This window comes from Bowmanella yangjiangensis (genome assembly GCF_017255015.1).
In the GTDB taxonomy this organism is placed as follows: domain Bacteria; phylum Pseudomonadota; class Gammaproteobacteria; order Enterobacterales; family Alteromonadaceae; genus Bowmanella; species Bowmanella yangjiangensis.
Map to the genome: position 1 here is coordinate 1 of NZ_JAFKCS010000025.1, position 52166 is coordinate 52166.

Annotated in this window: 63 protein-coding genes and 1 pseudogene; 15 read left to right on the forward strand and 49 right to left on the reverse strand. The window is 48.8% G+C overall.

Annotated elements, in window-relative coordinates; genetic code table 11:
- Both J0A65_RS18510 and J0A65_RS18515 read left to right on the forward strand, forming a co-directional pair.
- Positions 1–264, forward strand: a 264-nt coding sequence (locus tag J0A65_RS18510) for a hypothetical protein (RefSeq protein WP_206595831.1), incomplete at its 5' end; no start/stop codon positions are given.
- Between the two features lie 19 nt (positions 265–283).
- Positions 284–1045 carry a hypothetical protein gene (locus J0A65_RS18515; protein ID WP_206595832.1) on the forward strand — a complete coding sequence of 254 codons (762 nt, stop codon included), beginning with the start codon at positions 284–286 and terminating at the stop codon, positions 1043–1045.
- A gap of 61 nt (positions 1046–1106) precedes the next feature.
- On the opposite strand, the gene rplQ is transcribed toward J0A65_RS18515, so the two are convergent.
- From rplQ to J0A65_RS18635, 24 genes are all read right to left on the reverse strand, one after another.
- Entirely contained in the window at positions 1107–1505 is a 399-nt protein-coding gene (gene rplQ / locus J0A65_RS18520; RefSeq protein ID WP_102798686.1) for a 50S ribosomal protein L17, read from the reverse strand.
- Positions 1506–1547: 42 nt separating this feature from the next.
- A complete protein-coding gene (locus J0A65_RS18525) occupies positions 1548–2537 on the reverse strand; it encodes a DNA-directed RNA polymerase subunit alpha (RefSeq protein ID WP_206595833.1) in 990 nt (329 codons plus the stop codon).
- Positions 2538–2559: 22 nt separating this feature from the next.
- Positions 2560–3180: a 30S ribosomal protein S4 gene (rpsD, locus tag J0A65_RS18530; protein WP_206595834.1), complete on the reverse strand. Its 621-nt coding sequence runs from the start codon at positions 3178–3180 to the stop codon at positions 2560–2562.
- Between the two features lie 30 nt (positions 3181–3210).
- Positions 3211–3600 carry a 30S ribosomal protein S11 gene (rpsK, locus tag J0A65_RS18535; RefSeq protein ID WP_102798683.1) on the reverse strand — a complete coding sequence of 130 codons (390 nt, stop codon included), beginning with the start codon at positions 3598–3600 and terminating at the stop codon, positions 3211–3213.
- Between the two features lie 12 nt (positions 3601–3612).
- The gene (gene rpsM, locus J0A65_RS18540; RefSeq protein ID WP_206595835.1) at positions 3613–3969 is read right to left on the reverse strand and encodes a 30S ribosomal protein S13; all 357 of its coding nucleotides are present in this window, start codon (positions 3967–3969) and stop codon (positions 3613–3615) included.
- A 106-nt stretch (positions 3970–4075) separates the two neighbouring features.
- Positions 4076–4192 carry a 50S ribosomal protein L36 gene (rpmJ, locus tag J0A65_RS18545; protein ID WP_102798681.1) on the reverse strand — a complete coding sequence of 39 codons (117 nt, stop codon included), beginning with the start codon at positions 4190–4192 and terminating at the stop codon, positions 4076–4078.
- A 24-nt stretch (positions 4193–4216) separates the two neighbouring features.
- Complete coding sequence (secY, locus tag J0A65_RS18550) at positions 4217–5536, reverse strand: preprotein translocase subunit SecY (RefSeq protein ID WP_206595836.1); 1320 nt, start codon at positions 5534–5536, stop codon at positions 4217–4219.
- Between the two features lie 5 nt (positions 5537–5541).
- Positions 5542–5976 carry a 50S ribosomal protein L15 gene (rplO, locus tag J0A65_RS18555; protein WP_206595837.1) on the reverse strand — a complete coding sequence of 145 codons (435 nt, stop codon included), beginning with the start codon at positions 5974–5976 and terminating at the stop codon, positions 5542–5544.
- Positions 5977–5979: 3 nt separating this feature from the next.
- Entirely contained in the window at positions 5980–6165 is a 186-nt protein-coding gene (gene rpmD, locus J0A65_RS18560; RefSeq protein ID WP_425427716.1) for a 50S ribosomal protein L30, read from the reverse strand.
- A 3-nt stretch (positions 6166–6168) separates the two neighbouring features.
- Positions 6169–6669, reverse strand: coding sequence for a 30S ribosomal protein S5 (gene rpsE / locus J0A65_RS18565; protein ID WP_102798677.1), 501 nt, complete (start codon positions 6667–6669; stop codon positions 6169–6171).
- A gap of 9 nt (positions 6670–6678) precedes the next feature.
- On the reverse strand, positions 6679–7032 hold the full coding sequence (gene rplR / locus J0A65_RS18570; RefSeq protein ID WP_188695761.1) for a 50S ribosomal protein L18: 354 nt from the start codon (positions 7030–7032) through the stop codon (positions 6679–6681).
- A 12-nt stretch (positions 7033–7044) separates the two neighbouring features.
- On the reverse strand, positions 7045–7578 hold the full coding sequence (gene rplF, locus J0A65_RS18575) for a 50S ribosomal protein L6 (RefSeq protein WP_206595838.1): 534 nt from the start codon (positions 7576–7578) through the stop codon (positions 7045–7047).
- Positions 7579–7592: 14 nt separating this feature from the next.
- The gene (rpsH, locus tag J0A65_RS18580; RefSeq protein WP_188695766.1) at positions 7593–7985 is read right to left on the reverse strand and encodes a 30S ribosomal protein S8; all 393 of its coding nucleotides are present in this window, start codon (positions 7983–7985) and stop codon (positions 7593–7595) included.
- A 12-nt stretch (positions 7986–7997) separates the two neighbouring features.
- Complete coding sequence (gene rpsN / locus J0A65_RS18585; protein WP_206595839.1) at positions 7998–8303, reverse strand: 30S ribosomal protein S14; 306 nt, start codon at positions 8301–8303, stop codon at positions 7998–8000.
- Positions 8304–8314: 11 nt separating this feature from the next.
- Entirely contained in the window at positions 8315–8854 is a 540-nt protein-coding gene (gene rplE, locus J0A65_RS18590; protein ID WP_206595840.1) for a 50S ribosomal protein L5, read from the reverse strand.
- 16 nt (positions 8855–8870) lie between these two features.
- Positions 8871–9185, reverse strand: a complete 315-nt coding sequence (gene rplX, locus J0A65_RS18595; RefSeq protein WP_188695772.1) for a 50S ribosomal protein L24 — start codon at positions 9183–9185, stop codon at positions 8871–8873.
- 12 nt (positions 9186–9197) lie between these two features.
- Positions 9198–9566 carry a 50S ribosomal protein L14 gene (rplN, locus tag J0A65_RS18600; RefSeq protein WP_188695774.1) on the reverse strand — a complete coding sequence of 123 codons (369 nt, stop codon included), beginning with the start codon at positions 9564–9566 and terminating at the stop codon, positions 9198–9200.
- Between the two features lie 366 nt (positions 9567–9932).
- Positions 9933–11291, reverse strand: coding sequence for a DUF4397 domain-containing protein (locus J0A65_RS18605; protein WP_206595841.1), 1359 nt, complete (start codon positions 11289–11291; stop codon positions 9933–9935).
- Between the two features lie 307 nt (positions 11292–11598).
- Positions 11599–12357 (reverse strand): hypothetical protein, encoded by a 759-nt coding sequence (locus J0A65_RS18610; RefSeq protein ID WP_206595842.1) that lies wholly within the window; start codon positions 12355–12357, stop codon positions 11599–11601.
- Between the two features lie 186 nt (positions 12358–12543).
- Positions 12544–13284 (reverse strand): 23S rRNA (guanosine(2251)-2'-O)-methyltransferase RlmB, encoded by a 741-nt coding sequence (gene rlmB, locus J0A65_RS18615; protein WP_206595843.1) that lies wholly within the window; start codon positions 13282–13284, stop codon positions 12544–12546.
- On the reverse strand, positions 13285–15669 hold the full coding sequence (rnr, locus tag J0A65_RS18620) for a ribonuclease R (protein ID WP_206595844.1): 2385 nt from the start codon (positions 15667–15669) through the stop codon (positions 13285–13287). It abuts the gene before it with no gap.
- A 122-nt stretch (positions 15670–15791) separates the two neighbouring features.
- On the reverse strand, positions 15792–16406 hold the full coding sequence (locus tag J0A65_RS18625) for a tetratricopeptide repeat protein (protein ID WP_232848808.1): 615 nt from the start codon (positions 16404–16406) through the stop codon (positions 15792–15794).
- Positions 16407–16487: 81 nt separating this feature from the next.
- On the reverse strand, positions 16488–17615 hold the full coding sequence (locus J0A65_RS18630; RefSeq protein ID WP_206595845.1) for a MalY/PatB family protein: 1128 nt from the start codon (positions 17613–17615) through the stop codon (positions 16488–16490).
- Positions 17616–17627: 12 nt separating this feature from the next.
- Entirely contained in the window at positions 17628–18059 is a 432-nt protein-coding gene (locus J0A65_RS18635; protein ID WP_206595846.1) for a response regulator, read from the reverse strand.
- A gap of 158 nt (positions 18060–18217) precedes the next feature.
- Between J0A65_RS18635 and J0A65_RS18640 the strand changes: the two genes are divergently transcribed.
- Positions 18218–18427: a YgaP family membrane protein gene (locus J0A65_RS18640; protein WP_206595847.1), complete on the forward strand. Its 210-nt coding sequence runs from the start codon at positions 18218–18220 to the stop codon at positions 18425–18427.
- Between the two features lie 158 nt (positions 18428–18585).
- Here the strand turns inward: J0A65_RS18640 and J0A65_RS18645 are convergent, their stop codons facing one another.
- A complete protein-coding gene (locus J0A65_RS18645) occupies positions 18586–18777 on the reverse strand; it encodes a hypothetical protein (RefSeq protein WP_206595848.1) in 192 nt (63 codons plus the stop codon).
- 34 nt (positions 18778–18811) lie between these two features.
- Between J0A65_RS18645 and J0A65_RS18650 the strand changes: the two genes are divergently transcribed.
- Both J0A65_RS18650 and J0A65_RS18655 read left to right on the forward strand, forming a co-directional pair.
- Positions 18812–19822: a DUF2884 family protein gene (locus J0A65_RS18650; RefSeq protein WP_206595849.1), complete on the forward strand. Its 1011-nt coding sequence runs from the start codon at positions 18812–18814 to the stop codon at positions 19820–19822.
- Between the two features lie 50 nt (positions 19823–19872).
- Positions 19873–20679, forward strand: coding sequence for an NAD-dependent epimerase/dehydratase family protein (locus tag J0A65_RS18655; RefSeq protein WP_206595850.1), 807 nt, complete (start codon positions 19873–19875; stop codon positions 20677–20679).
- A gap of 49 nt (positions 20680–20728) precedes the next feature.
- Here the strand turns inward: J0A65_RS18655 and J0A65_RS18660 are convergent, their stop codons facing one another.
- Positions 20729–22159: a sodium-dependent transporter gene (locus tag J0A65_RS18660; protein WP_206595851.1), complete on the reverse strand. Its 1431-nt coding sequence runs from the start codon at positions 22157–22159 to the stop codon at positions 20729–20731.
- 276 nt (positions 22160–22435) lie between these two features.
- Between J0A65_RS18660 and msrA the strand changes: the two genes are divergently transcribed.
- Entirely contained in the window at positions 22436–22978 is a 543-nt protein-coding gene (msrA, locus tag J0A65_RS18665; RefSeq protein WP_206595852.1) for a peptide-methionine (S)-S-oxide reductase MsrA, read from the forward strand.
- 6 nt (positions 22979–22984) lie between these two features.
- Here the strand turns inward: msrA and J0A65_RS18670 are convergent, their stop codons facing one another.
- The 8 genes from J0A65_RS18670 to purE form a co-directional block, all read right to left on the reverse strand.
- Positions 22985–24454, reverse strand: coding sequence for a sensor histidine kinase (locus tag J0A65_RS18670; protein WP_206595853.1), 1470 nt, complete (start codon positions 24452–24454; stop codon positions 22985–22987).
- Positions 24451–25164: a response regulator transcription factor gene (locus J0A65_RS18675; protein WP_206595854.1), complete on the reverse strand. Its 714-nt coding sequence runs from the start codon at positions 25162–25164 to the stop codon at positions 24451–24453. Before J0A65_RS18675 ends, J0A65_RS18670 begins: the two co-directional genes overlap by 4 nt.
- A 7-nt stretch (positions 25165–25171) precedes the next feature.
- On the reverse strand, positions 25172–25891 hold the full coding sequence (locus J0A65_RS18680) for a spondin domain-containing protein (RefSeq protein ID WP_206595855.1): 720 nt from the start codon (positions 25889–25891) through the stop codon (positions 25172–25174).
- 10 nt (positions 25892–25901) lie between these two features.
- Positions 25902–26600: a spondin domain-containing protein gene (locus tag J0A65_RS18685; protein ID WP_206595856.1), complete on the reverse strand. Its 699-nt coding sequence runs from the start codon at positions 26598–26600 to the stop codon at positions 25902–25904.
- Between the two features lie 90 nt (positions 26601–26690).
- On the reverse strand, positions 26691–29639 hold the full coding sequence (locus J0A65_RS18690; RefSeq protein ID WP_206595857.1) for a ligand-binding sensor domain-containing diguanylate cyclase: 2949 nt from the start codon (positions 29637–29639) through the stop codon (positions 26691–26693).
- A gap of 141 nt (positions 29640–29780) precedes the next feature.
- Complete coding sequence (gene trxA, locus J0A65_RS18695) at positions 29781–30626, reverse strand: thioredoxin (RefSeq protein WP_206595858.1); 846 nt, start codon at positions 30624–30626, stop codon at positions 29781–29783.
- Positions 30627–30735: 109 nt separating this feature from the next.
- Positions 30736–31875, reverse strand: a complete 1140-nt coding sequence (locus J0A65_RS18700; protein WP_206595859.1) for a 5-(carboxyamino)imidazole ribonucleotide synthase — start codon at positions 31873–31875, stop codon at positions 30736–30738.
- Complete coding sequence (purE, locus tag J0A65_RS18705) at positions 31872–32363, reverse strand: 5-(carboxyamino)imidazole ribonucleotide mutase (protein ID WP_206595860.1); 492 nt, start codon at positions 32361–32363, stop codon at positions 31872–31874. Before purE ends, J0A65_RS18700 begins: the two co-directional genes overlap by 4 nt.
- A 331-nt stretch (positions 32364–32694) precedes the next feature.
- Here purE and nhaA point away from each other — a divergent pair, with 331 nt between their 5' ends.
- A complete protein-coding gene (gene nhaA, locus J0A65_RS18710; RefSeq protein WP_206595861.1) occupies positions 32695–33870 on the forward strand; it encodes a Na+/H+ antiporter NhaA in 1176 nt (391 codons plus the stop codon).
- Here the strand turns inward: nhaA and J0A65_RS18715 are convergent, their stop codons facing one another.
- Complete coding sequence (locus tag J0A65_RS18715; protein ID WP_206595862.1) at positions 33871–34116, reverse strand: hypothetical protein; 246 nt, start codon at positions 34114–34116, stop codon at positions 33871–33873.
- 250 nt (positions 34117–34366) lie between these two features.
- Here J0A65_RS18715 and J0A65_RS18720 point away from each other — a divergent pair, with 250 nt between their 5' ends.
- The 3 genes from J0A65_RS18720 to trmB are packed head-to-tail and all read left to right on the forward strand — an operon-like array spanning position 34367 to position 36739.
- Complete coding sequence (locus tag J0A65_RS18720) at positions 34367–35317, forward strand: ABC transporter ATP-binding protein (RefSeq protein WP_206595863.1); 951 nt, start codon at positions 34367–34369, stop codon at positions 35315–35317.
- On the forward strand, positions 35310–36080 hold the full coding sequence (locus J0A65_RS18725) for an ABC transporter permease (protein WP_206595864.1): 771 nt from the start codon (positions 35310–35312) through the stop codon (positions 36078–36080). The genes J0A65_RS18720 and J0A65_RS18725 overlap by 8 nt, the downstream gene beginning before the upstream one ends.
- On the forward strand, positions 36080–36739 hold the full coding sequence (gene trmB / locus J0A65_RS18730) for a tRNA (guanine(46)-N(7))-methyltransferase TrmB (protein WP_206595865.1): 660 nt from the start codon (positions 36080–36082) through the stop codon (positions 36737–36739). The genes J0A65_RS18725 and trmB overlap by 1 nt, the downstream gene beginning before the upstream one ends.
- Positions 36740–36785: 46 nt before the next feature.
- On the opposite strand, the gene J0A65_RS18735 is transcribed toward trmB, so the two are convergent.
- Complete coding sequence (locus J0A65_RS18735; RefSeq protein WP_206595866.1) at positions 36786–37463, reverse strand: nitroreductase family protein; 678 nt, start codon at positions 37461–37463, stop codon at positions 36786–36788.
- 146 nt (positions 37464–37609) lie between these two features.
- The gene (locus J0A65_RS18740; RefSeq protein WP_206595867.1) at positions 37610–38323 is read right to left on the reverse strand and encodes an EAL domain-containing protein; all 714 of its coding nucleotides are present in this window, start codon (positions 38321–38323) and stop codon (positions 37610–37612) included.
- Between the two features lie 147 nt (positions 38324–38470).
- On the opposite strand from J0A65_RS18740, the gene panP reads away from it, so the two are divergent.
- The gene (gene panP, locus J0A65_RS18745; RefSeq protein ID WP_206595883.1) at positions 38471–40081 is read left to right on the forward strand and encodes a pyridoxal-dependent aspartate 1-decarboxylase PanP; all 1611 of its coding nucleotides are present in this window, start codon (positions 38471–38473) and stop codon (positions 40079–40081) included.
- Positions 40082–40088: 7 nt separating this feature from the next.
- Here the strand turns inward: panP and J0A65_RS18750 are convergent, their stop codons facing one another.
- The 8 genes from J0A65_RS18750 to sfsA form a co-directional block, all read right to left on the reverse strand.
- A complete protein-coding gene (locus tag J0A65_RS18750) occupies positions 40089–40787 on the reverse strand; it encodes a hypothetical protein (protein ID WP_206595868.1) in 699 nt (232 codons plus the stop codon).
- Positions 40788–40824: 37 nt separating this feature from the next.
- Positions 40825–41679 (reverse strand): pantoate--beta-alanine ligase, encoded by an 855-nt coding sequence (panC, locus tag J0A65_RS18755; protein ID WP_206595869.1) that lies wholly within the window; start codon positions 41677–41679, stop codon positions 40825–40827.
- Between the two features lie 8 nt (positions 41680–41687).
- Positions 41688–42482: a 3-methyl-2-oxobutanoate hydroxymethyltransferase gene (panB, locus tag J0A65_RS18760; protein ID WP_206595870.1), complete on the reverse strand. Its 795-nt coding sequence runs from the start codon at positions 42480–42482 to the stop codon at positions 41688–41690.
- A 72-nt stretch (positions 42483–42554) separates the two neighbouring features.
- On the reverse strand, positions 42555–43070 hold the full coding sequence (folK, locus tag J0A65_RS18765) for a 2-amino-4-hydroxy-6-hydroxymethyldihydropteridine diphosphokinase (protein WP_206595871.1): 516 nt from the start codon (positions 43068–43070) through the stop codon (positions 42555–42557).
- Positions 43070–44374, reverse strand: coding sequence for a polynucleotide adenylyltransferase PcnB (gene pcnB / locus J0A65_RS18770; protein ID WP_206595884.1), 1305 nt, complete (start codon positions 44372–44374; stop codon positions 43070–43072). The genes folK and pcnB overlap by 1 nt, the downstream gene beginning before the upstream one ends.
- A gap of 161 nt (positions 44375–44535) precedes the next feature.
- Positions 44536–45423, reverse strand: a complete 888-nt coding sequence (gene gluQRS, locus J0A65_RS18775; protein ID WP_206595872.1) for a tRNA glutamyl-Q(34) synthetase GluQRS — start codon at positions 45421–45423, stop codon at positions 44536–44538.
- Positions 45424–45544: 121 nt separating this feature from the next.
- The gene (gene dksA / locus J0A65_RS18780; protein ID WP_206595873.1) at positions 45545–45994 is read right to left on the reverse strand and encodes an RNA polymerase-binding protein DksA; all 450 of its coding nucleotides are present in this window, start codon (positions 45992–45994) and stop codon (positions 45545–45547) included.
- A gap of 163 nt (positions 45995–46157) precedes the next feature.
- Positions 46158–46862 carry a DNA/RNA nuclease SfsA gene (gene sfsA / locus J0A65_RS18785; protein ID WP_206595874.1) on the reverse strand — a complete coding sequence of 235 codons (705 nt, stop codon included), beginning with the start codon at positions 46860–46862 and terminating at the stop codon, positions 46158–46160.
- 90 nt (positions 46863–46952) lie between these two features.
- Between sfsA and pepB the strand changes: the two genes are divergently transcribed.
- Entirely contained in the window at positions 46953–48239 is a 1287-nt protein-coding gene (gene pepB, locus J0A65_RS18790; protein WP_206595875.1) for an aminopeptidase PepB, read from the forward strand.
- 36 nt (positions 48240–48275) lie between these two features.
- Here the strand turns inward: pepB and J0A65_RS18795 are convergent, their stop codons facing one another.
- Positions 48276–48458: a helix-turn-helix domain-containing protein gene (locus tag J0A65_RS18795; protein WP_206595876.1), complete on the reverse strand. Its 183-nt coding sequence runs from the start codon at positions 48456–48458 to the stop codon at positions 48276–48278.
- Between the two features lie 202 nt (positions 48459–48660).
- Between J0A65_RS18795 and J0A65_RS18800 the strand changes: the two genes are divergently transcribed.
- Both J0A65_RS18800 and J0A65_RS18805 read left to right on the forward strand, forming a co-directional pair.
- Entirely contained in the window at positions 48661–49254 is a 594-nt protein-coding gene (locus J0A65_RS18800; protein WP_206595877.1) for a YhgN family NAAT transporter, read from the forward strand.
- Entirely contained in the window at positions 49251–49832 is a 582-nt protein-coding gene (locus tag J0A65_RS18805) for a YjaG family protein (RefSeq protein WP_206595878.1), read from the forward strand. The genes J0A65_RS18800 and J0A65_RS18805 overlap by 4 nt, the downstream gene beginning before the upstream one ends.
- A gap of 84 nt (positions 49833–49916) precedes the next feature.
- On the opposite strand, the gene J0A65_RS18810 is transcribed toward J0A65_RS18805, so the two are convergent.
- From J0A65_RS18810 to rsmD, 3 genes are all read right to left on the reverse strand, one after another.
- On the reverse strand, positions 49917–50684 hold the full coding sequence (locus tag J0A65_RS18810; protein ID WP_206595879.1) for a hypothetical protein: 768 nt from the start codon (positions 50682–50684) through the stop codon (positions 49917–49919).
- A gap of 144 nt (positions 50685–50828) precedes the next feature.
- Positions 50829–51200: a diacylglycerol kinase gene (locus J0A65_RS18815; protein ID WP_206595880.1), complete on the reverse strand. Its 372-nt coding sequence runs from the start codon at positions 51198–51200 to the stop codon at positions 50829–50831.
- Positions 51173–51787 (reverse strand): 16S rRNA (guanine(966)-N(2))-methyltransferase RsmD, encoded by a 615-nt coding sequence (gene rsmD, locus J0A65_RS18820; protein WP_206595881.1) that lies wholly within the window; start codon positions 51785–51787, stop codon positions 51173–51175. The genes J0A65_RS18815 and rsmD overlap by 28 nt, the downstream gene beginning before the upstream one ends.
- Before the next feature lie 87 nt (positions 51788–51874).
- Between rsmD and J0A65_RS18825 the strand changes: the two are divergent.
- A pseudogene (locus J0A65_RS18825) lies at positions 51875–52166 on the forward strand (hypothetical protein); the annotation flags it as partial.

The window sequence follows — 52166 nt, forward strand, 5'->3', positions numbered from 1 at the left end:
TCAAGCAACTTTTTATTCTTTCGTTGCTTGCCGTTCCCTGAATCCTTCTGCCTTCCTGGCCTGCCGGGCTACCCCGTCGAAGTGGTGCGCATTCTAGAGATTTCAGCGAAGCCGTCAACTGGTTTTTTAAGATTTATTAAGTTTTGTAGTTCAACCGATTATTTTCCAGCCAATTGGCTTGTTTTTGTTTCGTTTTGTTTATTTCTTGTTACTCTTGAACTCCTTTTCCGTACGAGAGTCCAAGTCGAGACTCAGTCGTTTTGACACCTTCGGAAGTCTGTTCATGAGAAAATTATTATATTCGGTAGTGTTATTGGCCGTGACAGGGACGACGGCAGTAGCAACAGAAACATCCGAGACAACAAATAAGAACAGGGAAACAATAGAATTTATTCAAAGGCAAGTCGCACAGAACATGTCGATAGGCCGGGCAATAAAGAGTATCGTCAGTCACTACCCTCAAGATGTAGAGGTAGTAGTAGGCACCGCCTTGGATTTGTATCCGGATCAATATAAAGAGGTGATCCATGCCGCAATATCCGCGCAGCCCGCATTAACAGAAGACGTTGTGCGCATTGCTTTGGAAAAAGGCATCACCAGTTGCACTAATATAGTAGAGACAGCCATTAACGCTGAACCCAGCTATGTTGACTTTGTTGCTAGCGCCGCCGTCTATTCCACACCTGAAGAGCTAGACGATATTGTCAGAGTAGCGGTGGTCACTGAGCCAAATTCTGCAGATGCGATAGTGCGCTCTGTTGCCAAAGCTCACCCTAATAAGCTTGTTGATATTATTAAAACCGCGATGGAAGCCGTTCCATTTGTTGGTGAGTACATAGTAGACGCTTTATTAGCGGCATATCCTGATAATGCAGATGAGGTGGTGACCACTGCAATCAAAGAGTCCGCTTCTCATCATGAGAATCTACAGCGAATTCTTGAGACGGCTCGCAGTGCAGGCTTAACGGATGAACAACTTACCCAGTACGCAATTAATGCTGGAGCCAATGCTGAGGAAGTCGCAGCAATATTGAAAGGTGACTAACGATTTTCTTCAGGTAATAAAAAAACCGGGCTAAGCCCGGTTTTTTTATTTAACAGACAACTTATTCAGCTGCTGCTTCTTCGGTAGCTGCTTCTTCTGCAACTGGGCGGTCTACCAGTTCAACATATGCCATAGGGGCATTGTCACCAGTACGGAAACCACATTTCAAAATACGAATGTAGCCTCCTGGACGCTCGGTATAACGAGGACCCAGTTCATTAAACAACTTACCTACTACCTCTTTATCACCAGTGCGAGCAAAGGCCAAACGGCGATTTGCAACACTGTCTTGCTTAGCAAGTGTAATCAGAGGCTCAATAACGCGACGCAGTTCTTTCGCCTTAGGCAAAGTAGTTTTGATGATTTCGTGTTTCACCAAAGAACCTGCCATATTGCGGAACATCGCTTGACGATGGCTGCTGTTGCGATTTAACTGACGACCACTCTTACGATGGCGCATGGTTCTTTCCTTCTTAACAAATCAGTTTAACTTGCGACCTGATTAGTCTTTCTCAGCAATACTCTCTGGTGGCCAGTTTTCCAGGCGCATACCCAATGAGAGTCCGCGAGAAGCGAGCACGTCTTTGATCTCAGTCAGAGACTTCTTACCCAGGTTAGGGGTTTTGAGCAGCTCTACTTCTGTGCGCTGGACCAGGTCACCAATGTACTGGATAGCTTCTGCTTTCAAACAGTTGGCAGAACGTACAGTCAATTCCAGATCATCTACAGGGCGAAGCAGAATCGGATCAAATTCCGGCTTCTCTTCTTTAGCCACTGGCTCTTTAATATCGCGCAGTTCTACGAAGGCATCCAATTGCTCAGCTAAAATAGTAGCAGAACGACGGATGGCTTCTTCTGGGTCGATAGTGCCATTGGTTTCCATATCGATAATCAGTTTGTCCAAGTCTGTGCGCTGTTCAACACGAGCAGACTCAACACTGTATGCAATACGTTCTACAGGACTGAAAGAGGCATCCACTAACAAACGACCAATAGGTCTGTCGTCTTCTTCAGAGGTACGACGGGTAGCAGCAGGAATATAGCCACGGCCCATTTCCACCTTAATGCGCATGCTGATAGAGGCTTCGCCTGTCAGCGTACAAATCTGGTGCTCAGGGTTTACGATAGTGACGTCACCATCGTGCTGGATATCGCCTGCAACTACCGGGCCTGCACCAGACTTAACCAGGGTCAGGGTGGCTTCATTCTTACCTTCGAGACGAACGGCCAAACCTTTAAGGTTCAACAGAATCTCGATAACGTCTTCCTGGACGCCTTCCTTAGTGCTGTACTCGTGCAATACACCGTCAATTTCTACTTCAGTTACCGCGCAACCAGGCATGGATGAAAGCAGAATACGACGTAATGCGTTTCCGAGTGTATGACCGAAACCACGCTCCAAAGGCTCAAGTGTTACCTTAGCGCGGGTTTTGGATACGTTATCAATCTCGACTAACCTTGGTTTAAGGAATTCAGTTACAGAACCCGACATTGTTTCCTCTCTTTGACCTTCTTTACTTACTGTAAAGTTCGACGATCAGCTGTTCGTTAATTTCGGCAGACAAGTCGCTACGCTCTGGAATGCGCTTAAATACGCCTTCCATCTTCTTGCTGTCCACTTCTATCCAAGTAGGCTTTTCGCGCTGATCGGCAAGCTCAAGAGCAGCCACGATACGAGCTTGCTTCTTAGCTTTTTCACGAACAGACACAACGTCTTCAGCAGATACGCTAAAAGAAGGAACGTTAACAACTTTACCATTGACCAGAATGGCCTTGTGACTAACCAACTGACGCGCTTCAGAGCGAGTGCTGGCGAATCCCATGCGGTAAACCACGTTGTCAAGACGCTGTTCAAGCAATTGCAGCAGGTTTTCACCTGTGTTGCCTTTCAGACGTGCTGCTTCTTTGTAGTAGTTACGGAATTGCTTTTCCAGCACGCCGAACATACGACGAACTTTCTGCTTCTCACGCAACTGCACACCATAATCAGACAAACGGCCACGACGGGCACCGTGCTGACCAGGCGCAGTATCAATTTTACATTTCGAGTCAATTGCTCGAACGCCACTTTTCAGGAACAGGTCTGTTCCCTCGCGGCGGCTAAGTTTGAGTTTGGGACCCAAATATCTTGCCATGATCTTTCTCCAACTGTCCTAAAACGCTGCTTATACGCGACGTTTCTTAGGTGGACGACAACCGTTGTGAGGAATAGGAGTCACATCGGTAATGTTAGTGATACGGTAACCTGTTGCATTCAGGGCACGGATCGCAGACTCACGGCCTGGACCTGGACCTTTTACAAACACTTCTAGGTTTTTCAAACCGTATTCCTGGGCCGCAACACCGGCGCGCTCGGCAGCAACCTGAGCAGCGAAAGGCGTAGACTTACGTGAACCACGGAAGCCTGAACCACCGGAAGTTGCCCAAGACAGGGCATTACCTTGACGGTCAGTGATAGTCACTATCGTGTTGTTGAAAGAGGCATGGATATGAGCCATACCATCAGCAACCTGGCGTTTTACGCGCTTACGAGTACGTACTGGTGCTTTTGCCATAAATCCCCCCGCTTACTTCTTAATCGGCTTACGAGGACCTTTACGGGTGCGCGCATTAGTTTTAGTGCGCTGTCCACGTACAGGCAAGCTGCGACGGTGGCGCAAGCCACGGAAACAACCTAGGTCCATCAAACGTTTGATGCTCATTGACACTTCACGACGCAGGTCACCTTCAACAGTGAACTTGGCTACTTCGTCACGCAGCTTGTCAATTTGCGTTTCATCAAGATCTTTGATCTTGGTAGTCTCTGCAACACCAGCGGCCGCACAAATGCTCTTCGCACGTGTAGCACCGATACCGAAGATCGCTTGGACAGCGATGACGGCATGCTTGTGTTCAGGGATGTTAATGCCAGCGATACGGGCCACTAACAGCACTCCTATAGTTAAATTGTCGTCAGCCTAAAAAGCCCGCTAGGATACTTATCCAACGACAAAATTGCAAATTAAGCTCTCAAAAAGAGCTTGTTGTTGATTAGCCTTGCCTTTGCTTATGCTTAGGGTCGCTGCTACAAATCACACGCACAACACCGTTGCGCTTGATGATTTTGCAGTTACGGCAAATCGCTTTGACAGATGCACGAACTTTCATTTCGTTACTCCGTAAATGCCTTTCTTATCGACCGAAGCCTTTAAGATTGGCTTTCTTCAGAACAGACTCATACTGATGAGACATCAAATGGGTCTGGACCTGTGCCATAAAGTCCATGATTACCACAACGATAATCAGTAAAGATGTACCGCCAAAGTAGAACTGCACGTTCCAGGCAATCATCATGAACTCGGGCACCAAACAAATAAAGGTAATGTACAGGGCACCGGCCAAAGTCAGGCGTGTCATCACTTTATCGATATAGCGAGATGTCTGTTCACCAGGGCGAATACCAGGCACAAAGGCACCGGATTTCTTCAGGTTATCTGCTGTCTCGCGCGGGTTAAACACCAACGCAGTATAGAAGAAACAGAAGAAAATTATCGCTGCTGCATACAACATGGCATGCAGAGGTTGCCCGGGGGACAACATCAAAGACACATCCTGCAACCAGGACAGCGCTTCATTCTGACCAAACCAGCTCGCCAGTGTACCTGGGAACAGGATGATACTGGAAGCAAAGATTGGTGGAATAACACCCGCCATGTTGACTTTCAGTGGCAAATGCGTGCTTTGCGCAGCAAATACCTTACGGCCTTGCTGACGTTTAGCGTAGTTGACCACGATACGACGTTGGCCACGCTCAACAAACACCACGAAATACGTCACAGCGACGACAATCACACCAATCAGGACCAGGAACAGGAAGTTCAAATCTCCCTGTCTGGCTTGCTCCACAGTTTGACCGATAGCTGAAGGTAAACCTGCAACTATACCGGTGAAGATCAGAATGGAGATCCCATTGCCGATACCACGCTCAGTGATCTGCTCACCCAGCCACATCAGGAACATAGTTCCGGTGACCAGACTGACCACTGCTGTAAAGTAGAAGCCGAAACCAGGATTAATCACCAAGCCCTGCATCAGGTTTGGCAAGCCAGTGGCAATGGCTATTGCCTGGAAGATCGACAGTACCAAGGTAAGATACCTGGTGTACTGGCTGATCTTACGACGACCTGCTTCACCTTCCTTTTTCAGTTCCGCCATCTGAGGATGAACAACCGTCAACAACTGCATGATGATGGACGCTGAAATATAAGGCATGATGCCAAGCGCCAGGATTGATGCACGCTCTAAAGCACCACCGGAGAACATGTTGAACATTTCTACGATGGTACCTTTCTGCTGTTCGAACAAACTCGCCAGCACCGCAGCATCAATACCAGGAATAGGCACGAAAGAACCAAGCCTGAATACGATAATCGCACCCAAGACAAATAACAGCCTTGATTTAAGCTCGGTCAAACCGCCTTTGGCGCCTGAATCCAATCCTGGTTTAGCCATTTAGCTTATTCCTCTACTTTACCGCCAGCAGCTTCGATAGCTTCACGGGCGCCTTTAGTTACCTTCAAGCCGTTTACAGTAACAGCGCGAGCGATGTCACCACTTTTCATTACTTTAACGTGCAGCACGTCTTTCTTAACCAGACCTGCAGCTTTTAAAGTTTCAAGTGACACAACTTCACCTTCTACCTTAGCAATTTCAGCCAACGTAACTTGGTCAGTAACCAGAGACTTACGAGAGGTGAAACCGAACTTAGGCAGACGGCGCTGAATAGGCATCTGACCGCCTTCGAAACCAGCGCGTACGGTACCGCCAGAACGAGAAGTCTGACCTTTGTGACCACGGCCACCGGTTTTACCCAAACCAGAACCGATACCACGGCCCAAACGCTTGGATGATTTTTTAGCTCCAGGTGCAGGAGCAATCGTATTCAAATGCATGAGTTACTCCTCAACTATCTCAACCATGTAGTTGACTTTGTTGATCATACCGCGAACAGCAGGAGTGTCTTCCAACTCACGAACATGACCAATACGACGCAGACCCAAACCAGTCAACGTAGCCTTATGGCTAGGCAGACGAGCGATTGAGCTCTTGGTTTGTCTTACTTTGATTGTCTTAGCCATGATTCATTACCCCAAAATCTGTTCTACGGACAATCCACGCTTAGCCGCAACCTGCTCTGGAGACTTCATATCCACCAGGGCATTGATAGTTGCACGCACTACGTTGATTGGGTTGGTAGAGCCGTAACATTTTGAAAGTACGTTCTGTACGCCAGCGACTTCCAGTACTGCACGCATCGCACCACCGGCAATAATACCGGTACCTTCAGATGCAGGCTGCATGTAAACCTGAGAGCCAGAATGACGACCCTTAATTGGGTGCTGAAGGGTATTACCGTTCAGACCTACAGTAACCAGGTTACGACGCGCTTTTTCCATCGCTTTTTGAATCGCGGAAGGAACTTCGCGGGCTTTACCGTAACCGAAGCCAACACGACCGTTACCGTCACCAACTACTGTCAACGCGGTGAAGCTCATGATGCGTCCACCTTTAACAGTCTTGGCTACACGGTTTACGGCAATCAGCTTCTCTAACAGTTCACCGTTTTGAACTTCTACTTTAGCCATAATCTACTCCTAGAACTGAAGACCTGCTTCGCGAGCAGCATCAGCCAATGCCTTCACTCGACCGTGATACTTGAAACCGCTGCGATCGAAAGACACTTCAGTAATGCCTTTTTCGATTGCGCGTTGTGCGATCACTTTGCCCACTGCAGTAGCAGCATCTGCATTACCTGTTACTTTCAGGTCTTTACGCAGATCGGCTTCAACAGTAGAGGCAGCCGCCAGCACTTCTGAGCCGTTAGCGGCAATCAGCTGTGCATAGATGTGACGGGGAGTACGGTGTACTACCAGGCGGGTTGCGCCCAGTTCACTGATCTTTTTGCGAGCGCGAGTCGCGCGACGCAAACGAGCTGTTTTCTTATCCATCGTATCAACCCCTTACTTTTTCTTGGCTTCTTTACGACGCACAACTTCATCGGCGTAACGAACACCTTTGCCTTTGTAAGGCTCTGGTGGACGGTATCCACGGATGTTAGCTGCAACCTGACCTACTTGCTGCTTGTCGGCGCCTTTAACGACGATTTCAGTCTGAGTAGGAGTCTCTACGCTAACGCCAGTAGGCATTTCGTAGACTACGGGGTGAGAGAAACCCAGAGTCAGGTTCAGTTTGTTACCTTGTGCTGAAGCACGGTAACCAACACCCTGCAGCTGCAGTTTTTTCTCGAAACCGTTGGTGACGCCGATCATCATGCCGTTCAGCAGTGCGCGAGCAGTACCAGCTTGGGCCCAACCATCAACTGCGCCTTCACGAGGCAGAGCTTTCAGGTTGTTCTCTTCTTTAACTACTTCAACTGCACCGTTGAACTCACGGCTCAGCGTGCCGTTCTTACCTTTCAGTGTGACTACCTGACCGGCGATAGTTACTTCTACGCCTGCCTGAATCTCAACTGGGGCTTTTGCTACACGTGACATCGAATAATCCTCCGTTACGCTACATAGCCGATGACTTCACCACCCATGCCGGCTTTACGCGCTGCACGGTCAGTCATCACACCCTTGGACGTTGAAACAATAGCGATACCCAGACCACCCATTACTTTTGGCAGCTCATCTTTTTTCTTATAGATGCGCAGACCAGGGCGGCTGACACGCTCGATAGTTTCAATCACTTTCTTACCTTCGAAGTACTTCAAAGTGACTTCTAAGGTCGGCTTAACGTCACCAGATGCCTGGAAGTCAGCGATGTAACCTTCTTCTTTCAGAACCTTGGCAATCGCAACACGCAGCTTGGAAGACGGCATAGTGACAGACACTTTGCTGGCCAGCTGACCGTTACGGATGCGGGTAAACATATCCGCGATAGGATCTTGCATACTCATCTTAGCTACTCCTTACCAACTGGCTTTCTTCAGACCAGGGACTTCACCACGCATGGCGGCCTCACGCAGTTTGATACGGCTCAGGCCGAACTTGCGCAGGAAACCATGAGGACGGCCAGTAATACGGCAACGGTTGTGTTGACGTGTACGGGCAGAGTCACGAGGTAATGATTGCAGCTTGAGCACGGCGTCCCAACGCTCTTCGTCAGAAGAGTTTACACTGCTGATAATGGCTTTCAGCTCAGCACGCTGTGTGGCGTACTTGGCTACCAGCTTAGCGCGCTTTACTTCGCGCGCTTTCATTGATTGTTTTGCCATAACCCTACACCTTATTTCTTGAATGGGAAGTTAAAAGCAGCCAGCAGAGCGCGACCTTCCTCATCCGTGTTGGCAGTAGTAGTGATAGTAATATCCATACCACGTACCTTATCAACTTTATCAAAGTCGATTTCGGGGAAGATAATTTGCTCGCGAACACCCATGCTATAGTTTCCACGGCCGTCGAATGATTTACCATTCAGACCACGGAAGTCACGGATACGTGGGATAGCGATTGAAATCAAACGCTCCAGGAATTCCCACATACGCTCGCCACGTAGGGTTACTTTACAGCCAATCGGATAACCTTCACGGATTTTAAAACCCGCTACGGATTTACGTGCAACGGTTACAACAGGCTTCTGGCCAGCAATTGCCTGCATGTCGGCAGTTGCGTTTTCCAGAATCTTTTTATCCGCTACAGCTTCACCCAAACCCATGTTTAAGGTGATTTTTTCAATCCGAGGGACTTGCATGACGCTTTTGTAACCGAACTGCTTAGCAAGTTCTGCCACTACTGTTTCTTTATAGAAATCATGCAGTTTCGCCATCGTACTCTCCAATTAATTAAACCAGCTCACCGTTTGACTTGAAGAAACGTACTTTCTTCTCGTCTTCAAAACGGAAACCGACGCGATCAGCTTTACCCGTTTTAGGATTCAGGATCGCTACATTCGATACGTGAATTGATGCTTCTTTCTCAACGATGCCACCAGCAACACCTAACTGAGGGTTAGGCTTCTGGTGTTTCTTCATCACATTCACACCTTCTACTACCAGACGGTCAGACTCAACCAGCACTTTCAGGACTTTGCCTGTTTTGCCTTTGTCTTTACCGGCCAATACGACAACTTCATCATCACGACGAATTTTTCTTGCCATTATCGTGACTCCTTATAGTACCTCTGGGGCCAGTGAGATGATCTTCATGAATTTATCTCCACGAAGCTCACGGGTTACCGGGCCAAAGATACGCGTACCAATAGGTTGCTTGTTGTTGTTAAGCAACACGGCTGCGTTGCTGTCGAAACGGATCAGAGAACCGTCAGGACGACGAACGCCTTTTCTAGTACGCACCACCACTGCATTCAGTACGTCACCTTTTTTTACCTTACCGCGAGGAATTGCTTCCTTGACGGTAACTTTGATGATGTCACCGATATGTGCATAACGGCGATGCGAGCCACCAAGAACCTTAATACACATTACCCTGCGAGCGCCGGAGTTATCGGCAACATCCAGGCTAGTTTGCATTTGGATCATTGTTAGTGCTCCGCTGTTGTTAAGGCCTTCTCAGGCCGTTAGCTGCTTTAATAGTCATACCCCTATAAAAAGGGCGCGAAATAATAACAGAAAAGAATTTGCGGCGATACCCGAAATGTTGAAAAAAACGCCTGGCGGTCTGTTCCTTTATCGGATGGCTCTCCAACGCAGCAAAGAGAACAAAATAAAACCTTCACATTCAAATGGTTAGATAATTCCCAAATGCATTCTTGGCGAAAGTTCGCCCACTAGGGCGTTCTCACTTTTCTGACTGTTTCAAGATTGGGGTGCTTCCTGCTAATTTCACCCATAAGAAGAAAAAAGGCCTCAAAGTCGAGGCCTTTTAATTTGATATTGTTGTGATATCTACGGTAAAAGCGCCACTCGATAGCCGCTGGCAGAGCTCACATCTGGCTCGATAGAGACCATATAGTTAACCGCTTCATCAATAGCTAAGGTCTCGGTACGATACAGTAATGTCTGGTTGCCACTATTGTCATCGTGCAAAGCGATAATCTCAAAATAGTCGCTGGGTAACGTAATATCTTCGCTATTGGCAAAGCCCAAGCGTTTGATCTTGTATTGTGCAGTTTCAACGGTTTCGTCCTGACGGACAAAATAGATGTCGACATTAGCGTAGTCTTTTACCAAATTGACTACATTCAGTTCATGCTCATATACCTGGGGAAGATCACTTTCTTCAAAAGCCAGAGTGGTGAGTTTATCTTCTTTGTTCAGATAGACGACAACCGTCTTAGCGTCCCCCTGATTCAGGGTTAGCAGACGGTTGTTAAAGGTAGAGGTGCTATCAGCGGTGACTGCGGAAATCTGATAATCACCATACCTTACAGAGTGAAATTCACCCAGCTCACGGCTTGACAGAGCGTCTTGATTGTCAGTGTCAGTACCTTTGACTGTGACGGTCATTCCTTGCTCTTCCAAGCTGTTATACACCCTGTACTGCGCTCCGGCTCTTACATCTTTATAGCTGGAAATTGTTGTAGAGTTGATAATCAAATCGACAGAGAGGTTGTTCTGCGAGGTTCCAGCAGACTGACGGACTACCATGGTGTACTCAGTGTCATAACTGAATTTAATAGTTGGGCTCTCGTAAATAACCTCAGTTTTTCCAGGCTCAGTCAGAAACACCACATAGTCTCCACTGTCCCAATTGGGATTGGCGCTGTCAGCATCCCAATACTTACCCTCAATCACGTCACCAAAGCTAAGGCTGTCAATTTTATTGGCATCGCCGAAAGGCGCGCCCGCTTCAGCCATATACAGATCGTAATTGGCACTTTCAACCGCAGACATTGCGTACAAAATAAAATGATCTGTTAGCTCCTGGCGCTCAAATTTATGTTCAACCAATGTTGGTGCTTCATAATCACCGATAAGCATGAACAAGGACTTGTGGCTTTCACTTAATGTTATCGATTTGCTCATCACTTCAACCACTTTATCGTTAGCATCAGTGCGTTTCAGGGCCAGGGTGGCATCGCCCGCATCGACGGTACTTAAACCAGATGCATCACCGTAAGCAGCTCCTCCAAGTTCAGTATCGCCCAAATAAAGGTCGGTATCTGCACTGTTGGGTGAACCGTTATAAAACTGGATATAGGCGCTAGGGTAAACACTATCGTCGCTACTAGAGCCTCCGCAGCCAGCCAAGGCTAAGACAGATGCTGAAACCAGCAGCGGAACAGAAAGAGCTTTAAAATACATTTAGGGTCCTCGTTACTTATAAGGTCAGCTTGACCTCCAACAGACCCAAGTAAAACAAGCAAGTTCTCGAGGATTCACAATCATTACCAATCTTTACATAGCTTTACAATTCCCATTAACAAAGCCACATTTAATTGGGTTTTGCGCCTAAACACTGGCGCCTTTTTAGCGTAGGAAAACAGGCAGAAGGATAGATTTCGTTGCTAACGGAGTTTCACTCTAACCGTAGCTCATCACCTTTCCAGATTACGGAGCTCTTCTTTGCCTTGGATTGGGCAGTTGGTGAACCAGAAGAAACATGCAGGGGTTATGGATGAATAGGGTCATCTAAGTAGAAGTCCTGCAAAATTCTCTTCAAAGTACCGTCCTGTCGATATTGACTAATCTTTGCCTCAATTAACGCAAAGGCCTGTCTATGCTCAGCATGACAAATGATGTTGTCGCGGATCACTAGAGGAGAATAATATTCTGCATAAGGAAAATGCTCTTTTAACCCAAGTTCCTTGTAAGCAAAAACAATATCGGGATAAAACGCAAAAATTAAATTTACCCGACCTGACACGAGCAGCTTTAAGTTTTCTAGCTCAGTTTGCACCATAAAGGTTTTCCGAGCCTTAGCCATCATCTTTTGCATGGTTTCGCTAATCGGAACGCCTCTGACCAAGCTGATCACATCTTTGTTCGAGACATCATCCACACTCCTTACCAGATGATGCTCATGAGTCGAGACGACTCTGACCAGAGCCATATTAAATGCGCGGCTACTCAGCAAATCCCACGGTAGCAAGTTCCGCTCAGCCTCCTCAAAGGTTTCTACCCCAGGGGAATAACATGCAAAGTTACCTTGTAGAAAACTGGCTTTGGCTCGCTTCATTGGCATCACTACCACTTGATAGCGCTGTGCCAAATCGGTTTCAGAGAGGATTTGTGACAATAAATGGTAATAGACACCTGTCGGCTCATTACCTTCATCACCAATTTGAAATAGTCCGCTGAGTTCAGCGGCAGCGATAACGTTGCGTTCTTCGGCCAGTGCAGAACTGCAGATAAATAACCAAACCAGCATAGGGGGCAACCAGTCCCCCGTATATATATTTCTCAGGCACAAAATTAAGGCTTGATGTCGGCTCACTACTGGAAAAACTCAATAAAGAACAATTGCTTTTTGTCTATCTGTTTAGCATCTATTGGGTAAAAATCACAACCTAACACCCTAGCCCCCCAATGAGTTATTTTGTGCGAGCCCTAAAGGCTACATCTGCCTTTGTCTTACCACCTCAAATAAACAGATCCCTGTTGCCACCGACACATTCAAACTAGATACCGAGCCTGCCATGGGCAGTTTGATAAGTTCATCACAGTGTTCGCGCGTAAGTCTGCGCATTCCCTTACCTTCTGCCCCCATAACCAATGCAATGGGGCCGGTTAGCTTAGACTGGTAGATATCCTGCTCTGCTTCGCCTGCGGTTCCCACAATCCATACACTGGCCTGCTGAAGCTCTTTCAAGGTTCTGGCCAAATTAGTTACTTGAATCAAAGGAATTACCTCGGCTGCACCGCACGCCACTTTGCGTACCGTTGGCGTTAAAGATGCAGACTTGTCCTTTGGCACCACGACAGCATGTACACCAGCAGCATCCGCCGTACGCAGACATGCTCCCAAATTATGCGGGTCGGTAACCCCATCAAGCACCAACAAAAACGGGGTGGTATTACGTGCCACAATGTCATCCAGGTCCTTCTCGTCATATTGACGACCTGGCCTGGCCTTGGCAACTAGACCTTGGTGTTGCTCACCTTGAGCCCTGTCATCCAGGGTTTTACGCTGACAGAACTGTATAGAGACACCAAAACGCCTGGCCTGATTGATGATATTGGTCAGGCGTTCATCTTCCCGCCCTTTCAGCACAAAAAGCTCAATCAAACGTTCCGGCTCACGCTGCAGCAGCGATTCGAGAGCATGGATGCCATATAGCCATTCTTGCTGCGCCATTTACTTCTTTTTCCTACTGGTTGGTTTGCCTGACGCCTTGCGGCCGCCCTTGCGCTGTTCACTGTCTGGTGACTCGCTGCGCCTGCCTTGTCGGGCCGGGGCTTTCGCTTTGCCGCCCGTTGGCCAGGCTGATTTTGTTACTTCCTCGACTTTAGGTTTCTTGGCCTTTTTAATCATCACCTTGCGGCCGCCCTTGCCTTTGCCCATAGGCTGATCCAACACGAAGTCAATTTTGCGGTCATCAAGGTTAACCCCGGCCACTTTTACCCTGAGCTGATCACCGAGGCGGTACACTGTGCCGAAGTTTTCACCGATCAAATGCTGCTTTAACTCATCATAGTGATAGTAATCGTTTTCCAGCGCGGAGATATGCACTAAGCCATCGATATGGAAATCACTCAATCGAACAAAGAAACCAAAACTGGTTACCGAAGCAATCACGCCATCGAAACTGTCGCCCACATGATCCAGCATAAACTCGCATTTCAGCCAGTCAGCCACATCGCGGGTGGCATCATCGGCACGGCGCTCGGTCATTGAACATTGGATGCCCAATTGCGAGACCTCTTCGTCGGAGTATGCCTTGCCGCCAGTTTTGCTCTTACGTGATGCCAGCTTATCAAGTATCGCTTTAATCGCCCGGTGCACCACCAAATCAGGGTAGCGACGAATAGGTGAGGTAAAATGTGCATAGGCATCCAGCGCCAGACCGAAATGTCCTAAATTCTCGCGGTCATACACAGCCTGCTTCATCGACCGCAACAACATGGTTTGGATCAACTCCTGATCCGGACGGTTGGCAATTTTATCTACCACGTTGGAGAAGTCCTCCGGCTTTGGATCTTTTCCAATGCCATGTGGAATTCCCACTTCGCCAAGGTAACTAAGGAAACTTAACAGTCTGTCTTGGTCGGGCTTGTCATGCACCCGGTACAAGCCTTCCGCCTGGTGCTTTTGCAGGAAGTTGGCCGCACTGACGTTGGCCAGAATCATACATTCCTCAATCATCTTGTGCGCGTCGTTACGCACCACCGGCACTATATGATCAATCTTGCGCTGGGCATTGAAGATAAATTTGTTTTCCTGGGTTTCAAACTCGATAGCGCCTCGTCTGCCACGGGCCTTTTTCAGGGCTCTAAACAAATCATGCAGATGGCGCAGATGTGGCACTAAGGGTTCATAACGCTGATAGAGTTCTTTGTCACCTTGCAGAATATCCCACACTTTGCTGTAGGTCAGACGGGCATGAGAATTCATTACGGCTTCATAGAAGCGATAGTCTTTAAGTTGTCCGGACTTGGAGACTTGCATCTCGCAAACCATGCACAAACGGTCAACCTGCGGGTTTAAGGAACATAGCCCGTTGGATAGCACTTCCGGCAGCATGGGCACCACCTGCTCGGGGAAATACACCGAGTTGCCACGCTCAATAGCTTCTTTATCCAGTGCCGTACCAGGACGCACATAATAGCTGACATCCGCTATGGCAACCCAAAGTTGCCATCCACCATCGTCCAAAGGTTCGCAGTACACCGCATCATCAAAGTCCCGGGCGTCTTCACCGTCTATAGTGACCAATGGCATCTGACGTAAATCGACACGCCCTTGCTTAGCCTCTTCTGGTACCTGCTCGGTTAGGCCCTTGACCTGCTTCTCAACCTCTTTTGGCCAGTTATGCGGAATATCGAAGGTACGCAATGCCATCTCAATTTCCATGCCGGGGGCCATATGCTCACCCAGTACTTCGATAATCTTACCGACGGCATTCACGCGTTTCATGGGGCGCTGGATAATCTCCACCACTACCACATGGCCTTGTCTGGCACCATTCACATGCTCAGGAGGAATAATAATCTCCTGACAAATGCGACTATCGTCCGGTACCACCAGCCCCAAGCCATGCTCCAGGAAGAAACGACCGACAATGGCTTCGCTGCGTGGCTCGACAATACGTACGATGCGCGCTTCTTTCTTCCCTTTGAAATTCTGACTACTCTCTGTCACCAGCACAATGTCACCGTGCAGCAATGCCTGCATCTGTGCATTGTGAATAAACAGGTCCGGCTGACCGTCATCGCGCTTCAGAAAACCAAAACCATCGCGATGTCCCAACACTTTTCCGCGTATCAGGTCCATTTTATCTGCCAAGCCATATTTCTTGTTGCGGTTAAACAAGATTTGCCCTTCCCGCTCCATGGCACGCAGTCGACGCTGAATACCAATCCGGCTTTCTTCATCGATAGCATTCACCAACTCGCAGATCTCCAGAAAGGACAGCGGCTTGTTGTGTTCGGTTAAAATTTGCAGCAGGTATTCGCGGCTGGCAACAGGATTTTCGTACTTTTCCTGTTCCCGTTGGAAATAGGGATCGTCAGATTGAGACAAATGCGGAGTCCGTTATATCAGGTTTAGGTGCCTAGTATAGCGAACTCGCGCATTGATAGTAGTAAGGAATTTCAGGCGGTCCGTTCAGACCTTATGATTAAGGAAGCCAAATAAACCTGAAACTAACTGTCTAACTCGCGTTTAGCGGCACGTACGGCCTTGGGATGCATCAGTTTTTCCAGCTCAGACAAACAGTGTGCAATTTTCTGGTGAGTGGGTTTATCACTGGTGATGGCATTATACAGCCAGTGGTAGGCATCCTCGTAATCATAGGGGCTGCCATAGCCTTCGATAAACAACTCAGCCAGACGTATTTGTGCTTGGAGATTACCAAGGCCCGCGGCCTCACGCAAAAACACCACGGCCTTTTGCTTATCTTGCTGAACTAACTTACCTAATGCGTAGTAACGACCTAATTGCTCCAATGCTTCAGGTAAGCCTTGCTGCGCCGCCTGCTTCATAAAGTTTACGCCACGCTCAGGATCGGCTTTTACACATACACCCCAGGCTAACATATCGCCCCACAGGAACTGATAGGCTGGCACTAACAGGGTGTCAGCACGTGCCTCAATATCCTGTACCAACTGACATTTATCCAGCACCACTCTATCAAGATGAGTGTTCTGCCGAATCATGCCAATCAGTTCATCCTGAGAATACAACTGCACCGCTTTTAGCTCTTCGGCCTGTGCAGACAAAGACAGCAGCATCAAGGTCAGACCGGCAATGGCTTTCATTTTCAATCCTCTTCTAAGTCTGTTGTCTTTATCGGCGCAAGGACAGAATACATAAGCACACTGTCCTTCATCAGAGTTTAGCTAGACTTTCAAACGTTGGACCACTTGCTCCAGCTGGCTACGCGGACAACCAAAGTTGATCCTGAAGAACTGCTTATCACCAAAGTCAGCCCCTGGTGAAGGGCCTACCCCTCGCTCTTCACACCAGCTTTGCGGATTCTCGACTCCCAAACCACTGGCATCGACCCAGGCCAGGAAGGTCGCTTGCGGGGTAAGCATTTTAAGGCCAGGGATCTTATTAATCTCTTGCATCAGGTAATCACGATTACCACGCAAGTAATTTAGCTGCGCTTCATACCAGTCATCACATCGACTAAAGGCCGCTTCGGTAGCATAGAGTCCCAACACATTGACCCAAGGTACAATCCCCATGGCAGCTTGCACAAACTGCTGGCGCACGCGGGCATCCGGGATGATGGCAAAAGACGCACCTAAACCCGCCACATTAAAGGTCTTGCTGGCAGCCATCAACGTCACTGAATTGTCTTGTAAACTTTCTATCTTGCTGGCTGGAATATGTCGCGCCTGCTCATCCAATACCAAATCACAATGAATTTCATCAGAACACAACATGAGATTGTGGCGTTTACAGATTTCAGCAATTCGTTGCAGTTCAGCTTCACTGAATACTGCGCCAACCGGGTTCATGGGGTTACATAAAATCAGTAGCTTGGCTTTAGGATCGGCCGCTTCGCGCTCCAGAGTTTCAAAATCCAATTCCCAGCGGCCAGCATTCTCCATGGTGGGAATATCTACTCTTTGTAACTTATTCAGACCCGGGGCGGCTAATAAGGGGGGGTAATTGGGGACTTGCACTAATACTTTGTCACCCTCTTCACAGTAGGCTTTGCAAGCTACGTTAAAGGCAGGTACCACACCTGGCGTCCAGACGATCCAGTCGGTTTCAATTTGCCAATCATGTCGGCGTGCCATCCAATCCTTAATAGCTACTTTAGCCGGTTCATACTGAGCTGGCAGGGTGTAGCCAAGTAAGCCATGCTCTACCCGCTGGTGCAGGGCATCTAAAATAGGCTGCGCACATTTAAATTCACTGTCAGCAACCCATACAGGCAAGATGTCCTTGCCAGCGTACTTATTCCACTTAAACGAGCAGCTTTCACGCCGATCGATTATCTGATCAAAATCCATACAACCCACTTTTTAATCAATGATGTCTTGCCGGTAATCTCGTTGCAATTTTTCACGCAACACCCGGGCTAGCTTTTCCTGTAATTCTTTCCTGGAGAAAGGTTTAGCAATAAATTCAGTAACGCCAGCTTTGGACGCCTCGACGACATTTTCCCGGGTAGCGTCACCAGTCAGCATAAGGAGGGGAGTTTGCGGTTCAAGTTTCCGAAAAGCTTGCAAAAAACCCAGACCATTCATCTCACGCATATGCCAGTCGCAAATGACCAAATCATAGTAGCCACTGCCGATACCCTTAAGATGTTCAAGAGCGGGGCGCCCGTCGCCAAAAAAACTGATATCAGCGAAGTTCATGTCACGCAGAACATGCCCCAACAATTCCTGGGTAATACCATCGTCTTCCAGCACCAGCGCGTTGAGAAACACTGCGCTTATCGTTACATCCATCCGCATTCTCCCTGCTGAAGCCTCACTATATGCCCTGTCACCATCACAAGACAAATTTGATCTGGAACAATTTATTGCGTTCAGGAATTTGACGGGTGTCAAAGTTCAATTTTTGTTCAAACCAGATAATGATGCCATCAAATCGGCGGAGAAAAACGATGAAAGATAAAGACAATGTTGGCATTCTGGATACAGCCGTTCGTTCAATTCTGTCCTGTATCCTGCTGGCTCTTGCTGTAGAGGGTTTGTACTCTAATACCACCAGCCTGATATTAGCCGCACTAGGGGTAGTATTGTGGATAAGCTCATCTACCGGTGTTTGCTTGCTGTATAAAATGCTAGGCGTGGATACCTACCACAAAGCCTAAATCAAAACCGGTCCTATAAGAGGGCGGAGGCTACTGCGTAACTCCGCCTTTTTTCATTGCCTCTTAGCACGAAGTCTTAAACGGGTAAGGCTATACAAAAAGACTATCTACAAAAAAAGCGCCATAGGCGCTTTTTTGCTTTCAACTCAACTCGTTGATTAAATAGCATAACTAAACAAGATACACAGTACCAAGCCAGTTACACCGAAAAAGCCATACTCAACTTTTTCTTTCATTACATCATCCACTAACACAGGCTTGTGGATCATTGCCATAATGATGCTGCTAAAGCCCAAAACAAAGGCCATCAGTGCCAAGCCAAATAATACGGCTTCGGTCCAGTTGCTCATAATTCACCCCAATATCGTTCAAGCTGAGGTTATTATGCACCAAAAGCCGCCTAGAGATCAGTGGCTTGGATCAAATTTTTTGCAACTTCAAGCGAATTGTTTGTTGCCTAATTTATGGCGTAATTCACTAACACTTAACAAAGTTAACCATACCCCCGCCTTCCTCGCATTGAAAATAAAGCCTATACACCTGTTTTTAAAGAGATTTAATCTTTGGCATAAGGGTTGCTGTAGTCATACAAAGCACTGGCTCATTGAGGATACGAATATGAAAGCACTTATCGCCGCCACAACCATACTGTGCAGTTCTGCTGTCATGGCCCAGGACTGCAATATGAACATTAAAGGACATATGGCGCTGAACCATAGCAATCTCACCTTAAAGTTAGATGATAATCGCAGCCTCTTGTTGGACGGCCACAGCGCTCGCCTGAATGGCAACGCAATGAACTTAGATGCTGGTCAACTGTACCTATTGAATAGTTATCATCAAAAGGTCGAAACCCTGGCACCTAAGGTTGCCAACCTGGCGCTGGATGCTGTTTCTCTGGCCAACGAAGGAATTAATCGCGCTTTCAACGAATTATTGGGTGAAGACAATGATCTGGTCGCTGACTTGTCAGCAGAGATTGAAAACCTAAGGGGTAAATTAACCAATGAATTCTACGCACAAGACGGCAGTATTCGCTTTGACTCTGCACGATTTGAAGACGGCGAATTTCTAGGCGAAGACTTCGAAAAAGAATTTGAGCAACGTATAGAAAGCCTGGTTCAGCGCTCAATGGGAAGCTTGATGATCGCTTTGGGTAAAGAGATGCTATTCAGTGGTGGTGATATGAAGGCGTTTGAAGCACGTATGGAAAGCTTTGGGGCGCAACTAGAAGCCGACATGGAAGCGAAAGCTGATGATATCGAGGCTAAAGCGGAAGTGCTGTGTGTAGATTTACGAGCACTGGACCGTCTGGAAAGTGAAATTAACGACGAGATTCCTGCATTGGCAAACTTAGATATGATCAAGGTTTCTGCGTCCAGCCAATCCATGTAAGCTGCGCTTACCTTTCATTTTCCCGAAGCGGCGAAAGCCGCTTTTTTTGTATGTTTAAAACAATTGGCATTTGCGGCTGTGGCTGGCTGGGCTTTCCTCTGGCACAACAACTCATAAACAGTGGGTATACAGTGTTAGGTACATCCCGCAGTGACAGCAAACTTAAACTGTTATCAGAGCAACGCATCAACGCCCACAGATTCACACTTGGTGAACCTTTACCCTGGTCTGATAATTCACCACAAGTATTAGTACTGAATCTCCCGCCGGGACGCAGGCAGTTTGATGAACTGACTTTTATCAGCAATATGACAGCCCTGATTCAGCAAGCAATAGAACAGCAAAGTAAAATTCTCTTTGTCAGCAGTACGTCCGTATATGGTGAAGTCGCAGGCGAAATAACCGAAACTCAGCTGCCACTACCCCAGACTGCATCAGCCCAAGCTCATGTCATATTAGAGCAACAGGTATTAGAAAGTGGCCAAGGCAGTGTGTTACGCCTGGCAGGCTTGATCGGCCCCGAGCGACACCCAGTCAAACAACTCAGCGGCAGAACGCTGGGTAAAGGCGAGCAGAAGGTCAACCTGGTGCATTTGCAGGATGTCATCACAGTGATTGTGGCCATCATTCAACAGGAGCAGTGGCAGCAACTTTTTCATCTTAGCGCTACTGGGCACCCGAGCAGAGCAGACTTCTATAGTTGGGCCGCGGTTAAAGCCGGCCTGCCTCCTCCCCAATTCAGTCAGGAGGTTACCCTGGACGAGGGACGATGGATCAATGCGGAAGCTAGTTTGAAAAAATTAGGGGTCAGGCTGCAATATCCAAGCCCTTTCGATATGCCGATAGAGCTCGACTGAAAAAAATAAAGGCAGCCTTGGCTGCCTTTATTTTTCAAGGAAGTCTCTGTCAGAACAACAGGTTCTTGCCAAAGAATACCGTTGAGACAGTGTTTACGAAGATAACAGCCAAGATCACAGGAATAAAAGTCCCCAGCGAGAAGTTGACATACTTCTGCAGCAAGGACCCAGCAAAGGTACTGTTACCTTGGCTGATTTCCGCATCAAAGTTCTGCTTACGCCATTTGTAGATAACAAATAAACACAGCAACAGGCCGTTCAGTGGCAAGATAGTTTCATAGAAAATATCGTACACCACATCAAAGAACGACTTGGTCAAAGGCTCACCCGCAGCATTCAAACCATAAGAAGTCAGGTTGGAGAACAGCTCAACCCGGCCAAATGACAAGGCACAGATGATCGCAAGCAAGACCATGCCACCGCCAAGGAAGAACAGCGCCTTACGACGGCCGACGCCCTTACCATCCATCAGGCTGGCAACCGGCACTTCAATAATGGAGACCAACGAAGTGAGGGCGGCAAAGAATACCAACAGAAAGAAAAAGCTGGCGATAAAGGACGCACCGAAATAACCAATGTCAGATTGCAGCGCCAGGAAAATCTTCGGCAGGAAGGTGAAGATCATACTAATGCTCGACTCAGACAAAGTGCTGAGCTGCACATCAGGGTTGAATGAGAATACCGCTGGTAAAATCAATAAGCCTGAGCAAGCCGCTACTAATAGCGACAAGCCGGCTACCATTTTACCGGCCTGCACAATGTTGTTTTCTTTTTGGATGTAAGAACCGTAAGTGATCAGAATGCCCATGGCCAGTGATAAGGAAAAGAAGGCCTGTGCCAATGCACCATTTAATACTTTGCCTGTTAACTTATCGAACTCAGGGATAAGGAAGAACTTCACCCCCAGCACCGCGTTTTCCAGCGTCATCACATAAATAACCAAGGCTATCAGCATCAGGAACAGTAAAGGCATCAACACCTTAGCAGCCTTTTCTATGCCCCTTTTCACGCCCCCTTGCAGAATGAGGAACGTCAGGCCAATGACCACCGCCATATAAACAAACAGCTCATCGCTGTTGATAAAAACGCCAAAACTCTCTGGGGCGGCCAGAATATTCAGTTGTCCCAGCACTGATTTGGCCAGATAGCCGAATATCCATACAGTGATGACCATATAAAACACACCAATCATAAAGGGCGTGATAACCGACATCCAGCCAACCGTGCGCCAGGCACGATTCTGACCTATCTCTGTGTAGGCACCCAGCGGATTCTGCCGGGTATGACGGCCCAGACTCATCTCGGCAAGCATCACAGGTAAACAAATAAAAAATACGAAAATGGCGTACATAATCAAGAAAGCGGCACCGCCGTTCTTACTTGCCATAACAGGGAATGCGACCAGATTGCCTATGCCCACTGCCGACCCTGCGGCAGCCAGGACGAATCCCAGGCTGGAACTGAATTCTTCACGCTTCATAACGTCGTGGACTCCTGGAGTTTATCGTTGTAGTTGTGTTCCGGATGGCCGATGTTAACAGCCAAGTAACAAAATGTCTTTGCCGTAAACGTAAATATTCGTGCCCTCAGCAGGCCGCGGATTATCAGTGGTTGGCAAAAAAGCGTCAGCAGAATAACGGGCCGGCTTCTAAAGCGCACTTTGATTGAGATATTATGATGATAATTCCGGTCTGATCTACGACGCGAACGTTAATTGAGCTTGTATTGATGCGGGCTTATCACGCAAGAGGTAAAAATGGCAAAGACTATTCATCAGGCTACATTAGCCGGTGGTTGTTTCTGGTGTATTGAATCGGCATTTAATGCCTTGCAGGGCATTGAGTCTGCATACTCCGGCTACGCTGGCGGTCATATGCAAAACCCGACTTATAAAGCGGTTTGCGAGGGTGATACAGGGCACGCCGAAGTGGTTCGCATAAACTATGATGCCGACCAGCTCAGTTATCGGGATATTTTGGAAATTTTCTTTGCTTTACACGATCCAACGCAACTGAACCGCCAAGGCAATGACGTTGGCACCCAGTATCGCAGTGCGATTTTTTATCATAACGATGAACAGAAAGCTGTGGCAGAATCTCTGATAAAAGAGTTGGCAGAACAAGATATCTGGCCAGACCCTATTGTTACTGAAGTCACCGCGCTGAGTAATTATCATCAGGCAGAAGACTATCACCAAGACTATTTCCGCAACAATCCGCAGAATCAATACTGCAATATGGTGGTAGCTCCAAAACTGGCCAAATTCCGGCAGAAATTTGCAGCTCGTCTTAAAGACTGAGGTCGATTAATAGGAAGCCTGCTTCAATTCAAAGCTAAAGCAGGTTCCTTTACCCAACTCACTTTGTACTTTAAGTTCAGAGTCTAGCAGTGCCATCAGTTTTTTACTGATGGCAAGCCCCAACCCTGTATGCAAGGTGCGATCTTCCTGACTGTTGCTAGCCCGGTATCTGGCATCAAAAATATAAGCAAGCTCGTTTTGACCAATACCCACACCTGTGTCCTGCACTTCCACCCGAACTTTACCATCCCGTAAAACTAAGCGAATGTTAATACGCCCCCCAGAAGGAGTATGACGCAGCGCATTTTCGAGCAAATTGGTCAACACCCGTTCCAACTTGGCAATATCAGCAAATACCTGACAGCCGCAATGTTCTGGGAAGATATGTAACTCAACACCTTTTTTTCCGGCACTTAGAGCGAACTTTGCGACTACGTCGTACAACAACTCACCGAGTGGAAAAGCTTCCTGGCTCAGGGTGATCTGTCCCCCCTCCAAATAAGCTAGCTCAAAAATTTGATCAATAAGGCGCTTGAGATTACGAGCATTCTTAAGTGAGACTTCAACAAAGCGTCTGCGCTCAGACTCACTTAGGCTTTGTTCATTCAATGCCAGCGTTTCAATATACCCCTGTAAATTCGCCAAAGGTGTTCGCAAATCATGGGATAAGTCGGCCAGCAATATTCGTCTCTGCTCGTCCAGTTGCCGCATTTTTTCAAACTGCGCATTAATTTGTGCCGCCATTTCTTGAAACGCACAACCTAGTTGGTGTACTTCACTGTGATTCTGGCTTGTACATTGCTCCGGTTTAAGCACTTGGGCGTTGGCACGAAACTCCTGCATGGTAACAGTGAGTTTCTGTAAAGGTCGGGTAAAAAAGCGAAACAGCCCCAAAAGCACAATCAGCAAAAAGAACAGGGTGGTTGCCACCCATAAAGCTAGTTGTTGCAATGCTGTACTTTCCCATACCTTAGCAAACACCGAATCATAGGCCTCGCCGCCAATGATCATATACAGATAGCCTTGCAAGTTTCCGTCTTTGTTAACTGGTGCCGCAGAGAATATTTTTTGACCAAGAGGGTTTCTCGGGTCATCACCCAAAACCGGTACAGTATCAGGATGCTCAAGCAACTGTGAGATAGGCGTCAGGCTAACCGCCGCGCGCCTAATTTTATCGGGCTTAGCCGAGTACGTCAGAATTTTCCCGTTTGGATCCAAGTAATAAAATTCAAAACTGGGACCAAGCAGCATCAACGTATGAAATAAGTTTTCCAGCCCCTGGTAATCGTAAACACCATCAGCCAAAAGGGGATTATCGTGTACCAGATGTGCAGCCAAGTTCAGGTGTAAGCGCTGTTCAGCTTCCAGTCGAGTACGAGTGTGTAACTCACTACTCCACCAATAAAACACACCCAATATCAGCATAAATACCAATACCAGAGATATCGCCAAGCGCTGGTAAAGGGACAAACTCATGCCTGCACTCCGTGAGGGCTGAGTTTGTATCCTACACCCCAGACAGTTTGGATGATCTGTGGTTGGTTGGGATTTTTCTCTACTTTATTGCGCAGCCGATTAATGTGGGAATTTACGGTATGCTCATAGCCACTATGATGGTAACCCCATACAGACTCTAGTAATTGGCTGCGGCTAAACACCTGGTTAGGATGACGGGCCAGATAGTAGAGCAGTTCAAACTCCGTTGCTGTCAGCTCTAAGGCTTGTTGTCCCAAACTGGCCACATGCTGCACTTGATCAATACAAAGACGCCCCAGATGCAGCTTAGCATGTGCGGCCATCCTATCCTGCTGACCAAGTAATGAGGCCCGACGCAACTGTGCACGAACTCTTGCTTGCAATTCCCTGACACTGAACGGCTTAGTCATATAGTCATCGGCGCCCAGCTCTAAACCAACCACTCTGTCCATCTCGGTATCTTTAGCGGTTAACATTAGGATGGCCTGAGCGGGCCTGGCTTGCCGCACTTGGCGACAAATATCCAGGCCGTTGATATCAGGTAACATTAAATCCAACAGCAGTAACGCATATTCATCTGACAAAGCCTCAGCCACAGCCTCACGGCCCTGATTAATGTGGCTTATTTGTATACCAATCTCCTGAAGATTAACTCTGACAAGCTCAGCAATGTCAGGATCATCTTCAACAAGCAACACCTTGTCAGTCATAGTAACGTTACTCCACCCGGGTAATACGTATCCTGATAGCAGGGTTATCAAAACGATGCATCTGAGTTAACACTGAGTCGGCTTTACCATCATCCTGGCGAACTACACCAGGGTGCATAGCGACAAAATCAACATCATCCCGCATAGCATCAAAGCCAACGCCACCATCAGCCGGACCTGGGATGGTGCCAGCTAATTCAGAATTTGCCTCAGTACCCGCATCATATATACCGGATGTCATACTCCAACTGTCATTAAGCTGCATGGCATCCAGATTCAGTCCAGTTAGACCGGTAAAGGCATCATTGGTATTCACCAACATTGTCACTAAGGTCAGATTGGCAGATTCTGTTGCCTCAAGCTGCAGACTAAAAGTCTGGCTCATACCTGGCTCTAGGGGACCATCTGCTGAAGCCGTGACTTTATTACCAGCCAGCGACAACAAAGCCGAGTTATCACCACCTTCCGCTATTCGCTCGACTTCTACAGAAGCCATTTGCCCGATCTCCCACAAAGCACCTTCATTTCTGAGCAACAATGCAGCAGGGGACAAAGGCTGGCCATAGGTTAGATTACTGAGTGTCACCTCAAAGGTTTTCATCTCAATTGGTGGGGGCGTGGGGGGCGGATTACTTACCACTGGCTCATTATCACTGCCGCAGGCAGTAAGTCCGCCTAGTATTGTCAAACCCACCGCTAATCGCACTGTTGAATTAACTAGCTTCATCTTGGGCCCCTCAGTTAACAATCACTGTGACCTTGGCCACCGGATTCAGCCAACGCTGTACAGTACTGTCAATATCGCTTTTCCCGCCGGTAGCATTACTGTCACCGAGATTACCGCGATGTATATGCACGGTTTGGTTGCTTTCTTCAGTGGTTACACCCGTACCACCATGCCCGATCAGCGCTTCCAATGGCGGTGGCACAGGGAAACCCGCTTCACCTGGCATTCCACTACCGCGTGCCTCATTATTCGCTTCAGTACCAGCATCATAGCCATTTAGATAGATGTGATAAGTACCGGGTTCAGATGGAATAGGCCAACTATCCAGACCAACAAAGCCATCATTAGTGGGCAGCAACATGCCAACCAGTGACAAGCTCGCGTTGCCTTCATCATTGGAGAGCATGCCACTGGCCATCATTCCGGGTTCTAATAATCCACCGGCCGGATTCTCAAGATTATTTGCACCGCCATTACCCATCTGATTAGCCAAAAGCTCTATATTGCCGCCTTCCGCCATGGCTTGCAGTTCAGCGCTGGCGTGCTCGCCAGTTCTGAACAACATCATTTCCTCGGGATGTGCGCTAATTAAGAGTGGGGTGAAGTAAATCCCCTGAGTCAGATTCTGAACATGAATTTCTAGATCTGCAGCATGACTGGCAGTGGAAGCCAGCAGCAGCGCAGTAAATACTGAGAGTTTGTTTTTCATTGCCTTTCCTCTTTATTTGTTTGAGGAACAAGCATCGGAGGAAATTATCGCAAAAGTATCACGAGATATTCACAATTTGATAAAGCACAGTTATGACGCCACACATGTCATATTTCGGCCCCCTTGTTTGGCCTGGTAGAGTGCAGTATCTGCGGCTTGTAACAATTGTTCCGTGTTTTGCCCATGGCGATATTCAGCAAGCCCCAGGCTAGCACTGAGCGTCAGACCCGTCGCTATTTCACTGCAATTTATATGCATAACAGCTAACCTCAATCTTTCCGCCAACTTAACACCAGCCTCCCTATCCGTATTGGGCAGTAGCACAGCAAATTCTTCGCCCCCCCAACGGGCAACCAGATCGACTTCACGACTATGATGACGTAACGTATTGGCTACCAGTTGCAATACCGCATCACCGGCGGCGTGCGACCAGTTGTCGTTAATCTGCTTAAAATGGTCTAGATCCAGTAACAACAGGCAAAAGGGTGCAGTTTGGCGATTCGCCCGCGAGAATTCACGCTGCAAGGCTTCATCAAATGCGCGACGATTTGCCAGCCCCGTAAGACTGTCCTGTCTGGCTTGTTGTTCAAAGGCTTCAGCTTGCTGACGGATCTTTTCCAGCAACTGTGATTTATCCCAATTCGCTTGCTGAAGAGAAAAGGTCTGCTGCCGCAATGCCAATGTCTGTTCTTCCACTTTGTCTTGCAGACGTTGCGAAGCGCGCTGCAATGCCAGTAGCCGCCATTTAACTGCCACTATCAGCAATAACACGAATACGACGGATAATGCCAGCCAAAAGCCCGTTCGCTGCCATACTCGGGGAGGAATATAGAAGGTAATTTGCGCATCTGTGCCCACCCACTCTCCATTTGGATAGCTAGCCATCACGTGAAAGCGATACTCACCCGGTGCCAGGCTGGTATATTCGGCACTATTGTGTGTGCCTCTTGACACCCAGGCCTTATCAAAACCATCCAGGCGGGTGCGATACCGAATGCGCTGAGACACCACATAACCTAAACCAGCAAATTGAAATTCTATACGGCTCACGCCTTCAGGCAGGATGAGTCGCTCAGACGGGATATAGTCTTTGCCATCAACCTGCACATGTTCTATGACAACCGGCATGTTGTAATCACCAAATTGCCGGAGACGCTCGGGTTTAACCACAGACGCGCCCTTGGAGGTAGCAACCCAGACATGACCTTGTGCATTCAGACTCATCGCGGGATTTGAACCACCATTGGCCTGGGCACTGACCATACCGTCAGACTCGCCAAACAAGCTGTACTCCACCTGTCCACCTTGCCCGTCCAGAATGCCAGCCACTTGCGCAAAACTCAGTCTAAGAACACCTCTATTACTGCTCAGCCACAGATTGCCTAGTAAATCTTCACTCACTTGAAAATACTTATCAAAAGGCATTCCAATGTCTCGACCTAGTATGGCTAAATGACCATCCCGGTATCGATAGCGAATCAGGCCACGGTCAGTGGCCATCCATAGCGCCTGCTTGTCTGCCTGCTCATAAAGGTCAAAAACAAATTGCGCCCCATCCAAACCACTAATATCCAGAGGATACACCTTACCATCTTGCCAACGGGCAACCCCCGTCGCGGTACCAATCCAGATACCATGCTGACTGGTTTCAAGTAAGGCCACTGCGAAATCACTGGGCAACCCATCCTCAACCTTTAAAGTCTTAAATTGTTTTCCCTTGAAGATGTTAACTCCTGATGCGGTAGCAACCCAAAGCCGTCCATCTTTGGCTGGTAGAATGGCTCGGACCTCGTTTGAGAGCAGCCCGTCATCACGAGCGATAAACTCTACTTCCTGACCATCCTGCCATTTAACCAAGCCATGGGTAAAAGTGCCCACCCACAGGCCGCCGTCAGGCGCTTCGGCCAAACTCAGTATGGTCTGACTGATCCGCTCACCGTTAAGTACTCTGATACCCGACTCGTCAATAAGATTGACGCCTTTGCTAGTGCCAATCCATACCCGCTGCTGCGTATCAACCAATACTGTGCGCACAAAATTATCCGTCAGCCCCTGCGCTTGTGTCAGGGTTCGAAAGGCCGCATCGCGCAAACGGAACAGGCCACCATTAGTGCCTAGCCAAAGGCTGTTTTCACTGTCCTTGAACATGGCGGTGATACGCTCGTTCGGCAGGCCATCTTGTTGACCAAGGTGTTCTAAACCGTATCGGCCCAGCCGGTAAACGCCATGGCCTATAGTTCCAAGCCATAGCTCATCCTCATCCATCAGCAATTTTGATATTGCGATATCGGTCAGTTGACCATGCAAAAGGGTAAAGTTATCGCGGTCTTGTCGGTAGGCCCCGGCCTCTGTACCTACCAAAAGCCGCTGCTGGTTATCCAGTGTCAACGCAAAAATTGGCCCCGATGGCAGGCCTGGAACCTCGGTTAACCTGATTTTTTGTTTGTCGTCAACGACAAATAACCCATTAGCCGTTCCCACCCATATTCGGCCTTGCGCATCTTCTTGTAAGCTGAATATGCTTAATGAACTGAGTCCCTGTTCAGCGGCAAAGTATGTTCTATTTCCTTCGTTGTCCTGGCGGACTAGTCCAGCGCCGTCAGTGCCAAACCAGAGATTCCCTTGCTTGTCACATAGCATACTGCGAATAAGGGCTGGCGCTATCTCCAGTGCCTGCCAAGCACCATTATGTTGAATACTTATCCCACCTCGGGCACTGGCAACCAATAATCCACCGTCACAATTCTGTTCCAGGGTATACACACCATCATCGGGGAGTTTAGTCAAATGGCCTCGGCCAAACGCCTTGAATTCCCGCCCATTAAAACGGCTGACCCCCTCCCAGGTTGCGAACCACAGATATCCGTCTTTTGTTTGAGCTATGCTGTTTATTGTATTGTGCGGTAAGCCATCCCTTGTCGTCCATTGCTCACGGAAAAAGTCATGCAGTCGGCCATCCGAAGCCAGAGCAAAAACGCTATTCAGCAGATTTAACAAACAAGCCAAGGCGAATATTCTGAGCACGGATTTCAGACTCAAGATAGTTCCAACTACTTATTCGACCCGACAAACATTCATCGGGCAAGAAAATGGAGGGATGAAAACTGCCCAAAATCTATCCGCATGTCAACCAAATGCGACCAACAGATATTCAGGCAAGGCGGGTATCCCCGCTCCAGGTTAGTATAACAGGCTATATAACTTACGGCGGTACTGACTTGCTAATGGGTCGCCACTGGGTAAGGCATTCAGGCAATCAAGCAACACTTTTCTGGCATCACCGAAAGCTAAATCCTGCTGCAGCACAGACATCAGTATATTCAGAGCCTCTTCAACCCGATTGGCTTGCTGAAATTGCACAGCCAGCTTCACTTTCAACTCCAGATTATCCGGCTGTTGCTCCAAGGCATCTTGCAGCGCTTTAATTTCAGGACTTTCTGCGGCTTGTTCTGCAAGTTCAATCCGCCCTTTCAGGCTTTGATACTGCGCGTCCTGATCAACCATGCCAATGCTAGCCAATAATTCCTTAGCTTGTTGTATACGGCCAAGCACCAAATAAGCTTCGATCAAAACAAACTTAATATCTGCACGCTGTGTATCCAAATCATGGGCTTGTTTTGCCAAACCGTAGGCTTGCTGCGCATCGCCTTCATCGAGTAACAAGCGCGCCTGTTCCAGTAAGGTGTCAGCTGGACTGGGCAAATGCTTTTCCAGCATGGCACGAATCTCAGACTCGCTCTGCAACCCAGCAAAACCGTCTATAGGCTGTCCATCTTTGACAAGGATGACGGTAGGTAGGCTACGTACACCGAATTGCATCGCAATTTGTTGCTGCTCATCACAGTTGACCTTAGCCAAAATTAAGTGCTGGGCATACTCGCCAGCCAACTTTGCCAGTATTGGCATCAGGTTTTTGCATGGTTCACACCAATCAGCCCAAAAATCAACCATAACCAGTTTTTGCTGAGAGGCTTCCAACATCACTTGCTGAAAATTGTTCAAATCAACGTGAATAATATTTTCCACAATTCTTTCCAAAATTAGACATCCAGATGGTGTTACCTGAGATTATCGGGACAAAAAACACTTTTACAAGACTCTATCCTGATACAACAAAGGGCCGTCAGGCCCTTCATCAGATGGATTGCAGTTTCTGACCTTCAGCGCGCAAATGCGGAAAGTGGCTGTCAGGAAGATAATCTGCCAGATCCAACATAATCCGGCCTAACTTCGCATAGTTTTCGCCAACCAGATTAATATGCCCCATCTTGCGTTTGACTCGGACGCTTTTGCCGTACCAATGCAAATGGCAGCCGCCGATCTTCAGCAGTTCCAAATTGAGTTTGTCATAGCCAATAATATTAACCATAGCGCTGGCACCGAATGCCTGCGTATCACCTAATGGCAAACCACAAATAGCGCGTAGGTGATTCTCAAATTGGCAGGTGTCAGCCCCTTGCATGCTCCAATGCCCTGAATTGTGTACACGCGGTGCAATTTCATTGACCAAAAGTTGTTCCCCAACCTGGAAAAACTCAACAGCCAAGACGCCGATATAACCCAGTCCGTCAGCCAGACGCGTGAAAATATCCTCAGCTTGCGCGGTCAATGCAGCACTGCACCCTGGAGCCGGAGCGATAGACACATGCAACTGCCCCTGATGATGCAGATTTTCTGCCAGCGGATAAAACTTAACCAGGCCTTCCTTGCTGCGTATACCAACCAAAGACACTTCTCGGTCAAACAGGGACATCTGCTCAACTACAAGGGGAACAGTATGCAAATCCAGTCCCGCCAATTCCTGTTTCAGGGCAGGTAAATCCTGGCGAGAGGCCAGACGCCACTGGCCATAACCATCGTACCCATCGCGGCTGGCTTTTAAGATAAGCTTCTCACCCAGCGCATCAACGACTTCATCCAATTGTGCTACATCATCAACGATTCGGTGAGCGCAGTTAGGGATAGCCAAACGCTCAAGCAAACGCTTTTCCCGTACCCGGTCAGCCCCGGTCAGGATAGCTTCCATTCCAGGCAACAACTTGCCTGTTTTTCGCGCCTGCTCCAGAAGATCTTCGGGAATATGTTCAAACTCCACAGAGATCGCATCAGCATCAAGCATGGCTTCGTCCAAGGTAATGGACAAAGGCATTTTGCTGACCGGATTAACGACAATCCTTGACCCTACATCAACGGCTGAAACTTCAATTCCCAACGGTGCCCCTGCCAGGTACATCATCCTGGCTAACTGGCCGGCACCAAAGATCAAGACCTTCATTCAGGCAACTCCAGGGTTTGATTAGCTAAAACCATGTCCGTCTGAGCCTTGCGAAATGCTTTAATGCGTTCAGTGAGCGCTTTATCACTAACCGCCAGTATTTGCGCTGCCAGTAACCCTGCATTAGCCGCACCGGCCTCTCCAATGGCCAAAGTCCCCACAGCAACACCTTTAGGCATCTGCACAATAGAATACAGCGAATCAACGCCACTCAAGGCTTTTGACTTTACTGGCACGCCTAATACAGGCAAATGAGTATGCGCCGCAATCATGCCTGGCAAATGCGCAGCACCACCAGCACCGGCAATGATGACCTCAAAGCCCTGCTCGGCCGCACTATTGGCAAACTCACACAACAGATCAGGTGTGCGGTGCGCAGACACAACTCTGGCAGTAAAATCCACACCTAGCTCTTTCAACATCAGGGCGGCCTGCTGCATGGTAGGCCAGTCTGACTGCGACCCCATCACAATGGCGACTTTGGGCATCATAGCTCCTCATTAATTCACAAAAAGCAAACCAACCGGGTAAGGTCTCTATGCCTTAGCCTGCAGGCTGGAAAAACAGATGCGCGATTGTACATTAAACTGCCCCTCAGCCAAAGCGCCACCAAGGTCTACAGTGATTGAACCCTTAGGAATTGTTATTCCGTCGTAAAGCCGCCAGGTGACCACTTGAAAATCAATCAGTTAAGCCATAAATATGCGCACTGACCGGCAAACTTGAACCGCTTTTACTGGCGGCGGCCTCAGGAATAGCTGACAATAATACCGGGACGCAGACCAGCCCCCTTATAACGAATAATGGAGTCACGCCCCTATGAATGCATTGAAGGACTTTTTCAAACTGGAGTCAGCGAGCGGCATCTTACTGATGATTGCCGCCGCCCTCGCCCTTATCGTAGCCAACTCTCCACTGGCTGCGCTGTATGACTCATTTCTAAATATTCCGGTGGCCGTGCAAGTGGGCAAACTGGAAATTGCCAAGCCGCTGTTGCTGTGGATAAACGACGGTTTTATGGCGATCTTCTTCTTTCTGGTTGGCTTGGAATTAAAACGCGAAATACGTTCCGGCCAGTTATCTAAACCTGACAACATAATGCTTCCGGCTATTGGTGCGCTGGGCGGCATGGTTGTGCCAGCGGCTATCTACGTATTTTTCACCATCGGTGATGATCATGCCTTATCTGGCTGGGCGATTCCGGCTGCTACAGATATCGCCTTTGCCTTGGGTGTGTTAGCACTACTGGGAAGCCGAATTCCCACCAGCCTGAAAATATTTTTGGTTTCCCTGGCCATTATTGATGACATCGGCGCCATTTTGATTATCGCGCTGTTTTACACTAACAATATTTCTACCGGGCCTTTGATAGTAGCTGGCCTTAGCCTGTTTGTACTGTGGTGGATGAACAAGCGCAATGTCACAGAAATCGCATCTTATGTATTGATTGGTGTTGTGCTTTGGGTTGCTATGCTTAAATCTGGTGTGCACGCTACGTTGGCAGGTGTACTACTAGCCTTCTTCATACCCATGTATGACAAGAAAAAAGCCGGATATCTTCCGGTCCAGGAGTTGGAGCACAGCCTTCATCCTGCCGTAGCCTATGTCATCCTGCCTTTATTTGCCTTCGCCAATGCTGGCATCAATTTCTCAGATATGGGTATGGAGTCTATTGCACATCCGGTAACCCTTGGGGTTCTGCTCGGGTTGTTTGTTGGTAAGCAAGTGGGCGTTTTTGGTTTCTGCTATGTCGCAATAAAATTGAAACTGACCAAGCTCCCCTCAGATATCAGCATGATACAGTTGTACGGTACAGCCTTGCTGTGCGGTGTAGGTTTTACCATGAGTTTGTTCATAGGTTCATTAGCCTTTGAAGAAACTGGAATGAAATTAGCCTTTGATGAGCGTGTAGGCATACTTGGCGGTTCATTGCTTTCAGCGGTGGCCGGTTACCTGGTCCTACGTATGTGCTGCAAAGATAAAAACGCAGCCTGATTACTCAGGCTGCGTTTCTTCCTGACCTGCATTTTGGGGCACTTGCAATAACTGCAGTGCCCCCCGACAACCTACTAAGGCCTTTTCATGGTCCATTATTTCCAAGGCCTGTTCAATAATCAAAGCCAGCTCTGGCAGGGTGTCATGCAAGGGCCCCGCGAGCAGTTCAACTTGTTGCAAGGCTTCAACATCTGAGCTTTCCAACAGTTGCTGATAATCTCCTTCAGCGTCTTTGCGCAATTGCATTGGCAGTCATGGCAATGATGGGCAAGCTATCATTCCCCAGCACTTGTCTTATCGCCCAGGTCACCGCGTAACCATCCATTTGAAGCTTATCACCATATTTTTATCTGGTGCTTAGCTTCGATATTAGTCTGAAGATTCATTGCTGTTGAAAACAAACAGGCGCTTGAAAAGTGTCCTGACCATCCCAACCTTTGAACGATCGCTTAATCCTAAGCCACCATCCTGCCACACCAAACTGGATAATCAAAAAATGCGAAATGCTTTGGAAATTAAGGGGCTGCGTAAAACCTACAGAGGTAATGTAGAAGCCCTTAAAGGTATAGACCTGACTGTAAAGGAAGGCGACTTTTTTGCCCTGTTAGGGCCCAATGGAGCGGGTAAATCGACCACCATTGGCATTATCGCCAGCCTGGTTAACAAGTCAGACGGCAAAGTCGTGATATTTGGCGATGATATGGATAAAGATCTGGTTAAGGCCAAGTCGCATATTGGCTTAGTGCCGCAGGAATTCAATTTTAATCAGTTTGAGACCTTACTGCAGATTGTTTGCAATCAGGCGGGTTATTATGGGGTTCCACGCCCGCTTGCCTTACAGCGCGCAGAAAAATACCTCAAACAGCTGGATTTATGGGAAAAGCGCAATATGGCGGCCCGTACCTTATCCGGCGGTATGAAGCGGCGTTTGATGATCGCAAGGGCCTTAATGCACGAGCCCAAAGTACTAATTCTGGATGAGCCCACAGCCGGTGTAGATATAGAAATCCGTCGCTCTATGTGGACCTTCCTGCAGGAGATAAACCGTCAGGGCATTACTATTATCCTGACCACCCATTATCTGGAAGAAGCGGAGATGCTGTGTCGTAATATCGCTATTATCGACAAAGGTCGCATCATCGAAAACACCAGCATGAAAGGTCTGTTGTCCAAACTGAATATTGAAACTTTCATTCTCGACCTGCCCGCCAACAGCCTGAAACCGCAGTTGCAGGGCTTTGCCTACCGTCAAACTGATGACCATACATTGGAAGTGGATGTCCCCAAAGCAACGGGTCTGAATGGCGTATTCAGCCAACTTTCCGAACAAGGTATTCAAGTGCTGAGTATGCGTAATAAATCCAACCGACTAGAAGAGCTATTTGTTCGTCTTGTCGAAGACGGTCGCACCCAAACTTCGGCTTCCAAGGAGGCACAACATGGCTAATTTGCAGTTTACCGCCCTTAAAACCCTGTGGCGTAAGGAATGCACACGTTTTTTGCGCATTTGGGTGCAAACTTTGGTACCTCCCGCCATTACCATGAGCCTGTACTTTGTGATTTTCGGTAGCCTGATCGGTAGCCGCATTGGCGAGATGGGTGGCTTCAGCTATATGGAGTTTATTGTGCCCGGCCTGATTATGATGTCGGTGATCACCAATGCTTACGCCAATGTGTCATCGTCCTTCTTCAGCGCCAAATTTCAGCGTAACGTTGAAGAGCTTCTGGTCGCTCCATTGTCTAACTGGATAATCATCCTCGGCTTTGTTGGTGGCGGCGTCGCCCGTGCCTTATTGGTTGGACTGATTGTAACCCTGGTATCACTGTTATTCGTGGATATACAGATTCACCACCCAGTGATGCTGGTCGCCACACTGGTATTAACCGCCACTTTGTTTGCGGCCGCAGGGCTGGTGAATGCGGTTTATGCCAAAACCTTTGATGACATCAGTGTGATCCCTACCTTTGTACTGACCCCACTCACCTATTTGGGCGGTGTATTTTACTCATTAATCCTGCTGCCTGAATTCTGGCAATGGGTAAGTAAAGCTAACCCCATAGTGTATATGGTCAATGGTTTCCGTTATGGTTTCCTGGGCGTGTCCGATGTAGGCATTGGCACCTCCATCGCGGTGCTGCTAGCCTTTAATCTGGCGTTATTCGCCACCGCATGGCATCTGATCAATAAAGGCGTGGGGATCCGTAGCTGATGGGTGAGTCTAAAATTGTCACCAGTAACCAAGATGGTCCACATGAAAAGCTGGAAGAGCTGGTTAAACGCCACCTGAGCAGTCAATCGCAAAAGCCCTTCAGCCAGCACACACTGGAGGCCTTTGCCGAGGCAAAGGCCTGGCTGGGCGACTGGCAAGGACCACTGATTATGGACTCATGCTGCGGCGTGGGGGAAAGCACTGCCGTTATCGCAGCACTCTATCCTGAGGCTAAAGTCATTGGCGTGGACAAGTCTGCTCTGCGCACCGGCAAACACGAGCGCGGTTATGCGGTGGATCAGGACAACTATCTGGTGCTGCGCGCGGATTTAAACGACTTCTGGCGTCTGGCTTATCAAAGTGGCTGGAAACTGCAGCGACATTTCCTGCTATACCCCAATCCCTGGCCAAAATCCATGCACGTTAAACGTCGCTGGCATGGGGGGGCGTCATTTGCCGATATTCTTAAGCTGGGCGGCACCCTTACCGTGCGCAGTAATTGGCCTTTGTATATTGAAGAGTTTGCGCTGGCATTGGCTATAGCCGGCGTGACAGCCACACCAGCGCTATATCAAGCGGACGAACCCATGACACCATTCGAACGTAAGTACTGGGCCAGTGGCCAGCAAAGCTGGCAGTTGGAAGTTGACTTGCCCTAAAAACACAAAGCCCCCGCCGATGCGGGGCTTTTCTTTGCAAACCGACTTAGAGAAAGGTAGATATCTCACTCAGGTCTTTTTTCACCAAGGCATGTTCGGGCACTGTGGCGTCCTCGGCGGGATAACCCGCAATCAATAGCATATAGGGTCGCTCGTTATCCGGATTGCGCTGGCATATCTCGGTAAGAAAGCTCATGGGCTTGGGTGTATGAGTCAGTGTCACCAATCCCGCTTGATGCAACGCCTGGATCAGAAACCCCGTGGCCAGTCCAACAGACTCATGTACATAGTAGTTCTGCTGATTATCTTCCGCATGAATGCCACCACGCTTTTGGCTAAACACCGCAATAAGCCAGGGCGCCGTCTCAAGATAAGGTTTCTGCGCATCTGTCCCCAAAGGTTTAAGTGCCCCCAGCCACTCTTCGCCGGCACGCCCTTCATAAAAGGAGCGCTCCAGAGCTTCAGCCTGCTCGCGAATCTGACGTTTTAGATCAGCATCCTGAATTGCCACGAAATGCCAGGGTTGATGATTTGCACCACTTGGCGCGGTTCCTGCTGAGCGTATGCAAGTTTCGATAAGTTCTTTACTGACCGGCTTATCTGAAAAGGAGCGAATGGTATGACGGCGCTGACAACTGGCATAAAAAGCTTGGGCCCGAGCGAGCATTTCGTCCGGGGAAAATTCCTGATAATCCGTCAGGGGAACGCAGGCATGATCTTGCATGAAAAGTCCTTGGCAGTAATAAGGTAAACGCATAAGTACCTTATCCTTACCGGACTGGTCAATTCACCGGACGAAGATGACCTGCTACATTTTATTTACAACTGTCAAGAATCGCGGCCATCGCGCTTCATGACCAAAAGCACTGATTAATTTAAAAAGGCCTGGGGACGGCTGAAATAGAATCCTTGGCCATAGCGAATTCCCAATCCCTGTACTGCCTCCAATGCACTTTGGTCTTCAATATGCTCGGCAATTACGGCGATATTGCGCTCATCAGCCAATTGATTCAGGTAACCAACAAAATCAAGCGCTTCCTGGCTTTTGACGACTTGCCGAATCAACGAACCATCGACTTTTACGCCGTCTATGGGCAGGTCAAGGATACTGGTGATATTGCTGGAAATAGCGCCAAAATGATCGACAAACAATCTGACATTCAACGTCTTACATATGGCCAGGAAAGACATAAAGTCATCACGATAATCAAACGCGGTAGATGCCATCAACTCCAGGGTCACCCTGCTGGGATCGGGATAGTTATCCAGAAATTCAGCCAGGAACTTGGCAAACCCAGGCTCCACAATATCCTGCTGGCTGATATTGATACTAAAGGCCATGTTGTTGTTACGAAAATAACTGGCACAGTTGTAGAAAATCCGCTGGCTCAGCTCTCCGAAGCATTGATGACGCTCCACCAGGTAGAGAAACTCACTGGGTAAAAAGGTTCGTTCGTCATCGGTGACAAGCCGGGCCAGGCACTCATAACTCCACACCGCATGATGCTGCAGATCCATTATCGGCTGGAAATAGGGCACGATACGCTCCATATCGAACAAACCAGCTATCTCTTTAATTCGCATGCAATTTCTTCTTATCAACCCGATAATCTCAATATAGCAGCGCTATTGCCGGGCGGATACCAATTTGTCCAGCTCACTTTGCAGTGGATGACGCCAGAGGGGAAAAAGGGTAAAGTCCGCGTCCGGACGGTTGAATAGAGAATGTCAGTGACCAACGCCCAAGCCAGCCTGGCACATCTGTATCGAGTTTTTACCAAGCCAGAAGGTCAGGATTCCAAGCTGGCACAAATAGAGCGCCATTTGTCTGACAACCTCGCGGATTTTCTATCCCGGCACGTCGTCGCCAGCAACCGCTCTCTGGAAGATATCGAGCAGGACTTCAACCAGTCACTCATTCCTGAGCAGCCCCAGTTTGTCTCCGAGCATGCAGAACAGCTACTAGACAAGCTGGTAGCCCATTCGGTCAATACTTATTCCCCCCGCTTTATCGGCCATATGACCTCAGCGCTCCCCTATTTTCATCTGAGCTTGGCTAAATTGCTGGTAGGCCTTAACCAGAATCTGGTCAAAATTGAAACGTCCAAGGCCTTTACGCCTCTGGAGCGTCAGGTGCTGGGTATGATTCACCGTCTGGTTTACAAACATGATGACAGTTTCTACCAGCAGTACCTGCACAATGCTAACCGCAGTCTGGGTAGTTTTTGCAGCGGCGGCACCATCGCCAATATCTCGGCCTTGTGGGTAGCCCGCAACCGGCTTTTTGCCCCCAGAGGGCAATTTCGCGGTATAAGCCAAGATGGCTTGCTGGCAGGAATGCAAGAATACGGCTACCAAAAACTCTCTGTTATCACCTCCCGGCGTGGTCATTATTCACTGGGTAAAGCGGTAGATGTGCTGGGTCTGGGTCGTCAGAGTCTGTTGACGCTGCCCTGCCCTAATCAGACTTTAGATCCGCAACTTGCGCTTAAAGAGGGCCAAGCGATACTGGCCCAGGGAGGCAAAGTCATGGCCCTGATTGCCCTGGCCGGTACGACAGAGACCGGTCACATCGACCCACTGGATGAACTGGCAGATGTCGCGGCTGAATTAGGCTGTCACTTGCACGTAGATGCGGCCTGGGGTGGTGCAACCTTGTTTTCACGTCGCTATGGCGGCTTGCTCAAAGGAATTGAACGAGCAGACTCCGTAACCTTGGATGCCCATAAGCAGATGTATGTCCCCATGGGGGCCGGTATGGTGCTGTTTAAAGATCCTGATGCGGGTAATCAGGTCCGTCATCACGCGCAATACATTCTGCGCCAGGGCTCAAAAGATCTGGGCGCCACTAGTCTGGAAGGTTCGCGTAACGGTATGGCGATGATGCTGTATGCGTCATTACATATTCTCGGCAGAAACGGGTACGAACTGTTGATTGATCAAAGCATCGAAAAAGCCAAAGCCTTCGCTGCCATGATTGAAGCGCACCCACACTTTCAACTGACCACCTCCCCGGTGCTGTGTTTACTGACCTATCGGTATGTGCCGCAGGCGGTCCAAGAGAGACTGCTGGTCGAACCGCAGCTTGCCAACAGTCTACATCCCCTGCTGGACGAATTGACTGTGGCGATTCAGAAACACCAGCGGGAATCCGGACATTCCTTTGTTTCCCGCACCCGGCTGGAGACGCAGGATTATCCGCAGCAGGCCATTAACGTATTTCGTGTGGTCCTGGCCAACCCGCTGACCAGCGCAGACGACTTGACTGAAATTCTAGCGGAGCAGCATAGATTAGCCGTTACTCTGCCACAATTTCGGCAGGTCATGGAGGCGTTAGGCTGAGTGTCAATCAGTGCATATCAGCCCGGTTGCTCTGGCTATCTCTCACCACCTTACCTAGTTCTCTTTCCACGCTTGGAATCAAGTCCACGTAACGTCGGTGTAGATAATGAAAGACCATGTCACTGTATACCGCTGGTAACGAAATCTGAATACCGCCTGAGTCAATCATTTGGATATTCTCGTAAGACAATGCCACAACAGCATACTTAATGCGTTTAATCTCAAGCAGTTTAAGGATTTGTTCATGGGATACCAGTTCCAGACGCTGCGCTTTGCGATGGCGCAAGGCAAAACTCATGGCGTTCTCTCCGCCCAGTAACGCCACTGTCTGCTTGGGATCATCCAGTATTGGTTGCTGACACACGGTGTCAGCAGCACAAACCAGATACACTTCGACATTCATCAAAGGCACATTGACCTTGAGCATTTCCGGCAACTGCTGTTCGACCAGGGAAAATTTTGCCGCAATGCCGTCAACCTCGCCGCGATTTCCCACCATGAATTCACGTTCTCCGGCCACCTGAGTAAATTGCACAGTGATACCAAGACGGTCGTAAGCCATGCGCAGGTCGTTTTCAATCAGAGAAATTTGCGGATGTTCAATAGTGCTGATTAGCAGGCTGGGACGAGCAGGTGCTGCCCCGGTTGTCAAACTGTACGCCCCCAGCCACAAACATAAAAAGGCAGGCTTAAAACTGGTACCCATAAGTGTCCTTCTTCTTGATACCAGAAAAGTGTAGCCGCTATTCCGTTAGCTCCACCTGGATATTATCAATTAACCTGGCGCGTCCCAAAAATGCAGCGCCCAATATTACCAGATGGGTATCTTCATGGCTGGGATGCAATAGGGACTCCGCCGAGCGGATCTCTATATAGTCAGGTTTAAATCCGTCATCCAGCAGCTTTTGCTTGTGCTCCTGAATCAGGCGCGAGAAATCACGGCGGCCCAGTTGAATCGCATCGGCGATGGACTTAAGGTGACGATATAACGCTGGAGCAATTTCCCGTTCGGCCGTCGTCAGATAGTTGTTCCTGGAGCTCATAGCCAGGCCATCACCTTCTCGGACCGTCGATACACCATGGATCTTTAGGTTCATAGACAAATCCGTGACCATGGCTTTAATCACCTGGAGTTGCTGGAAATCTTTCTCGCCGAAGAAGGCATGGTTTGGCTGTACCATATTGAACAGCTTACAGACGATAGTGGCTACGCCACGAAAATGCCCAGGACGACTGGCCCCACAAATCATATATGAGATGCCAGGAACCTCGACAAAAGTTTGCTGCTCCAGGCCACGCGGGTAGATATCCTCAACCTGCGGGGTAAATACAACATCTACCCCCAAAGATTCCAGGGCAGCCAGATCATGTGCCATAGTGCGCGGATAGGCAGCCAGGTCCTCGTCTGGACCAAACTGCAAGGGGTTAACGAAGATAGACACCACAACAATGTCGGTGACTTCCCGGGCTTCTTTAACTAAGCGCAAATGGCCATGGTGCAGATTACCCATGGTCGGCACAAATCCTATGACCTTACCTTCTAGTTGCCAGCGTCGTCTGATGTCTCGCAGGCTGGCAATATCACTGATCACTTGCATCATTTACCTCAACTAAAACTATGCTGCTCGGTTGGGAAGTCGCCATTTTTGACTTCTTCGATATACAAGCTGACGGCTTTACGAATATCACCGGTTACGGCCAAATAATTCTTGGAAAACTTCGGCATATAGTTTGCGCTGATACCCAACATATCGTGCATCACCAATACCTGGCCATCGGTATGTGGACCGGCACCTATACCTATTACCGGAATGCTCAGTGTCTGACTGATTCGTTGACCAAGCTCGGTAGGAATACATTCCAGCACCAATAGTTGGATACCGGCCTGTTCCAAGGCCTGAGCCTGGGCAAGAATATCCTCGGCAGCCTGCTCGTCACGGCCTTGCACTTTAAAGCCGCCAAACTTGTGTACGGATTGGGGTGTCAGGCCAAGGTGACCACAAACCGGCACACCGCGTTCTGTCAGTCCTTTAATACTCTCGACTAACCAAGAGCCACCTTCCATTTTGACCATTTCAGCCCCTGCCGCCATTAACCTGGCAGCATTGGCATAAGTTTGCTCGGCAGTGGCATAAGACATAAAGGGCATATCAGCGACCACAAAGGCACGCTTAGCGCCGTTTTTTACCGACTTAGTGTGATAGGCCATTTGCTCTATGGTTACGGGTAAGGTGCTGTCTTCCCCCATCAAAACCATACCCAGAGAGTCACCTATCAACATCACTTCGATACCTTGCTCGTCAAATAGCTTGGCAAAGCTGGCATCATAAGCCGTGATAACACTGATTCGCTCACCCTCTTGCTTCATTTTAGCCAGAGTTGAGATCGTCACTTTCTTCATAGGTTTCCCCCACGTCGCTACAAGCGATTTATCCCACCAGAACGGAGTTACCGTCCCCTTGGTACACCGAAGTCAGCATACCGCCAGAGCGTCGTGTACTTGGTTGCTATCCAGCAAGGTTAGCAGACCATTGGCCGGACAATTTGCCAATAAGCTTGTCAGCTTTTGTCCATCCGGCATTTGCAGCGCTGGCGCTATCTCATACAACGGGTACAACACAAACTCCCGGTCTGCCATTCCATAGTGTGGAACCGTCAGATCGGGTAACTCAATAACTTGTTGGCCATACAGCAGAATATCCAGGTCCAAGGTTCTGGCGCCCCAGCGACGCTCTCGTACCCGCCCCTGATCATTTTCAATAGCTTGTAAGACCCTTAACAAATCAAGTGGAGACAGATCGGTTTCAACCGCCGCCACGGCATTCACATAATCGGGCTGATCCTGAGGCCCCATAGGCTTGCTGGTATAAAAAGAAGAACAGCGGACCAACCTACCAATATCCGGATGATTCAACATGCGCAGTGCTTGCAGTAACTGAGCCTGGGGCTGGCTTAGATTACTGCCAAGCCCAATATAACAAAGGTTCATCAGGCTTGTGGCTTCTTGCTGGTGCGAGGTCGTCTGCGTCGACGGGTATTGCGCTTGCCACTGTCTCTTTCCTGCAAACGCTCGAGCATGGTTTTACGCTGTTCAGCATCCGCGTGCTGAAACTCAGTCCACCAGCTAGCCAGACTTTCCAACTCACCACCTTCAATACCGGCCCGCAGCAAAAGGAAATCATAACCAGCCCGGAATTTCGGATGTTCTAACAGCATGTAGGCACGGCGACCAAAACGTCTGCTCAGACGATGCTGCAATGCCCAAATATCTCTGATAGGTAAGGTAAAACGCTTGGGAATCATAATGCGCTGCAATTGACGATGCAGCACATCGTTCATGGCCATGTTAAAGGCGTCCTGATTGCTTAAACCACCCTCTGCTTGCAACTGTTGGCTACGCAACTCCACCGGATACCAAAGTAATGCGGCATAAATAAAAGCAGGAGTAACGCGCATGTCCGCGTTAATACGTTCATCGGTATTAATCAGCACCTGCTCGACAAACTGGCACTCTTTGCTACCTGGTACTTTAAGCATGGGCTGCAATTGTGGGAAAAGCTGGGCAAACAGGCCGTATTGTTGCAACAAACGGTAGGTTTCCAACCCCTTACCGGATAAAAACAGTTTCAGCACTTCTTCAAACAAACGCGCCGGCGGGATATTGGCCAGTAAGGGAGCCAGATGTGGAATAATATCACCGGCTTCTTTGGAAATTTGCATATCCAGCTTGGCAGCAAAGCGCACTGCCCGCAGCATGCGCACTGGGTCCTCGCGATAGCGGGTTTCCGGATCACCAATCAGATGGATCTTGCGCTCCTTCAGCGCCTGCATACCACCAGCAAAATCCGTGACACTGAAATCAGCAATGTTGTAATACATGGCATTGCATGTGAAGTCACGTCGCTGTGCGTCTTCTTCAATGCTACCGAAAACGTTATCACGCAGGATCAAGCCTTCATCGCTGTGCTTGCTTTGCTTGTCATCCACCTCGTCAGATTGCGATTGGTGATGTCCACGGAAAGTAGCCACCTCAATAATTTCTTTACCAAAAACCACATGCGCCAAGCGAAAACGGCGACCAATCAGCCGGCAATTGCGAAACAGCGCCTTAACCTGCTCAGGTTCAGCGTCCGTGGCCACATCAAAGTCCTTTGGGTGTAAACCAAGCAGCAGGTCACGTACGCAACCGCCTACCAAATGCGCCTGAAAACCGGCATTGTGCAGTCGGTACAATACTTTCAAGGCATTGTCACTGATGTCCTGACGGGAAATGCCATGCTCTGCACGAGGAATGCTCACAGGGGTAAGCTTGATCTTGGCAGGCTGGCCGGAAAGCACCTGTTTGACCTTGTTTATAACACGGGAAATGATAATGCTGTCTCCTGCACTGCCCATGAGCCTAAAAAATGGGCGCTAATAATATACCAGCAAGGGCAAAAAGAGAATCGACGTGCTTAGTGTGATGATAGTTCAAGTTGCACTTCCCGGTGACGAGGAAGCCGCGAGATTTGCCAGTTAGCCACGGCCCAGTTTAGCAAGCTGTCCACTTGATCAAAATCGGCCAGCAACTCCTTGCCAAAACCCAAAATAGCCAGAGCTTGACGAATATTATCTAAAGCTTGCCTGCCTTGCAGAGCCGGCGCGTGATTCTGTTTGCTGAGTTTAAAACCAGGTTTGCTGACCGCCAGGGGTAAATGCAACCAACTCGGCGCTAATGCGCCAAGTGCGTGATACAGAGCAATCTGTAATACTGTCGCTTCCAGCAAGTCAGCCCCTCGTACCACCTCAGTGATGCCTTGCTCAATATCATCGGCTACCACCGCCAGTTGGTAGGCATATAATCCATCTTTGCGGCGAATCACAAAGTCTTCTTCGGCTAACTCGGGTCCAACCTCAATGTTACCCAGATGCCTATCGGTAAATCCATGCACAGGTTTTTGATTTAAGAAACGAATGGCTGCAGGTCCGCTTTTTTCACGGGGACCTGCACAGCGAATATGCCCCCCGGCCGCTTTTATCTGTGCCCGGGTGCACTGACAAGAATAACTTTGCCCGGCATCCGCCAGCCTTGCCAATATGGCCTCATATCGCGCTGATTGCTGACTCTGATAGAGCACCTGTCCATCCCATGTCAATCCATGCTCCTGCAACTGCTGTAGGATAAGTGCTGAAGCGCCCACAAGCTCTCTGGGCGGATCAATATCTTCAATACGCACCAGCCACTTGCCATTTTGACTACGTGCCTGCAAAAAACTACCAAGCGCAGCAACTAACGAGCCTAGATGTAATGGGCCGGAAGGAGATGGCGCGAAACGCCCGATGTAAAGAGAGGATTCAGACATGGGGACAATAATAACAGCAGGGAAGCTGCGATTTTTAACCTCGACAGAATCTCAGCCCGACCTGAGCCGGGCATCATCTGGAAGTGGCATCATTCACTTCTGACGACAGTTGAAAAAGGGCTTAGCCCTGCATCTGCTTTTCTTTGATCTCTGCCATGGTTTTGCAGTCGATACACAAATCTGCGGTAGGACGAGCTTCTAATCGGCGCACGCCAATTTCGATACCGCAAGCATCGCAAAAACCGAAATCGTCTTCTTCAATACGCTTGAGTGTTTTCTCAATCTTCTTGATTAGCTTACGTTCACGATCTCTGGTACGCAATTCCAGGCTGAATTCTTCTTCCTGGGCCGCACGATCAACTGGATCAGGGAAGTTTGCCGCTTCGTCCTGCATATGGTGCACGGTACGATCCACTTCCTCGCGCAACTGATCACGCCACGCCTTCAAAATCGCGCGAAAATGCTCCAGTTGCCCCTCATTCATATACTCTTCGCCGTCTTTCTCCTGATAAGGAGTTAAACCGGCCAGAGCCAATAATCCGAGTGACTTATGTGAATTTTCTGTTGGCATCAGCCAAGTCTCCTAAACAGCTTTCCGAGCTAAAGCAAGCGGCTATCTATAGCAGAAAGCCCTTTGCCAGGCAATTTTTATCATGACAGGCTCATCAAGTGCTGCACTGTCCAAAATCAGAAGCCTTATATGGTCTTTAGCGGGTAAAAATCAACCCTCAATTTCAATTAACAAATTCGAGGGGTTGATTTAATAGGACTTTTTCAGCATTAAAACAACAATCATAAGCGATGATTTCCACCCCTGACGCCTGTGCCTTAGCGAGGGTCTGAGCGTATTGCGGGTCAATATGGCTTGCCACTTTAACAGACTGGATACCACTATGCTGCACACAAAAAAACAGTACAGCCCGCGCGCCCTGCTCTACCATATAAGCCAACTCGGCCAAATGGCGCTGGCCGCGCTGGGTCACCGCATCAGGAAAATAGCCTTGTCCATCCTCCAGCAAAGTGACGGACTTAACCTCCACATAGCAGTCAGCCTTATCAGATGCTCTGAGCAATAAGTCAATACGGCTGTTTTCCTGGCCGTATTTCACTTCCCGGGTAACTTGCTGGTAGCCGCTTAGCTCTGCAACCTTGCTCGCTCGCACGGCTTCTTCCACGATGCGATTAGCATTTAGCGTATTAATACCAATCCAGTGCTGCTGATGAGTTTGTGCCAATTGCCAGCTATAAGCGAGTTTGCGCTTTGGGTCAGAATGATAGGACAACCACACCACAAACCCTGGCTCAGCGCAGCCGGTCATGGCGCCGGTATTGGCACAATGGGCAGTCACGACATCACCGTTATCAAGCTGCACATCAGCCAAAAAACGTTTGTATCTTTTCAGCAATACACCGCGAATTAAAGGAGGATTAAAGAGCATGGCTTGAGACACACACCTTAGCTGGTAAAATGACAGGACTTAACTGCCTGGGCAAACAAGCCGCTCAGGATAGCATAACAGGAGTATTTCATGTCCAGCTTGCAAGTCCGCCTTAGTTCATCAGCCCCAGACAGCCTATGGGGAAGCAAAGCGCCAGTATCGTTCGACAAACAAACCGCCACCATTCACCTTTCAGGTGCGGATAAAGATCAAACCCGTAGCATTCGCAAAGCTGCCCGCGTATTGGATGGTATGGGAATAGAGCAAGTGCAGCTCGCTGGCACATGGAGCCTGGATCAGCAATGGGCTTTTGCAGGCAGCTTCACAACGGCCAAGAAACAAAACCATATCCAGTGGGCAGAAGATGCCAACCAGGACAAACTGGCCAAGATGTACCAGGCATTGCTATTTACCCGTAACCTGGTCAACCGCACCCCTGAAGATATCTATCCTCAGAGCCTGGCCAGCGAAGTGGTTAACTGGCTGTCCGAGCTGGCCCCAGGCCATATCTCAGCAAAAACACTGGTTGGCGAAGAGCTTAAAGAAGCTGGATGGACCGGCATATACAATGTAGGTCGTGGTAGCGAGCGCCCACCTGTACTGCTTGAGCTTGACTACAATCCCAGTGGTCAGGCTGACGAGCCGGTGGCAGCGGCCCTGGTTGGCAAAGGTATTACTTTTGACAGCGGTGGTTACAGCATTAAAGCCAGCGAAGGTATGTTGACCATGAAATGCGACATGGGTGGTGCAGCAACCGTCAGTGGCGGGCTGGGTTTGGCGATATTACAAGGCCTGAACAAACGCGTAAAACTCTTCTTGTGCTGTGCCGAGAACCTGATCAGCGGTCATGCCTACAAATTGGGCGACATTCTGACCTATAAAAACGGTCTGACAGTGGAAATCGTTAACACCGATGCCGAAGGACGTTTAGTACTGGCCGATGGTCTGCTGGCCGCAGGTGAGACAGGTGCGCCCCTGACAATCAACGCTGCCACCCTGACCGGTGCTGCAGTGATGGCGCTAGGCGGTGAATACCATGCATTGTTCGGCTTGGATAAAGACACGCAAGTACGGATGCAGCAATTTGCCGAACAGGAAATGGAACCCGTATGGCCGTTGCCATTGGACATCTGGCATCAGGAAATGTGTCCATCTCCTTATGCGGATACGGCCAACAGCCGTCCCATGAAAGGTGGTGGTGCCGGCGGCGCCTCTAATGCTGCGGGTTTCTTGTCTCGCTTTGTTGCCAACAGCGGTAAAGGTTGGGTACATATGGACCTGGCCGGTGCCTTCAATAATACCGCCACTTCGACTATGCCAGCGGGTGCAACAGGCATGGGAATTAGAACTATTGCCCGTGCACTACTTGATGCGTAAAAAATAATAAAAAAGGGAAGCTTAGCTTCCCTTTTTTCAGATACCGCCTAAGCGCTCTGCTAATTCTTTGTATCTGCGTACATCATCACTGTCAAACAAAGGGTTACCTGCAGCATCTTTGTCTTTTGCCACCAACAAACTCTCGCGCTCTAAACGCTCAACCCGGATTTCCTGTACGCCCAGATAATCTGCCACTTCAGACACTGACATCAAACTCATTTTTCACATCCCCGTTACTGGTATAGGTGTTTTTCATACAGACCTGTTACCACTAGCCTCCCCCGAACAAACACAGTCTAGTATGTCGTCAGTACCACTTGGCTGCCACATGATGGTCTTTTCAATTAACTTACTGAAAATCTGCCTATTTTGACAGATAATACGCAGACACAAAGAATGTCACTCAACTCCTGGGAAATCAATGGATACCTGGTCTGCTGCTATCATGTTGTTTTTCATCATGGATCCTCTGGGCAATCTGCCCATCTTTATGTCTGTACTGAAAGGGATACCCTCCAGACGCCGACGTATAATTGTAGCCAGAGAGTTACTTTTTTCCCTGGCTATCATGCTGTTGTTCTTATTCAGCGGTCAGGCCGTATTGGATTTTCTCAACGTCAGGCAAGAAACCGTCAGTGTCGCGGGGGGGATTGTGTTATTCCTGATCGCCATCCGCATGATCTTTCCCCAGCCAGGCGGCCCAACAGGTCACAGCTCAGATTCGGAACCCTTTTTGGTACCTTTGGCTATCCCATTGGTTGCCGGCCCGTCCTTGTTAGCCGCGCTGATTCTGATTGCCAATCAGGATCCTACCCGCATGACTGACTGGACTATCGCCGCCGTGTCAGCCTGGTTTGTGTCATCAGTGATTCTTATGTTTTCTGGATTGTTCCATCGCATCCTGGGCGAGCGAGGCTTAACCGCTGTGGAGCGTCTGATGGGTATGATTCTGGCCATGATCTCTATTCAGATGTTCCTGGACGGTATCGCCAAATACTTGGAGCATAGCGCATGAAGTTAAACACTTTTCAACGGGTAAGAACCCTACAGGACTGGCAAGCCGTGGCCTTCGGCGCCACTTTGGTGGAACGCAGCCTGCCTAACTATCAGTTATTTTGTGAAGTCAGCGACTTTGGTGATGCAGAACAATACCGCAATAGTCTGAATGCCGTGTGGGATTGGTTGGCCAATCCTAAAGCCAAACTAAACCTGGGCGTGCACCTTGAGCGTATTGAAGAAGCCACGCCGGATGCAGATGCATTCGACTCCTATGGCGTGTACCCCGCCATCGACCTCTGCATGTCATTTGCAGCACTGTTGCAGCTGATGATGGGAGAAGATTTGCAAGGCGCGGTGGTCATTAGCAAGCTGTCGCAAGGCTCGGTTGAAGCTTTTATTGAAGCTACCAGTGAAGAAGAACTGGACGCCAAACAAATTAAAGCCCACCCACTGATGGAATGGGAAGTGGCCTTTCAAAATGAGCTGCTGGACCGTCTCGAGTCGCTGAAAAGGGACAAAGAAAGTATGTCGCAATTGCGCACTATGGCCACAGAAGAAGGTATCAGTAATATCGGCCTGGAAATAAGCGAATAACACCAGGTCTGCGGAGCGAGGTTGTAACCAGCTGGGGGCTGAATATAAACAAATTCATGCTCAAAAGATAAGCAGCCCTGTTCCTTAATGCATTGCTAACTGCTGCACCTGAAACGCCTGCCAGGCTGACGACGCTAACGTTCGAACTTCAAGCAAGCGCAACCTGACCGACTCATAGCCAGGCTCATCCCCAACAGGGATGGCATAACCTACAAGGCCTTTGCTTTGTTTATCAAACCAAATATCGCCCTGCTTGCCAGATAACCCCGTACCGCCAATAAAATAATGCAGGCTGGTCCTTCCATCCACTTGTTGTTCATCAACAAACTGCAACTGCACTTCACCAAATGATTTAAATTGCACCGGTTTTTGTTGCAAATCGAAGTCTAACCGCTCAAATGCCAGTGTCGTATGCTCATCAGCCCTACCGGCGAAAAACCCGCTGAGACTGGCGAAGTCAAAATCATAGCTGTGCCAATACTGCCCATTTAACGCAAACTGTATTTGCTGTCCACCCAGCGCTATTTGCAAAGCGCCATCTTGTTCCAACAAACTGGCCATTTGTTGTTGCTCACCTTGCGCATTCAATCTGGCCACGGCAAAGCTTGAAACGTTTTTAGTCAGTGGATGAGTAACCGCCCGGACAAGGGTTGCGCGAGCTGCACCAGGATGCCATTTAAACGATTCAATGTGATTTTCAGCGGGAAAGTAAACGGCAATATAGGCGGCGTTAGTGCCGTCCAGATTAGACTTTTCGTACCACCACATCTGTCCGGTTTGGTCAGCATAAGCCTGCACAGTAAAAAGCGCCCCACTTAGCACGAACCCGATCATGTTCAATAATATACGCACAACGGCTCCTCCATGTTGGCTAAATCAGCATAGTGACTAACCAGACATCAGGCTGTTGCAAAGTGTAAGGATTTATATAACTAGCGTGAGGTGCTATTTGGGCTAAAGATTTTGTCCAATCGGGTCTCCACTGCTCACAGCTCACTAAAGCAACTTGGGCAGCAGGATAGCGAGCCAGCTCACAACTATGATTAACATGGTAAAAAACACAGCGGCCGAGCCTAAGTCTTTCGCTTGTTTAGATAGCGGATGGCGCTCGGTGCTTATCCGGTCTATGGTCGCTTCTACAGCACTATTCAAGCACTCAACCACCAGCAACAACAGCAGTGGAGCAATAAGCAGAATTAACTCCACAGGGGAGTCTGCCAGCCACAGCGCAGCAGGTATCAACACCAGACACAGCAGAATCTCCTGGCGAAATGCAGATTCATAGCGAAACGCATAGCCAATCCCATCCATGGAACAACGGGTGGCGCGCCAAATCCTGGTTACCCCTGTTCCGTTGGGCTTTTGCATGTTATCTCCTGGTACTGGTAGAGTTGATAACTGACTTGCTTAGTCTGCTTTTGTTTTAGCAATTGCCATTCACAAGGTATGGGCAATAACGCACCAACCTCAGCTTCCACATATATCAGAGCACCATGATTGAGCAACTTGTTGGCACTCAGTAAAGGGATAACCTCGCCTAATAAAGACTGGTGGAAAGGCGGGTCGAGAAACACCAAGTCAAAACGCTCAGTACAGCTTGATAAATAGGCTTGCACACCGCCTTTAATCAATTTGGCCTGTTGGTGAGCGCCCAGCGTTTGAATGTTTTTTTCCAACAACTGCGCGGCCTGGCGATCCTGCTCCACAAAGGTGGCAGAAGCCGCGTGCCGGGATAGCGCCTCAAGGCCCAGCCCACCGGTACCCGCAAAAGCATCAAGACAATGACTGTCTGCCACATAAGCGGCTAACCAGTTAAACAGCGTTTCTTTGGTGCGGTCTGTGGTTGGCCTTAAGCCATCCAAATCCATCACTGGCAGCTTTCTGCCTCGCCATCGCCCACCAATAATACGGATGCTGCCCAGGGCAGCAGCCGGGCTTTTAACAGCTCGCTTCATTTGTCAATTCAAGAAATGCTATGATTGCGAACAGTCTAATCGGCTAGAGCCGATAACCCAACGATTTTCAAAGGATCCGCAACGCCCATGTCAAAGTTTTTCGGCTGGTTCAAAAAAGACAAACCAGCGCCCGTAGATGACAAACCCACGCCTCAGGCGGAACCCTCTTCCCCGGTAATTGAAGATAACGAATCTCCGCTGTTATCCCCAGAGCTGACGTCGCCCAAACCGGCGAAAGATGACACAGCAGTAGGTCCACAACCGGACACACCACCAGTAGTTCTTACACCTGAGCCTGAGCCTGAGCCTGAGCCTGAGCCTGAGCATGAGACTGAGCCTGAGCCTGTGCCTGTGCCTGATCCTGAGCCTGAGACAGTGC

What these genes read in the sequence shown, in the direction of transcription:
- J0A65_RS18515 (WP_206595832.1), top strand. Translation starts at nt 284, where the DNA reads ATGAGAAAATTATTATATTCGGTAGTGTTATTGGCCGTGACAGGGACG.
- rplQ (WP_102798686.1), bottom strand. Translation starts at nt 1,505, where the DNA reads ATGCGCCATCGTAAGAGTGGTCGTCAGTTAAATCGCAACAGCAGCCAT.
- J0A65_RS18525 (WP_206595833.1), bottom strand. Translation starts at nt 2,537, where the DNA reads ATGTCGGGTTCTGTAACTGAATTCCTTAAACCAAGGTTAGTCGAGATT.
- rpsD (WP_206595834.1), bottom strand. Translation starts at nt 3,180, where the DNA reads ATGGCAAGATATTTGGGTCCCAAACTCAAACTTAGCCGCCGCGAGGGA.
- rpsK (WP_102798683.1), bottom strand. Translation starts at nt 3,600, where the DNA reads ATGGCAAAAGCACCAGTACGTACTCGTAAGCGCGTAAAACGCCAGGTT.
- rpmJ (WP_102798681.1), bottom strand. Translation starts at nt 4,192, where the DNA reads ATGAAAGTTCGTGCATCTGTCAAAGCGATTTGCCGTAACTGCAAAATC.
- secY (WP_206595836.1), bottom strand. Translation starts at nt 5,536, where the DNA reads ATGGCTAAACCAGGATTGGATTCAGGCGCCAAAGGCGGTTTGACCGAG.
- rplO (WP_206595837.1), bottom strand. Translation starts at nt 5,976, where the DNA reads ATGCATTTGAATACGATTGCTCCTGCACCTGGAGCTAAAAAATCATCC.
- rpsE (WP_102798677.1), bottom strand. Translation starts at nt 6,669, where the DNA reads ATGGCTAAAGTAGAAGTTCAAAACGGTGAACTGTTAGAGAAGCTGATT.
- rplR (WP_188695761.1), bottom strand. Translation starts at nt 7,032, where the DNA reads ATGGATAAGAAAACAGCTCGTTTGCGTCGCGCGACTCGCGCTCGCAAA.
- rplF (WP_206595838.1), bottom strand. Translation starts at nt 7,578, where the DNA reads ATGTCACGTGTAGCAAAAGCCCCAGTTGAGATTCAGGCAGGCGTAGAA.
- rpsH (WP_188695766.1), bottom strand. Translation starts at nt 7,985, where the DNA reads ATGAGTATGCAAGATCCTATCGCGGATATGTTTACCCGCATCCGTAAC.
- rpsN (WP_206595839.1), bottom strand. Translation starts at nt 8,303, where the DNA reads ATGGCAAAACAATCAATGAAAGCGCGCGAAGTAAAGCGCGCTAAGCTG.
- rplE (WP_206595840.1), bottom strand. Translation starts at nt 8,854, where the DNA reads ATGGCGAAACTGCATGATTTCTATAAAGAAACAGTAGTGGCAGAACTT.
- rplX (WP_188695772.1), bottom strand. Translation starts at nt 9,185, where the DNA reads ATGGCAAGAAAAATTCGTCGTGATGATGAAGTTGTCGTATTGGCCGGT.
- rplN (WP_188695774.1), bottom strand. Translation starts at nt 9,566, where the DNA reads ATGATCCAAATGCAAACTAGCCTGGATGTTGCCGATAACTCCGGCGCT.
- J0A65_RS18605 (WP_206595841.1), bottom strand. Translation starts at nt 11,291, where the DNA reads ATGTATTTTAAAGCTCTTTCTGTTCCGCTGCTGGTTTCAGCATCTGTC.
- J0A65_RS18610 (WP_206595842.1), bottom strand. Translation starts at nt 12,357, where the DNA reads ATGCTGGTTTGGTTATTTATCTGCAGTTCTGCACTGGCCGAAGAACGC.
- rlmB (WP_206595843.1), bottom strand. Translation starts at nt 13,284, where the DNA reads ATGGCGCAGCAAGAATGGCTATATGGCATCCATGCTCTCGAATCGCTG.
- J0A65_RS18625 (WP_232848808.1), bottom strand. Translation starts at nt 16,406, where the DNA reads ATGAAAGCCATTGCCGGTCTGACCTTGATGCTGCTGTCTTTGTCTGCA.
- J0A65_RS18630 (WP_206595845.1), bottom strand. Translation starts at nt 17,615, where the DNA reads ATGGATTTTGATCAGATAATCGATCGGCGTGAAAGCTGCTCGTTTAAG.
- J0A65_RS18635 (WP_206595846.1), bottom strand. Translation starts at nt 18,059, where the DNA reads ATGGATGTAACGATAAGCGCAGTGTTTCTCAACGCGCTGGTGCTGGAA.
- J0A65_RS18640 (WP_206595847.1), top strand. Translation starts at nt 18,218, where the DNA reads ATGAAAGATAAAGACAATGTTGGCATTCTGGATACAGCCGTTCGTTCA.
- J0A65_RS18645 (WP_206595848.1), bottom strand. Translation starts at nt 18,777, where the DNA reads ATGAGCAACTGGACCGAAGCCGTATTATTTGGCTTGGCACTGATGGCC.
- J0A65_RS18650 (WP_206595849.1), top strand. Translation starts at nt 18,812, where the DNA reads ATGCACCAAAAGCCGCCTAGAGATCAGTGGCTTGGATCAAATTTTTTG.
- J0A65_RS18655 (WP_206595850.1), top strand. Translation starts at nt 19,873, where the DNA reads ATGTTTAAAACAATTGGCATTTGCGGCTGTGGCTGGCTGGGCTTTCCT.
- J0A65_RS18660 (WP_206595851.1), bottom strand. Translation starts at nt 22,159, where the DNA reads ATGAAGCGTGAAGAATTCAGTTCCAGCCTGGGATTCGTCCTGGCTGCC.
- msrA (WP_206595852.1), top strand. Translation starts at nt 22,436, where the DNA reads ATGGCAAAGACTATTCATCAGGCTACATTAGCCGGTGGTTGTTTCTGG.
- J0A65_RS18670 (WP_206595853.1), bottom strand. Translation starts at nt 24,454, where the DNA reads ATGAGTTTGTCCCTTTACCAGCGCTTGGCGATATCTCTGGTATTGGTA.
- J0A65_RS18675 (WP_206595854.1), bottom strand. Translation starts at nt 25,164, where the DNA reads ATGACTGACAAGGTGTTGCTTGTTGAAGATGATCCTGACATTGCTGAG.
- J0A65_RS18680 (WP_206595855.1), bottom strand. Translation starts at nt 25,891, where the DNA reads ATGAAGCTAGTTAATTCAACAGTGCGATTAGCGGTGGGTTTGACAATA.
- J0A65_RS18685 (WP_206595856.1), bottom strand. Translation starts at nt 26,600, where the DNA reads ATGAAAAACAAACTCTCAGTATTTACTGCGCTGCTGCTGGCTTCCACT.
- J0A65_RS18700 (WP_206595859.1), bottom strand. Translation starts at nt 31,875, where the DNA reads ATGAAGGTCTTGATCTTTGGTGCCGGCCAGTTAGCCAGGATGATGTAC.
- purE (WP_206595860.1), bottom strand. Translation starts at nt 32,363, where the DNA reads ATGCCCAAAGTCGCCATTGTGATGGGGTCGCAGTCAGACTGGCCTACC.
- nhaA (WP_206595861.1), top strand. Translation starts at nt 32,695, where the DNA reads ATGAATGCATTGAAGGACTTTTTCAAACTGGAGTCAGCGAGCGGCATC.
- J0A65_RS18715 (WP_206595862.1), bottom strand. Translation starts at nt 34,116, where the DNA reads ATGCAATTGCGCAAAGACGCTGAAGGAGATTATCAGCAACTGTTGGAA.
- J0A65_RS18720 (WP_206595863.1), top strand. Translation starts at nt 34,367, where the DNA reads ATGCGAAATGCTTTGGAAATTAAGGGGCTGCGTAAAACCTACAGAGGT.
- J0A65_RS18725 (WP_206595864.1), top strand. Translation starts at nt 35,310, where the DNA reads ATGGCTAATTTGCAGTTTACCGCCCTTAAAACCCTGTGGCGTAAGGAA.
- trmB (WP_206595865.1), top strand. Translation starts at nt 36,080, where the DNA reads ATGGGTGAGTCTAAAATTGTCACCAGTAACCAAGATGGTCCACATGAA.
- J0A65_RS18735 (WP_206595866.1), bottom strand. Translation starts at nt 37,463, where the DNA reads ATGCAAGATCATGCCTGCGTTCCCCTGACGGATTATCAGGAATTTTCC.
- J0A65_RS18740 (WP_206595867.1), bottom strand. Translation starts at nt 38,323, where the DNA reads ATGCGAATTAAAGAGATAGCTGGTTTGTTCGATATGGAGCGTATCGTG.
- J0A65_RS18750 (WP_206595868.1), bottom strand. Translation starts at nt 40,787, where the DNA reads ATGGGTACCAGTTTTAAGCCTGCCTTTTTATGTTTGTGGCTGGGGGCG.
- panC (WP_206595869.1), bottom strand. Translation starts at nt 41,679, where the DNA reads ATGCAAGTGATCAGTGATATTGCCAGCCTGCGAGACATCAGACGACGC.
- panB (WP_206595870.1), bottom strand. Translation starts at nt 42,482, where the DNA reads ATGAAGAAAGTGACGATCTCAACTCTGGCTAAAATGAAGCAAGAGGGT.
- folK (WP_206595871.1), bottom strand. Translation starts at nt 43,070, where the DNA reads ATGAACCTTTGTTATATTGGGCTTGGCAGTAATCTAAGCCAGCCCCAG.
- gluQRS (WP_206595872.1), bottom strand. Translation starts at nt 45,423, where the DNA reads ATGTCTGAATCCTCTCTTTACATCGGGCGTTTCGCGCCATCTCCTTCC.
- dksA (WP_206595873.1), bottom strand. Translation starts at nt 45,994, where the DNA reads ATGCCAACAGAAAATTCACATAAGTCACTCGGATTATTGGCTCTGGCC.
- sfsA (WP_206595874.1), bottom strand. Translation starts at nt 46,862, where the DNA reads ATGCTCTTTAATCCTCCTTTAATTCGCGGTGTATTGCTGAAAAGATAC.
- pepB (WP_206595875.1), top strand. Translation starts at nt 46,953, where the DNA reads ATGTCCAGCTTGCAAGTCCGCCTTAGTTCATCAGCCCCAGACAGCCTA.
- J0A65_RS18795 (WP_206595876.1), bottom strand. Translation starts at nt 48,458, where the DNA reads ATGAGTTTGATGTCAGTGTCTGAAGTGGCAGATTATCTGGGCGTACAG.
- J0A65_RS18800 (WP_206595877.1), top strand. Translation starts at nt 48,661, where the DNA reads ATGGATACCTGGTCTGCTGCTATCATGTTGTTTTTCATCATGGATCCT.
- J0A65_RS18805 (WP_206595878.1), top strand. Translation starts at nt 49,251, where the DNA reads ATGAAGTTAAACACTTTTCAACGGGTAAGAACCCTACAGGACTGGCAA.
- J0A65_RS18815 (WP_206595880.1), bottom strand. Translation starts at nt 51,200, where the DNA reads ATGCAAAAGCCCAACGGAACAGGGGTAACCAGGATTTGGCGCGCCACC.
- rsmD (WP_206595881.1), bottom strand. Translation starts at nt 51,787, where the DNA reads ATGAAGCGAGCTGTTAAAAGCCCGGCTGCTGCCCTGGGCAGCATCCGT.